Below are 51,275 nucleotides of genomic sequence, written 5' to 3' on the forward strand. Positions count from 1 at the left end.
CCGTAGCTCTTCTTCCACTCCCAGACCTTCTCGACGAAGGCCTCGCGGCCCAGGTCGTGCCGGGACAGCCCGGCCTCGGCGAGCTGCTGCTCGACCTTGTTCTGGGTGGCGATGCCGGCGTGGTCCATGCCGGGCAGCCAGAGCGTCTCGAAGCCCTGCATGCGCTTGCGGCGGGTCAGCGCGTCCATCAGCGTGTGCTGGAACGCGTGGCCCAGGTGCAGGACGCCGGTGACGTTCGGCGGGGGGATCACGATCGTGTAGGCGGGCTTGTCGCTCTTCGCGTCCGCGGTGAAGTAGCCACGCTCTACCCAGCGCTCGTACAGCTCGCCCTCTACGTCCGCGGGGGTGTAGGTCGTCGGGAGGGTTGCCGCATCGTCCCCGGTGGTGCTCACGGGGCGCTGGTTCGTCGTGTCGGTCACGACGCACAGTTTACGTAACCGGGGGCGCTGGTCACGAACCGCTTTCGGTCCGCGGACTCCCCCCGCCCGAACACCGCCGGGACGGGCGCCGTGCGGTAGCGTGCCCGGGCACTCGTCCGGGTGACCGGACGTGTACGGAACCAGCAACCACCAGATCGGCCGCGGGCGCGGCGGGGGAGCACGAGGACTGATGTACGGCCAGGGACAGCAGCAGTATCCGCAGCAGGGACAGCCCTACGGGGGCCAGCCGTACGGCGGTCCGCCGCAGCAGCCGTACGGGCAGCCGCAGCCCCAGTACGGGTACCCGCCGCAGCAGCCGTACGGCCAGCCGCAGCCCCAGTACGGCGTGCCCCCGCAGGGCCCGTACGGCCAGCCGGGCTACCCGGCGCCGCCGCGCAAGGGCAAGGGCGGTGTGGTGATCGGCCTGGTCATCGGCGCCCTGGTGCTCGGCGGCGGCGGTTTCGCCGCGTGGAAGTTCCTCGGCGGCAGCGACTCGGGCGGCACCTACAAGATCTCCACGCCGCAGACCCTCCCGGGCGGTTACACCCAGAAGACGGCCAAGGAGGAGCCGGTCGACACCTCCAAGCCCGAGGCGAAGGACGCCGGCAAGTACGGCAGCAACCTCACCGTCGTGATCGCCACCTACACCAAGGCCGGCGACCTGACGGACGGTCTCTCGGTGGCCGGCTTCTACGGGAACATCAACGACCCCCACCAGATGCTCGAAGACGCCAAGAAGGGCGGGAACGGCCTCACCTGGACCACGCCGCTGACCGACGAGTCCGCCCAGGACAGCCACAGTTCCTCGGGTCTGCTCTCCTGCGGCGTCTACAGCCTGCTCAACAAGAGCCAGTCCGTCTGCATCTGGGCCGACAAGTCGACCTACGCCCGGGTGACGTTCACCAAGGACGCCATCGCCCCGGACCAGGCCGCGGACAAGGCCCGCGCCATCCGCGACGCCATGAAGGTCGCCAAGTAACCCGGGCCCGCACCCGGGGCATGCCGCAGCACCACCACACCGCCGGAGCTTCCGGCGGCATCCACGCGTGACGTCCCAGAAAGGGCCTCGCATGTCCGATCAGAACCCGTACGGGCCCCCGCCGCAGCCCGGCTACCCGGCGACGCCGCCGGCCGCCCCCGGCTACGGCGCCGTCCCGCCGCAGGCCCCGCCGCCCGGCTACCCCGCGCCCGGCGCGCCCGAGGCCGGCGGCTACCCGGGCTACGCGGAGGCGGCGCCCGGGGCCTACCCCGGCTACGGCGGGTACGCGCCGGTGCCGCCGCGCAAGTCCCGCAGGACCCTGTGGATCGTGCTCGGCACCATCGCCGCCGTGCTGGTGATCGTCGGCGGCGCCCTGGGCTACTTCGTCTGGGACACCACCAGCAACGCGGGCACCGAGAAGATCGCCTTCCCGGCGACCTTCAAGGACCTCAAGGCCAACGACGACCCGGCGGTGACCGGGAAAATCCAGGACGAGCTCACCTCGAAGATCGGCCAGGGCGACGGCAACTGGAAGCCCACCGGCGTCGCCGGGGTCTACCAGGACTCCGACTCCAACCCCCAGCTGATCGCGGTGGGCGTCTACGGCAAGGTGCTGCTGCCCAAGCAGGAGCTGGACCAGATGTTCAGCGGCTTCACCGGCGCCGGCGCCACGGTCACCGGCCGCCACTCGGTCGACCCGGGCCCCAAGGGCGGCCAGATGGACTGCGCCACGTCCGAGGACGGCGAGAGCAAGCTCGCCCTCTGCGCCTGGGCCGACAAGAGCAGCGTGGTCATGGTGCTGAAGGGCTCCGACGACGGCACCCAGCCCGACGTGGACAAGCTCGCCGCCGACGCCCGCGACCTGCGCGCGGTGGCCGAGGTGCCGAAGTAGGCAGCCGCCCACGGCGTATGGCAGGGGCCCCGCACCGGATCCGGTGCGGGGCCCCTGCCATACGTCCTGCGGGCGTCAGGCGCTCTTGTCGCGCCGCTCGCGCTTGATCATGTCGCGCGGGACCAGGGTCGGGATCGCGTGCTTGGAGACGACGTCCCCGGTGACCACCACGCGGGCGACGTCCTGGCGCGAGGGGACCTCGTACATCACGGACATCAGCACCTCCTCCATGATGGCCCGCAGACCGCGCGCGCCGGTGCCGCGCAGGATCGCCTGGTCGGCGATCGCCTCCAGCGCGTCCCGGGAGAACTCCAGCTCCACGCCGTCCAGTTCGAAGAGCTTGCGGTACTGCTTGACCAGCGCGTTCTTCGGCTCGGTGAGGATCTGCAGCAGCGCCTCGCGGTCGAGGTTGTGCACGCTGGTGATCACCGGCAGACGGCCGATGAACTCGGGGATCATGCCGAACTTCACCAGGTCCTCGGGCATCACCTGACGGAAGTGGTCGCTGGCGTCCGACTCCCTCTTGGAACGGATGTTGGCGCCGAAGCCGATGCCCTTGGCACCCGCGCGGCCCTCGATGATCCGCTCCAGGCCGGCGAACGCGCCGCCGACGATGAACAGCACGTTGGTGGTGTCGATCTGGATGAACTCCTGGTGCGGGTGCTTGCGCCCGCCCTGCGGCGGCACCGAGGCGGTGGTGCCCTCCAGGATCTTCAGCAGCGCCTGCTGCACGCCCTCGCCGGAGACGTCACGGGTGATCGACGGGTTCTCGCTCTTGCGCGCGACCTTGTCGATCTCGTCGATGTAGATGATCCCGGTCTCGGCCTTCTTGACGTCGTAGTCGGCCGCCTGGATCAGCTTGAGCAGGATGTTCTCGACGTCCTCGCCGACGTAGCCGGCCTCGGTCAGCGCGGTGGCGTCCGCGATCGCGAACGGCACGTTCAGCATCCGGGCCAGGGTCTGCGCCAGCAGCGTCTTGCCGGAGCCGGTGGGGCCCAGCAGCAGGATGTTCGACTTGGCCAGCTCGATGGCGTCCTCGCGGCCGTTGCCGCCGCTGCGCCCCGCCTCGCCCGCCTGGACGCGCTTGTAGTGGTTGTAGACGGCCACCGACAGCGCCTTCTTGGCGAGGTCCTGGCCGACCACGTACTGGTCCAGGAACTCGTAGATCTCACGCGGCTTCGGGAGCTCCTCGAAGCGGACCTCGGAGGTCTCGGCGAGTTCCTCCTCGATGATCTCGTTGCACAGGTCGATGCACTCGTCGCAGATGTACACGCCTGGGCCGGCGATCAGCTTCTTCACCTGCTTCTGCGACTTGCCGCAGAACGAGCACTTGAGCAGGTCGCCACCGTCTCCGATGCGTGCCACGAGGTGCTTCCCCTTCGCCAGGGGCCCCGCGGGGGTTCCGGGGCCTGGTGCTGTGGACCGTCCGCGCCGACGGCGCTCGGTCTCGCTATCCGACGGTACTCTGCCGGGCCCGTGATTCCGTCCTCTTCGCCGGGTCTGCCCTACGCCCTGGGCGAATTGATACCGAACAGATGCCGTGGCAGAACCCGCCGACGGGCCGGGGCGGGGCGCGCAACCGGGTGCGCGCCCCGCCCCGTCGGTGCCGGCCTCAGGAGGTCAGCGAGGTCTTGCGGGTGGAGATGATCTGGTCGACCAGGCCGTACTCGACGGCCTCCTCGGCGGTCAGGATCTTGTCGCGCTCGATGTCGTCGCGCACCTGCTCCACCGACTTGTTGGAGTGCTTGGAGAGCATCTCCTCCAGCTGCTCGCGCATCCGGAAGATCTCCTTGGCCTGGATCTCCAGGTCGGACACCTGGCCGCGGCCGGTCTCGGTGTACGGCTGGTGGATCAGGATGCGGGCGTTCGGCAGCGCCATCCGCTTGCCGGGGGTGCCGGCGGCGAGCAGCACGGCCGCGGCGGAGGCCGCCTGGCCCATGCAGACCGTGGTGATGTCCGGCTTGACGTACTGCATGGTGTCGTAGATGGCCGTCAGGGCCGTGAACGAGCCGCCGGGCGAGTTGATGTACATCTGGATCTCGCGGTCCGGGTCCATCGACTCCAGGCACAGCAGCTGCGCCATGATGTCGTTCGCCGAGACGTCGTCCACCTGCGAGCCGAGGAAGATGATGCGCTCCTCGAACAGCTTGGCGTACGGGTCGTACTCGCGGATGCCCTGCGTGGTGCGCTCGACGAAGCGCGGGACGATGTAGCGGCCCTCGGCGCGCATGTCCTCGACGCGGGCCTTGGCGGCCGACAGGCTGGGGATGTTCATGGGGGTTCTTGTCCTCCGGGGCGTTGTGGCTGTGGTCTCGTGGGCCGGGCCGAGGCTCAGGCGCCCGTGCCGCCGCCGCCGGGGACATCCGCGGCGCTGTGCATGATCGCGTCGATGAGGCCGTACTCCAGGGCCTCCTCCGGGGTGAACCAGCGGTCGCGGTCGGAGTCCCGGGTGATCTGCTCGAAGGACTGGCCGCTGTGGAAGGCGATCAGCTCGGACATCCGCTTCTTGGTGCGGAGCAGCTGCTCGGCCTGGATGCGGATGTCGGTGGCGGAGCCGCCGAGGCCCGCGGAGGGCTGGTGCATGAGGATGTTGGCGTTCGGCAGCGAGAAGCGCTTGCCCTTGGCGCCGGCGGTCAGCAGGAACTGGCCCATCGAGGCGGCCATGCCCATGGCGATGGTGACGACGTCGTTCTTGATGTACTGCATGGTGTCGTAGATCGCCATGCCCGCCGAGATCGAGCCACCCGGGGAGTTGATGTAGAGGAAGATGTCCTTCTCGGGGTCCGCGGCCAGCAGCAGCAGCTGGGCGGTGATCTTGTTGGCGATGTCGTCGTCGACCTGCTGGCCGAGGAAGATGATCCGCTCGTTGAGCAGCCGGTTGTAGACCTGGTCGCCAAGGCCGCCGAGCACGTCACCAGCGGCGGCGTGCGGCGCCATCGGGCCAGGCATCTGCATCTGCGGGAACGTCACTTAGCCACCTGCTCAGTCGATTTGGAGGGCCGCTCCACGGCTCTCACGGTGTCGCACAGCTTCCGGGTATCACGTTGTGATTGTTGCTGTCCAAGGACCCTAACGCGCAGGCCCGGCCGCAGAATCCCTCACGCAGAACTGTTCGCTGTGAGCGCAGGGTCGCGCCGCGCGCGGTGGGACGACGGCGGGCCCGGACACCGTACGGCGTCCGGGCCCGCTGTGTCGCCTCAGGGGGCTACCGGGGGCACTCAGGCCTCGGTGCCCTCCTCGGCCTTCTCCTCGGCCGGGGCGTCGACGGTCTCGGCCGTCTCGTCCTCGTCGTCGTCGAAGTTGATCTCGTTGCCCTCGGTGTCGACGACCTTGGCGGCCTCGACCACGGTGGCCAGCGCCTTGCCGCGGGCGACCTCGCCGACCAGCAGCGGAACCTGGCCGCCCTGGACGACCTGCTGGGCGAACTGGTCCGGGGTGAGGCCGGAGCCGGCGGCGCGGCGGATGAGGTGCTCGGTGAGCTCCTCCTGGTTAACACCCAGCTCCTCGTTGGCGACGATCTGGTCCAGGACGAACTGGGTCTTGATGCCCTTCTTCGCCTGCTCCTCGATCTCCGCGTCCCACTCCTCGCGGGTCTTGCCCTGGGTCTCCAGGTAGGTGTCGAGGTTGAGGCCCATCGGCTCCAGCTGGTGGTGCTCGACGTTGTGCTTGCGGGTCTCGATCTCGTCCTTCAGGAGCTTCTCGGGGTACTCGATCTCAACCAGCGCGAGCAGGGCGTCGAGGACCTTCTCCTGGGCCTGGGTGGCCTGGTCGTACTCCTTCATGCGCTCCAGGCGCTTGCGGGAGTCGGCACGCAGGTCCTCCAGGGTGTCGAACTCGCTGGCCAGCTGGGCGAACTCGTCGTCCAGCTCCGGCAGCTCCTTCTCCTGGACGGCCGTGACGGTGACGGTGACCTCGGAGGTCTTGCCGGCCTGGGTGCCACCCTTGAGCTCGGTCTCGAAGGTCTTCTCCTCGCCGGCGGACAGGCCGGTCACGGCCTCGTCGATGCCGTCGATGAGGCGGCCCGAGCCGATCTCGTAGCTGACGCCGGTGGCGGTGCCGTCCTCCGGCACCTCACCGTCGACCTTGGCGACGAGGTCGACGACCACGATGTCGCCGGCGGCCGCGGCGCGCTCGACGTCCTTGACCGAGGAGAAGCGCTCGCGCAGCTGCTCCAGCGACTTCTCGATGTCCTCGTCGGAGACGGCGATCGGGTCGACCGTCACCTCGATGGAGGAGAACTCCGGCAGGGTGATCTCGGGACGGATGTCCACCTCGGCGGTGAACTTCAGGTCACCGCCGTCGGCGATCTTCTCGACACCCTCGATGTTGGTGATGTCGGGCTGGCCGAGGACCTCGATCTTGCCCTCGTCGACGGCCTGCGTGTAGAAGCGCGGCAGGGCGTCGTTGACGGCCTCCTCCAGCACGGCACCACGGCCGAAGCGCTGGTCGATGACGCGAGCCGGGATCTTGCCCTTGCGGAAGCCCGGAACCGTGACCTGCTGGTTGATCTTCTTGTACGCCGCGTCGAGGCTGGGCTTGAGCTCCTCGAAGGGCACCTCGACGGTGAGTCGAACCCGGGTCGGGTTCAGAGTCTCGACGGCGCTCTTCACGGTTAGGTCTCCTATGGGCTTGCGGTCAGGTTGCCTCCGCCCGTCCCCCGCGTCGGCGGGGCCGGTACGGATGGGTCGGGCGAGACGGGCGATGGGCGGTTGGAGCTGCATCTCCCGTGTGGGTGGACGGTGAGCTTGACTCCTCGCCCTCGTGCGGTTGACCTGGGTGGACGCCACAGGGACTACCGCCAGCGCCCCATCCTACCGGTACCACGAAAGGCGGACGCCAGACGCCACCGTACCGCCCCAACAGAACAGGGCCCCGCCCCGGTGGGCGAGACCCTGCCGCACTGTCGGGGTGACCGGATTCGAACCGACGGCCTTCCGCTCCCAAAGCGGACGCGCTACCAAACTGCGCCACACCCCGTGGTGCCGAGAGGAAGCGTACACGCCGGGCCTGCACGGCTCGCCGACTTATTCGGGGCACGCGGAAGAGGGATCGCGGGGAACGCGGTGTGCACGGGAGCGGCCGGAGCAGGTACGCTGTCTCCCGAACTTCCGGCCGGACACGGCTGGGGGGTTCGCGCGGGCGTAGCTCAATGGTAGAGCCCTAGTCTTCCAAACTAGTCACGCGAGTTCGATTCTCGTCGCCCGCTCCGAACAGGCCGGCCCCGGTGCGCCCAGCGCACCGGGGCCGCCGTCGTTCTCAGAGCCCGAGCCGGGCGGCCCGGGCGGCGGCCCGGTCGAGCAGCTGGTGCACGTCGCCCTCCCGGGTGGTCGGGCGGTCGTTGTACTCGTCCGGGGAGCGCGCCGGGCGGCCGGTGGCGTGCAGCACCTCCATCAGCTGGACCCGCGCGGTGCGCACGGTCGCCGGGGTGCCGTAGCCGTACGCCAGCACGGCCGCCTGGGCGCCGAGCAGGCAGACCCGGCCGGCGCCGTCCCACATCGCGCCCTGCAGCCATCCGTGGGCGCCGATGTAGCGGGAGGCGAGCCGCAGGTGGTCGGCGGCGGTGACCGGGACGGGCCGGGCGGGGCGGCGCAGCGCCCGGTCGAGCAGGGTGGCCCGGGGCGCCGGGTGGCCGGCGTGCCAGGGGCTCGGGGTGCTCCCGTACGGGCAGACGTACGGCCCGGGGGTGCGGGCGGGGGCGGGCAGCGAGGCGAGGTAGGCCTCGATCTCGGCGACCAGGCCGGAGCCGTCCGGGGCGAGCGGGAAGGCGGGAGGGGGTGTCGGGGCGGAACGCAGGATCGGGGTGGGACGCGGGGTCGGGGCGGGACGGGGTGTCGGGGTGGGGCGGGGCATGCGGGCTCTCCAGGCGGACGGCCTTCGGTTTCCGCTCCCCAAAGTGGGGCATTCGGGACATTTCCGCGACCGGAGATTCGGACTGCGCGCGCGGTTTCCCGCACGGCGGTCGGGCCGATAGCCTCGGCGGCGTTCGAGCGCAGTTCGAGCGCGACCTCACGCGCCGCGCTCCCGAGGTGGAGGAGTCCCGGTGCGTCCGCAGGAGCGACTGGCCGTCATACAGCGCTGTGTGGTCCTGGAGATGGCGCGGCTGGGCCAGGTCTTCCGTCGGGACGGCGAGGTGGTGCGCGGACCGGGCACCACGGCGGTCGCCGTGCGCGAGCACCCCGGGGACGACGGCGGCGCCGGGCACGTGGACCTCGGCTTCGTGCTGCAACTGGGCCGGGCGGACGCACCGGTGGTGTGGGACTGCGCGGCCGGCCTCGGCAAGACCGAGGAGGAGAAGCTCGCGAACGCGGTGAAGATGTGGGCCACCACCACCGCCTCGGTGCTGGTCGAGCTGGCGGAGGGGCGCGGGGTGCACGCCGACCGCCCGCACGTGCCCGAACTCCCCGGCTGGCGGGCCGTGCAGGGGCCGGCGGCAGTGTTCGGCTTCGGCAACGAGCACTTGGCGGCCTGGCTCGCCGAACACCGGGTGCTGCCCGCCCTGGCGCCCGCGCTGCGCCGGGAGCTGGCCGGCCCGGGGCCGGTCGGGGTGAAGCTCTTCCTGGGTGGGAAGGCGGGCGACGACGTCGCCGAGGTCCGGGTGGGCGGCGAGGTGTCGGAGGCGGCCTCCGCGGCGCTGCGCGCGCTGGACTGGCCGCGCGGCGAACGGCTGTGCTGGGCGCGGCTGTTCGTGCTGCTGACCAAGGAGCGGGCAGCACCGGTCGCGGGCGCGCCGGCGGGTGCCGCGGCACCCTTGCCGGTACGTGCCCCGGCCCCGGCGGCGGCGCGCCCCCGGGGTCTGTTCGCTCGCTGGCGGAAGGCCAGGCGGGCCGGCCGGTAGCGGCAGTCGCTCACCCGCCCGCCCCAGGTCGAGGGGCGCGCGGGGCCGACCGTCGGCCCGGCCCGGCCCGGTCAGCCTCCGGTGATGCTGGAGATGCTGTGCGCCAGGTTGGCCAGCAGCGAGTTGATCGAGGTCGCCATCGTTGTCTCGTGCAGCATGAAGCCGAACAGGGCGGCGACGATCGCGTGCGGGATCTTCATCTGCTTGTTCCGGATGAAGATGACGCACAGGATCGCGAACAGGACCAGCGCGGAGACGGAGAGTGCCACCCGGACTCACTTCCTCGTTTCATAGCGTGGCGCCGCCGCCCGGCGGCACCTGCGAAGCCGGACCCCGGCCTGTCCGACGGTCCCGAGGCGGAATCGCGGACCGTCCGGCACAGCGCCGGTGAGGGGGCCCGCGTCGGCCAGCCGTGTGGTGTGTCGCACGTGTCGCCCCCCATCCCCCGAATCCTGAACATTCCCGCCCGGACTCAGTGTGGTCGACCGTGCCGATTGCGTAAAGGTCTGACCGTCGCCCAGCGCCGACATCCTGCGGTGCGGGGCGAGTTTCCGCCGACCGGGACGATAGCGGAGCCGCCCTGACGAATCGTCGGCGGGGCGGTGCTGAGCGGCCGGGACGCGCCCGGGAGCGGGGACCGGAAGCCGCTGGTCCGGTCAGCCGACGGGGCGTCCGATATGGCCGAAGATCAGCTGCCTGGCTTGACAGCGGCTGCCCGCGGCATGTGCCGCGGGCGCCGGCACCTCAGTCGCGCCAGAGCAGGAGGACGGCGCGGTCGTCGTTGATGTCCCGGGCCACCGTCTCGATCAGCGCGGCCGCCGCGCCCGCGCCGCTGCCCGGGGCGCCGCCGGGGACCAGCCGGTCAGCCTCCCCCATCAGCCGGTCCATGCCCTCGGCGAGGTCCCGCCCGGGCGCCTCGACCATGCCGTCGGTGCACAGCATCAGCACGTCGCCCCGGTTCAGCCGCCCGCGCACGCCCTCGAACTTGGCGCCGTCGTAGATGCCGAGCAGCGGGCCCTCGGCCTCCTTGACCTCCCAGCGCCCGGCGCCGGCCAGGCGCTGCATGCCCGGCAGGTGCCCGGCCGAGAGCAGTTCGTACTCGCCGGTGTCCAGGTCGAGCACCAGGTGGACGGCGGTGGCGAAGCCCTCCTCCCAGGACTGGCGCAGCAGGTAGCCGTTGGCGGCGGGCAGGAAGTCGTGCGCGGGCAGCGAGCCGACCAGGCCGCCGAAGGCGCCGGACAGCAGCAGCGCCCGCGAGCCCGCGTCCATGCCCTTGCCGGAGACGTCCGCGAGGACCACCTCCAGCAGCCGCTGGCCGGGGCCGGTGCGGGCGGCCACCACGAAGTCGCCGGAGAAGGACTGGCCGCCGGCCGGGCGCAGCGCCATGTCCGCGTGCCAGCCGGCCGGCAGCCGCGGCACCCGGCTCTGCACCCGCAGCCGCTCGCGCAGGTCGAACAGCATGGTGGAGCCGCCCCACCAGGGGACGCCGACCCGGGCCCGGAACTGGGCCAGCAGCAGGCCGCCCACCCCGGCGGCACCGACCACCAGGGCCGCGCCGGGGGTCACGCCGTAGACGTAGGCCTCGGGGTTCTCGCTGGCGACCCGCTGGCCGGTGTGGATCACGGACTCGGCAGACAGCCCGAGGGCGGCCAGCGCGTAGAGCACCACCAGGCTGCCGGGGCGCAGCAGCAGCGCGCCGGCCAGGATCGGCAGGACCAGGGCGGTGGGCGGGGCCCAGTCGGGGATCCAGATGTTGAGCAGGATCATCAGCGGGACGAGCAGGGCCAGCGCGCAGAGCACCGGCCAGTCGGCGGCGCCGCCGCGGAAGTAGTCGACCCCGGCCGTGCGCAGCCTTCGGCGGACCCGGCGGAGCCTCTTGCGCAGCCGGGCCGTCACGGGCTCGGACGCCGCCGGGGCGGGGCCGGGCCTCGTCGCAGTCGTCTGGGGCGGTGCGCCCGGCGGTCTGCCAGCCATGGGGTCCGACCCTATCCACGGGTGCGGCCCGGCGTCGACGGCCCGGGGGCGGGCGGCGGCGCGGGCGCGCGGGCCGCTCGGCGGGTTTCGGCCGATCGGGCCGGTGGCAGGCACGGCGTCAGGAGGCGTGCGGGGGTTGGGGCGTACGGAGCCTGCGGGCGGAGCGTGCGCCCCGCGCGCGCGGATGCGGGTGCGCCGGGGCCTGTGGCCGATCCCACAGGCGGCGCGGGGCCGCGGACGACGGCGGCCGGCCGCACGGAGGTGCGGCCGGCCGTCGGTGGGTGGTGGGTGGCGGGGTCAGCCCTGGGGGTGGTGGGCCGGGATCGGCGGGAGCTCGCCGGTGGTCTCGTACTCGCTCAGCATCTCGATCCGGCGGGTGTGCCGGGCCTCGCCGCTGTAGGGGGTGTTGAGGAAGACCTCGACGAACTTGGTGGCCTCCTCGACCGTGTGCATCCGCCCGCCGATGGAGATCACGTTGGCGTTGTTGTGCTGACGGCCGAGCTCGGCGGTCTGCACGCTCCAGGCCAGCGCCGCACGGACGCCCTTGACCTTGTTGGCGGCGATCGCCTCGCCGTTGCCCGAGCCGCCGATCACGATGCCCAGGGCGTCCTCGTCGGCGGCGGTGCGCTCGGCGGCGCGCAGGCAGAACGGCGGGTAGTCGTCCTCGGCGTCGTAGATGTGCGGCCCGCAGTCGACCGGCTCGTGGCCGGCCCCCTTCAGCCACTCCACCAGGTGGTTCTTCAGTTCGTATCCGGCATGGTCGGAGCCCAGGTACACGCGCATGCCATGAGTGTGGCACGGGGGCGTGCCCGGGCCCGACAACGGGGGCGCCGGTGTCAGCGCCGGCCGAGCAGCTTCCAGGCGAGCGGCAGGGCGCCGGCCGCGAAGGCGGCCTTGAGCGCGTCGCCGACCAGGTACGGGTAGAGGCCCAGCTCGGCGGCGCGGGCCGGCGACACGTGCAGGGTGAGGGCCAGGTACGGGACGCCGACCGCGTAGATGGCCAGGCTGCCGAGGACCATGGTGACGGCGGTGTTCACCGGGGTGCGGTCGGCGCCTCGGCGGGCCAGCGCGCCGGTCAGGGCGGCCGCGAGGACGAAGCCGAGCACGTAGCCGAAGGAGGGCATGGCCCAGCCGGAGGTGCCCTCGGCGAACCAGGGCAGGCCCGCCATGCCGGCCAGCAGGTAGAGCGCCAGCGAGGCGGCGCCGCGGCGGGCGCCGAGCGCGGTGCCGACCAGGAGGGCGGCGAAGGTCTGGCCGGTGACCGGCACCGGCGAGCCGGGGACGTTCACCGACAGCTGGGCGGCCACGCCGGTCAGCGCGGCGCCGCCGACCACCAGGGCCAGGTCGCGGGTCTGGGCTCCGAGGCGGGTGGAGGCGGTGGGCAGCAGGTCGGCGAGGACGGCGCGGCGCGCTATCGGGGTGGTGGCAGTGGCCATCGGGGGCTCCTCGGTAAGGATCCAGGTGAGTGAACACCTGTGAACCTACGTGGTGATCCACTGCGCCGCCGCCACGGTTTCGGACAAAGCCCCGCCCCCGGCCGTTGTCGGAACCGGCGCCGAACGACGCTCCGTCAATCTACCGTCGCGTACCGTCACCGGGCGGTCCGCATGATGGTCGCGAGGCCGTCGTCGTTGGCATGAATGGTGGGGCCCCCGGATATTGGACAACTCATGCCGCATTCCGCACAGTCTGGATCCAGCCCTATGGCCCCCACCCCCGCGCCCCCGGCGCCCGGGACCACCGACAGCACCCCGCAGGCGCCCGGCGGCCAACAGCTCAGCCACGGGCTCAAGCAGCGCCACCTGTCGATGATCGCCCTCGGCGGCGTCATCGGCGCCGGCCTGTTCGTGGGCTCCGGCGCGGGCATCGCCGCCGCCGGCCCGGCGATCATCCTCGCCTTCACCCTCTCCGGCCTCCTGGTCATGCTGATCATGCGGATGCTCGGCGAGATGTCCGCCGCCCGCCCGGCCTCCGGGTCCTTCTCGGTCCACGCCGAGAAGGAGATCGGCCCCTGGGCCGGGATCACGGCGGGCTGGATGTACTGGGTGATGCTCTGCTGCGGCGTCGCCGCGGAGGCCACCGCCGCCGGGAAGATCGTCAACGGCTGGATACCCGGGGTCTCCTCCTGGGTCTGGGTCGGCCTGTTCATGGTCTTCTTCTGCGCGAGCAACCTGACCGCGGTGAAGAACTTCGGCGAGTTCGAGTTCTGGTTCGCCGCCGTGAAGGTCGCCGCGATCGTCACCTTCCTGGTCCTCGGCGGGCTCGGCATCGCCGGCGTGATCGGCCCCGGCGCCCCCGGCGCCACCAACCTCACCGGCCACGGCGGCTTCCTGCCCAACGGCGTCAGCGGACTGATCGTCGGCCTGCTGGCCTCGGTCTTCGCGTACGGCGGCCTGGAGACCGTGACCATCGCCGCGGCCGAGTCCGACGACCCCAAGCGCAACGTCGCCAACGCGGTGCGCACGGCGGTGTGGCGGATCGCGATCTTCTACATCGGCTCGATGGCCCTGGTGGTCACCCTGGTCTCCTGGAAGGACCCGGCGGTCGTCGCCGACGGCCCGTACGTCACGGTGCTGCGCCACCTCGGGGTCCCCGGGGCCGGGACGATCATGGAGGTGGTGGTCCTGGTCGCGCTGCTGTCCGCGATGAACGCCAACATCTACGGCGCCTCCCGGATGGCGTACTCGCTGGTCGGCCGCGGCCAGGGCCCCAAGGCGCTGGCCAAGGTCAGCGGCGGGGTGCCGCGCCGGGCCGTGCTGGTCTCCTGCCTGTTCGGCTTCGGCGCCGTGCTGGCCGCCAAGTTCTGGCCCGCCACCGTGTTCACCTGGCTGATGAACACCACCGGCGTCGCGATCCTGGTGGTCTGGCTGTTCATCTGCATCGTCCAGCTGCGGATGCGCCGCCGGCTGGAGCGCGAGGCGCCCGAGCTGATCACCGTGAAGATGTGGGGCTACCCGTACCTGACCTGGGCCGCCATGGCCGCGGTCGCCGGCATCCTCGCCCTGATGACCACCACCGAGGGCAACCGCCAGCAGCTGTACGCGGCCGGCGTGCTGGTCGCCCTGCTCATCACGGCCGGCCTGTTCAAGCAGCGCCGGGACGCGGCCGCGGGCTGAACCCGGCGGGGAACGCGGAAGGGGCCCGGCACCGAGTGGTGCCGGGCCCCTTCCGCGTCCGTCCGGGCCTGCCCGCGGGCCTACTCGAAGGACGGGCCCGCCGTACGGGTCCGCTTGATCTCGTAGAAGCCCGGGGTGGAGGCCACCAGCAGGGTGCCGTCCCACAGCCGGGCCGCCGCCTCGCCCTTGGGCGCCGGGGTGACCACCGGGCCGAAGAAGGCGACCCGCTCGCCGTCCGCGCCCTCGACCGCGATCACCGGGGTGCCGACGTCCTCGCCGACCAGGGTGATGCCCTCCTTGTGGGAGGCGCGCAGGGCCTCGTCGTACGCGTCGGTGTCCGCCGCGTCCGCCAGCTCGACGGGCAGGCCCGCGGCCGCCAGGGCGGCCTGGACCGTCTCCCGGTTCTGCGGCAGGCCCTGGTTGTGGAAGCGCAGGCCCAGCTCGGTGTACAGGCGGCCCAGCACCTCCTCGCCGTGCTGCTGGGCGGCCGCGATGCACACCCGCACCGCGCCCCAGGCGTTGTCCAGCAGCTCGCGGTAGTTCTGCGGCAGGTCACGGTGCTCGTTGAGCACCGACAGGCTCATCACGTGCCAGTTCACGTCGACCGGGCGCAGCTGCTGGACCTCGATCAGCCAGCGGGACGTCATCCAGGCCCACGGGCAGGCCGGGTCGAACCAGAAGTCGGCGGTCTTGCGCTCAGCGGCAGTCGTCACTGGGTCTCGTCCTTCGTGAGGTGTTCCGAGGCGGCGGGGCACGGCCCCATCCGAACCCCAACACCCGCGCGCCGCCGCTGATTCCGGCCCTGGCGCGGCGGCCTGTGCAATGGTACCGGCCGGGGAGCCCGTGAAAGGATGCCCCTGCGTGCGCGATGCACACCGCGCGCGGACCCGCACCACCCACACGCGCACCACCGTGCGAGCCGGACAAAGGAGTACCGCCGTGCCGGGCAAGAACCTGAGCCGCGAGGAAGCACACCAGCGAGCCGGCGTCCTGGCCGTCGACGGCTACCTGGTCCGGCTGGACGTGACCTCGGCCCCCGACCCGGCCGCCGCCACCTTCCGCTCCACCAGCACGGTCACCTTCCGCTGCTCCCAGCCCGGCACCGGCACCTTCCTCGACCTGCTCGCCCCCGCCGTCCGCTCGGTCACCCTCAACGGCCGTGAACTCGACCCGGCCACCGCCTACGACGGCGCCCGGGTGCACGTCGACGGCCTGGCCGCCGAGAACGTCCTCACCGTCGAGGCCGACTGCGCCTACAGCCGCACCGGCGAGGGCCTGCACCGCTTCGTCGACCCGGCGGACGGCGAGACCTACCTGTACACCCACTACGAGCCGGCCGACGCCCGCCGGGTGTTCGCGAACTTCGAACAGCCCGACCTGAAGGCGCCGTTCACCTTCACGGTGACCGCCCCGGCCGCCTGGGACGTGCGCTCCAACGCCGTGCCCGAGAGCGTCAGCACCGAAGGCGACACCCGCACCTGGGAGTTCGCGCCGACCGCACCGATCTCCACCTACCTCACCGCCGTGGTGGCCGGCCCGTACCACGTCGTGAACGACCACTACAGCCGCGAACTCCCCGGCGGCACCGCCCTGGAGATCCCGCTCGCCGCGCTCTGCCGCAAGTCGCTGGCCCCGCACTTCGACGCGGAGGAGATCCTCGGCGTCACCAAGCTCGGACTCGACTTCTTCCACGAGACCTTCGACTACCCGTACCCCTTCGGGAAGTACGACCAGGTCTTCGTCCCCGAGTACAACATCGGCGCGATGGAGAACCCCGGCTGCGTGACCTTCAAGGAGGAGTTCGTCTTCCGCTCGAAGGTCACCGACGCCGCCTACGAGTCCCGCGCCAACGTCGTGCTGCACGAGATGGCCCACATGTGGTTCGGCGACCTGGTCACCCCGCGCTGGTGGGACGACCTGTGGCTGAAGGAGTCCTTCGCCGACTTCATGGGCTCCTACGCCCAGATCGGCGCCCGCACCCGGTACTCCTCCGCCTGGGTCACCTTCGCCAACCAGCGCAAGGCCTGGGCCTACCGGCAGGACCAGTTCCCCACCACCCACCCGATCACCGCGGACATCCGCGACCTGGAGGACGCCAAGCTCAACTTCGACGGCATCACCTACGCCAAGGGCGCCTCCGTCCTCAAGCAGCTGGTCGCGTACGTCGGCGCGGAGGCCTTCTTCGAGGGCGCCCGCCGCTACTTCAAGCGGCACGCCTTCGGCAACACCGAACTGGGCGACCTGCTGGGCGTGCTGGAGGAGACCAGCGGGCGCGACCTGAAGAGCTGGGCCGCCGCCTGGCTGCAGACCGCCGGCGTCAACGCGCTCACCCCGCAGGTCACCACCGACGCCGAGGGCCGGATCACCGAGCTGGCCGTCCTCCAGGACGGCGATGTGCTGCGCCCGCACCGGATCGCGGTCGGCCTCTACGACCGGGACGCCGACGGCGCCCTGCTGTGCACCGACCGGATCGAGCTGGACGTCACCGGCGCCCGCACCGTCGTCGCCGAGGCCGTCGGCCGCCGACGCCCCGACCTGGTCCTGCTCAACGACGAGGACCTGACCTACTGCAAGATCCGCTTCGACGCCGAATCGCTGGAGACCCTGCGCACCGGCCTCGGCGACATCCGCGACGAGCTGGCCCGGGCGCTCGCCTGGTCCGCCGTCTGGAACCTCACCCGGGACGGTCTGATGCCGGCCCGCGACTACGTCGCCCTGGTGCTGCGCTTCGCCGGCCAGGAGGGCAACATCGGCGTGCTCCAGTCGCTGCACGCCCAGTCCAAGACCGCCGTCGACCTGTACGCCGCCCCCGAGTGGCGCGCCGAGGGCGCCCGGAAGCTCGCCGACGGCGCCCTGCACGAGCTGCGCGCCGCCGTCCCCGGCAGCGACCACCAGCTCGCCTGGGCCCGCTTCCTGGCCCGGACCGCGGGCGGCGCCGAGCACCTCGGCCTGGTCCGCGGCCTGCTGGCCGGCAGCGCCCGGATCGACGGCCTGGAGGTCGACCAGGAGCTGCGCTGGTCGCTGTGGCTGGCGCTGGCCGCCGCCGGGCAGGCCACCGACGAGGAGCTGGCCGGCGAGCTCGCCTCCGACAACACCGCGGGCGGCAAGCGCGAGTACACCCAGTGCCTGGCCGCCCGGCCCACCCCGGAGGCCAAGGCCGCCGCCTGGTCCGCCGTGATCGACTCCGACGAGCTGCCGAGCGCCCTGGTCGAGGCCAACAGCGCGGGCTTCACGATCCCCGCCCAGCGCGACCTGACCGCCCTCTACGCGGCGCCGTACTTCAAGCTGCTGGAGCGGGTCTGGGCCGAGCGGACGATCGAGATCGCGATGCGGATCGTCGGCGGCTTCTTCCCGATCGCCCAGACCGACGAGCAGACCCTGGCCGAGGCGGACGTCTGGCTGGACGGCCACCCGCAGGCCGCGCCGGCGCTGCGCCGGCTGGTGCTGGAGCGCCGGGACGACCTGGCCCGCGCCCTGCGGGCGCAGGCCTGCGACCGGGCCTGACGGGCTGACGACCGGGCCTGACCGGTCTTGATCAGGGGGCCCGCCGACCGCGTGTCGGCGGGCCCCTGCGTCTTCCCGGACCGGGTCGCGGCGCGGCGCCGACGAAGGGGGCGTCGGCATCCGGCGCCGCACGCCGAAGGGGCCGGCCCGCGAAATGCGGTCCGGCCCCTTCGGTGCTGACGCGAGACTCAGCCGATCAGCGAGCGCAGCACGTACTGCAGGATGCCGCCGTTGCGGTAGTAGTCCGCCTCACCGGGGGTGTCGATGCGGACGACCGCGTCGAACTCCTTGTCACCGGCCTTGACCTTGACGGTCTTCGGGGTGCGGCCCTCGTTGAGCTCGGTCACGCCGGTGATGGAGAAGGTCTCCTCGCCGGTCAGGCCGAGGGACTCGGCGTTCTCGCCCTCGGGGAACTGCAGCGGCAGGACGCCCATGCCGATCAGGTTCGAGCGGTGGATGCGCTCGTAGGACTCGGCGATGACGGCCTTGACGCCCAGCAGCGCGGTGCCCTTGGCGGCCCAGTCGCGGGACGAGCCGGAGCCGTACTCCTTGCCCGCCAGGACGACCAGCGGGATGCCGGCGGCCTGGTAGTTCTGCGAGGCGTCGTAGATGAACGACACCGGGGCGTCGGCCTGGGTGAAGTCGCGGGTGTAGCCGCCCTCGGTGCCCGGCGCGATCTGGTTGCGCAGGCGGATGTTGGCGAAGGTGCCGCGGATCATGACCTCGTGGTTGCCACGGCGCGAGCCGTAGGAGTTGAAGTCACGCTTCTCGACGCCGTTGGCGGTCAGGTACTGCGCCGCCGGGGTGCCCGGCTTGATGTTGCCGGCCGGGGAGATGTGGTCGGTGGTGACCGAGTCGCCCAGCTTGGCCAGGACGCGGGCGCCGGCGATGTCGGTCAGCGGGCTCGGGGTCTTGGCCATGCCCTCGAAGTACGGGGGCTTGCGGACGTAGGTGGACTCGGCGTCCCACTCGAAGGTGTTGCCGGTCGGGACCGGGAGCGACTGCCAGCGGTGGTCACCGGCGAAGACGTCCTGGTAGCCCTTGTCGAACATCGCCTCGTCGATGGAGCCGGCGACGGTGTCGGCGACCTCCTGCTCGGACGGCCAGATGTCGGCGAGGAAGACGTCGTTGCCGTCGGCGTCCTGGCCCAGGGCGTCCTTGGTGATGTCGATGTTCATGTTGCCGGCGAGGGCGTAGGCGACCACCAGCGGCGGGGAGGCCAGGTAGTTCATCTTGACGTCCGGGTTGATCCGGCCCTCGAAGTTGCGGTTGCCGGAGAGCACCGAGACGACCGCGAGGTCGGACTCGTTGACGGCGGCCGAGACCTCCTCGGGCAGCGGGCCCGAGTTGCCGATGCAGGTGACGCAGCCGTAGCCGACCAGGTTGAAGCCCAGCTTCTCCATGTACGGGAGCAGGCCGGCCTTCTCGTAGTAGTCCATGACGACCTTGGAGCCGGGCGCCAGGGTGGTCTTGACCCAGGGCTTGACGTGCAGGCCCTTCTCCACGGCCTTCTTCGCCAGCAGGGCGGCGCCCAGCATGACGGAGGGGTTGGAGGTGTTGGTGCAGGAGGTGATCGAGGCGATCACGACCGCGCCGTTGTCGATCTCGTAGGTCGAGCCGTCGGGGGCGGTGACGGTGGTCGGCTTCGAGGCCTCGGCGGAGTAGGCCGGCAGCGCCTCGGCGAACTTGCTCGCGGCCTCGGCCAGGATCACGCGGTCCTGCGGGCGCTTCGGGCCGGAGATCGACGGGACGACGGTGGAGACGTCCAGCTCCAGGTACTCGGAGTAGACCGGCTCGACCGACGGGTCGTGCCAGAGGCCCTGCTCCTTGGCGTACGCCTCGACCAGGGCGAGCTGCTGCTCGTCACGGCCGGTCAGGCGCAGGTAGTTGATGGTCTCGGCGTCGATCGGGAAGATCGCGCAGGTCGAGCCGAACTCCGGCGACATGTTGCCGATGGTGGCGCGGTTGGCCAGCGGGATGGCGCCGATGCCGTCGCCGTAGAACTCGACGAACTTGCCGACCACACCGTGCTTGCGCAGCATCTCGGTGATGGTGAGCACCAGGTCGGTGGCGGTGGTGCCGGCCGGCAGCTCGCCGGTCAGCTTGAAGCCGACGACGCGCGGGATCAGCATGGAGACCGGCTGGCCGAGCATGGCGGCCTCGGCCTCGATGCCGCCGACGCCCCAGCCCAGCACGCCCAGGCCGTTGACCATGGTGGTGTGCGAGTCGGTGCCGACGCAGGTGTCGGGGTACGCCTGGCCGCCGCGGACCATGACGGTGCGGGCCAGGTGCTCGATGTTCACCTGGTGGACGATGCCGGTGCCCGGCGGGACGACCTTGAACTCGTCGAAGGCGGTCTGGCCCCAGCGCAGGAACTGGTAGCGCTCCTTGTTGCGGCCGTACTCGATCTCGACGTTCTGGGTGAAGGCGTCCTTGGTGCCGAACTTGTCGGCGATGACGGAGTGGTCGATGACCAGCTCGGCCGGGGCCAGCGGGTTGATCTTGGCCGGGTCGCCGCCCAGCTCCTTGACGGCCTCGCGCATGGTGGCGAGGTCGACCACGCAGGGCACGCCGGTGAAGTCCTGCATGATCACGCGGGCGGGCGTGAACTGGATCTCCTGGCTCGGCTGGGCGTTCTCGTCCCAGTTGCCGAGGGCGCGGATGTGGTCGGCGGTGATGTTCGCGCCGTCCTCCGTGCGGAGCAGGTTCTCCAGCAGCACCTTGAGGCTGTAGGGCAGCCGCTCGGAACCCTCGACGGCGGAGAGCTTGAAGATCTCGTACGACTCGTCGCCCACCTGCAGCGAGCTGCGGGCGTCGAAGCTGTTCGCGGACACGACTGACTCCTTCTGGGTGCTTCGTGCGGTATCCGGCCGCCACGCGGTGGTAAGGTCAGCCTTACTTAGGCTTGCCTTGTCCGCATCGCCGGTGAGCGCCTCTCGGCAGGTATCTTGATGTCGAGATATATCGTAAGGGGCAGTTATCTCGATGTCGAGATAAACCATAGTGCATGCCGCCACCATCACCACCGTAGGCATACCCCGGTGCGTTTCGACGCAGGTCACCGGGGCGGTTGAGGCCGCCCGGGCGCGGACCCCCGGCCCGCTCCCGATACGGTGGCCGCTGTGCCGACCGGCGGAGGGGGCCGAGGATGATCGTGGTGGACGCGTCCGCGCTGGTGCTGGCGCTCGCCGACCGGGGCCCGCGCGGGGACCGCGCCCGGGCCGAACTGGCCGCCGACGGCGAGTGGTTGGCGCCCGAGCACATCCTCGTCGAGGTGATGCAGTCGCTGCGCGGGCTCTACCTCGCCAAGGAGCTGACCTCCGAGCGGGTCGCCGAACTCACCGGCGAACTGGCCGCGGTGGCCGTCCGCAAGATCGAGGTGGCGCCGCTGCTCGGCCGGATCTGGGAGCTCAAGGACAACCTCACCCCGGACGACGCCGCGTACGTCGCGGTCGCCGAGCGGTACGGCGCACCGCTGGTCACCGCCGACCTGCGGCTGATGCGGGCCAGCGGACCGCGCTGCGAGATCCGGGGCATCGTGCGCGAGGTGAGCTGAGAGTGTCCCCGGCGGCCCGGCGCCGTTAGCAGGGTGACCGTCGCCCCGCCCGTGGAAGGCCCGACCCGATGCCCGCTCCGCTCGCCGCCGCCCTGCTGCCGCTGGCCCTGCTCGCCCCCGCCGCCTCGCCGGTCTCCGTGACGGACACGGCCTTCGACCCGGCGACCGCCTTCGTCCGGCCGACCGCGATCAGCTACGCCGAGGACCTGGTGCCGTACGGCTCGCACGCCCGGATCGTCACCGACCGCTCGGTGCCCGGGCGGACGGCGCTCACCCTGACGGTCGCCGGGCTCGCCCCCCACCACGAGTTCCCGGTGCACCTGCACACCCGCGACTGCGGGGCCGACCCCGCCTCCTCCGGACCGCACTACCAGGACGTCGTCGACCCGGTGCAGCCGTCCACCGACCCGGCCTACGCGAACGACCGCAACGAACTGCGACTGGTGCTGCGCACCGACGGGCGGGGCGCGGGCACCGCGCGGGCGGCGGTGGACTGGCAGCCGCGGCCCGGCGAGGCGCGCTCGCTGGTGCTGCACGCGGGCACCCCGGCCGGGCCGCACGCGGCGGGCGACCGGGTGGCCTGCGTCAGGCTGGCGCGCTGACCCGCCCGAACGGGCTCCCTCAGGAGCCCAGGGTGGCGACCAGGACCGCCTTGATGGTGTGCAGGCGGTTCTCGGCCTGGTCGAAGACGATGGAGTGCGCCGACTCGAACAGCTCGTCGGTGCACTCCAGCTCGGTCATGCCGGTCTCCTCGTACATCTGCCGCCCGACCACGGTGCCGAGGTCGTGGAAGGCGGGCAGGCAGTGCAGGAACTTCACGTTCGGGTTGCCGGTGGCCCGGACGGTGTCCATGGACACCTGGTACGGCTTGAGCAGCTCGATCCGCTCGGCCCAGACCTCCTTGGGCTCGCCCATCGAGACCCAGACGTCGGTGTAGAGGAAGTCCGCGCCGGCCACGCCCTCGGCCACGTCCTCGGTCAGGGTGATCATCGCGCCGGTCTGCTCGGCCAGCGCCTGCGCCGACTTCCGCACCTCCTCGGCCGGCCACAGGGCCCGCGGGGCGACGATCCGGACGTCCATGCCGAGCAGGGCGCCGGTGACCAGCAGCGAGTTGCCCATGTTGTAGCGGGCGTCGCCGAGGTAGGCGAGGGTGACCTCGGCGAGCGGCTTGGTGGTGTGCTCGGTGACGGTGAGCACGTCGGCCAGCATCTGGGTGGGGTGCCACTCGTCGGTCAGGCCGTTCCAGACCGGGACTCCGGCGTGCCGGGCCAGCTCCTCGACGATCTCCTGGCCGTGGCCGCGGTACTCGATGCCGTCGAACATCCGGCCGAGCACCCGGGCGGTGTCCTTGACCGACTCCTTGTGGCCGATCTGCGAGCTGGCCGGGTCCAGGTAGGTGGTGGTGGCGCCCTGGTCGTGCGCGGCGACCTCGAAGGCGCAGCGGGTGCGGGTGGAGGTCTTCTCGAAGATCAGCGCGATGTTCTTCCCGCGCAGCCGGGGCTGCTCGGTGCCCGCATACTTGGCCGCCTTGAGCCCGGCGGCGAGGTCCACCAGGAAGCGGAACTCCTGGGGCGTGAAATCGAGCTCCTTGAGGAAGTGCCTGTTCCGGAGGTTGAAGGCCATGCCGGGCTCCTGGGGTGACGGGACTACGGGAAGACAGCAAGTGTATACGACTATTGGAATTTCTATACAGAAAGGGGGTGAAGCAGGGGAGTCCCGGGCGGAACTCCCCTGCTTCCACCGCGCTCGGCGGCCGGCCTCCGGCCCGGTCAGAGGCGCGGATCCACCGGCTCGGACTCCAGCGCGAGCACCGCGAACACCGGCTCGTGCACCCGCCACAGCGGCTCCCCGGCCGCCAGCCGGTCCAGCGCCTCCAGGCCCAGCGCGTACTCGCGCAGCGCCAGCGAGCGCTTGTGGCCCAGCGAGCGCATCCGCAGCCGGTCCAGGTGCTCGGTGTAGTCCGGGCCGTAGATGATCCGCAGGTACTCCCGGCCGCGCACCTTCACCCCCGGCTGCACCAGACCGCCCGGGCGGCCCTCGCCCCGCGCCGTCCGCACCACCGAGGCCAGCGGCTTGACCACCATGCCCTCGCCGCCCGCCGCCGTCAGCTCCTCCCACCAGGCGGTGGCGGCGGCCACCGAGGCCTCGTCGGCGGTGTCCACCAGCACCCGGCCGGTGCGGTGCAGCACGGGCTCCGCCGCGTCACCGCCCTCCGCCGCGGCCGCCTCGTCGGCGTCCACCAGGCGGTCGATCCGGGCCAGGTGCTCGTCGTGCGGCCGCGCCGCCAGGTTCACCCCCTCGGCGGCCAGCAGCTGGAACGGCGCGAGCCGGATGCCCGACAGGCCCTCGGTCGGCCAGCAGTAGCGCCGGTACGCCTCGGTGAAGGCCCGGGCGTCGGCGGCACGGCGGCGCTGGCGGGAGGTCAGCTCCCCCAGCTCCAGTCCGCGCGCCGCCGCCCGCTCCAGGGCCGACAGCACCTCGGGCAGCGCGGCGCCGGCCGCCGCGCCGACCGCGGCGTACTGGCGGCGCAGCAGCTCCACCGCCTTCAGCGACCAGGGCATCAGCTCGGCGTCCAGCAGCAGCCAGTCGCTGCCCAACTCCTCGAACAGCCCGGCGCGTTCGGCGGCCGACCGGACCCGTCCCAGCACGGCGGCGGTCAGCTCCCCGTCGTCGAGGAAGGCCCGGCCGGTCCGGGTCCAGATCGCGCCCGGCCCGGCCACCCCGAAGCGCCGCTCCAGCGCGGCGCCGTCCCGGGCGACCAGCAGCACCGCGCGCGAGCCCATGTGCTTCTCCTCGCAGACCAGCTGCCGGACACCGTCCTCGCGGTAGGCGGAGAAGGCCTCCTCCGGGTGCTCCAGGTAGCCCTCCCGGCGGGAGGTCGGGCTCGGCGCCATGGTCGGCGGCAGGTAGGCGAGCAGCCGCGGGTCCAGCGCGAAGCGGCTCATCACCTCCAGCGCGGCCGCCGCGTTCTCCTCCCGGACGGCCACCCGTCCGTGCAGGCCGGTCTCCACGGTCCGGCGCCCGGCCACGTCGGCGAGGTCCAGCGGACGGCCCTCGCGGGCGCCCGGCGCGTCGGTGAGCAGCGGGCGCACCGGGGCGTACCACTCCCGCTCGGCCTCGACGGCCACCAGCTCGCGCTCCGGGTAGCGCAGCGCGGTCAGGCTGCCGCCGAAGACGCAGCCGGTGTCCAGGCAGATGGTGTTGTTGAGGAAGCTCGCGCTCGGCACCGGGGTGTGGCCGTAGACCACCAGCGCCCGGCCCCGGTACTCCTCCGCCCACGGGTAGCGCACCGGCAGGCCGTACTCGTCGGTCTCGCCGGTGGTCTCCCCGTACAGGGCGTGCGAGCGCACCCGGCCGGAGGCCCGGCCGTGGTACTTCTCCGGCAGACCGGCGTGGCAGACCACCAGGGCGCCGCCGTCCAGCAGGTAGTGGCTCACCAGGCCGCGCATGAAGGCGCGCACCTCGGCCCTGAACTCCTCGGACTCCCCGGCCAGTTGGTCCAGCGACTCCTGCAGGCCGTACGCGACGGTGACCTTCTTGCCGTCCATCGCGCGGCCCAGCTTGTTCTCGTGGTTGCCGGGCACGCAGAGCGCGTGGCCGGCCGCCACCATGCCCATCACCAGGCGCAGCACGCCCGGGGTGTCCGGGCCTCGGTCGACCAGGTCGCCGACGAACACGGCGGTACGGCCCGCCGGGTGGGCGGCGTCCACCGGGCGGCCCTCGGCGTCCCGGGTGAGGGTGTAGCCCAGGCGGACCAGCAGGGTCTCCAGCTCCGACCGGCAGCCGTGGACGTCGCCGATGACGTCGAACGGGCCGGTGAGGTGGCGCAGGTCGTTGTAGCGCCTCTCCAGCTCGATCCCGGCGGCCGCGACCTCGGCCTCGCCGCGCAGGACGTGCACCTTGCGGAAGCCCTCGCGCTCCAGGCCCCTGAGCGACCTGCGCAGCTCGCGGTGCTGGCGCGGGACCACATGGGCGGGCAGCTGGCGGTCCGGGCGGGAACGGTTGCGCTCGGCGCACACGCCGGGCGGGACGTCCAGCACGATCGCGATCGGCAGCACGTCGTGCTCGCGGGCGAGCTCCACCAGCCGGCGGCGGGCCTCGGGCTGGACGTTGGTGGCGTCCACGACGGTCAGGCGGCCGGCGGCGAGGCGCTTTCCGACGATGTAGTGCAGGACGTCGAAGGCCTCGGCGGAGGCGGACTGGTCGTTCTCGTCGTCGGCGACCAGGCCGCGGCAGAAGTCGGAGGAGACCACCTGGGTGGGGAGGAAGTGGCGGCGGGCGAAGGTGGACTTGCCCGCGCCGCTGGTGCCGATCAGGACGACGAGGGAGACGTCGGTGACGGGGAGGCGGCGAGGGGCGGCGGGGGTCCCGGGTGTCCGGTCGTCGGTTGCGGTGCGGTCGGTTGCGGTGCGGTCGGTTGCGGTGGGGTCGGTTGCGGTGGGGTCGGTTGCGGTGGGGTCGGTTGCGGTGGGGTCGTCGTCGGTCGCGTCGGGCTCGGTCGCATCGGGCTCGGTCGCGGTGTGGTCGTTCTCGGTCGCGTCGTCGGTCATCGGGTCTCGCCTCCCTCGGGCATCGTGGTGGTACCGGTTCCCGGCGTGGCGGTGCCGGTGCGGAACAGGGCCAGCTGGGTCGGCGGGCCGACCTCCGGGTCCTCCGGGCCGACCGGGCGCAGCTCCACCGTGTACCCGTACGCCGCCGCGACCTTCCCGGCCCAAGCCTCGAACTCGGCGCGGGACCACTCGAAGCGGTGGTCGGCGTGCCGGGCGCGGCCCGCCGGGAGGCTCTCCCAACGGATGTTGTACTCGACGTTGGGCGTGGTGACGACGACGGCCCTCGGACGGGCCGCGCCGAACACCGCGTACTCCAGGGCCGGCAGCCGCGGCAGGTCCAGGTGCTCGATCACCTCGCACAGCACCGCCGCGTCGTAGCCCTTCAGCCGGGCGTCGGTGTACGTCAGCGCACCCTGCGCCAGCGTGACCCGCGCGGCCTGCCGCTCGGGCAGACGTGCCAGGCGCAGCTTGCGGTTCGCCGCCTGCAGCGCCCGTGCGGACACGTCCACGCCGAGGATCTCGGTGAAGCGGGCGTCCTTCATCAGCTCGCCGATCAGCTCGCCCTGGCCGCAGCCGAGGTCGGCGACCCGGGCCGCGCCGCTGTCGTGCAGGGCGGCGAGGATCGCGGTGCGGCGCTGCTCGGCGAGGGACGGCGGCCGGGGCGAGGGGGCGTCGGCGGTCCCGGTGGTCGTGGTGATCGTCGTGGTCGTCGTGCTGTCGGTGGTCCCGGTGTCCTCGTCCTCCGGCCGGTCGTCGACCGCGTTGTCGATCTCCTCGACCTCGCGGTCGTCCGCCTCGGCCAGTCGGGCCAGCTCCAGGCGCTCCATCGCGGCCCGGGTCAGCGACCAGCGCCGGGACAGGTAGCGCCGGGCGATCAGGGCGCGCTCGGGGTGGGCGGCCAGCCAGCCCTCACCGGCGGCGAGCAGCTTGTCCACCTCGTCCGGGGCGACCCAGTAGTGCTTGGCGCCGTCCAGCACCGGCAGCAGTACGTACAGCTGCTGGAGCGCGTCGGCGAGCCGGACCGCGTCCGAGACCAGCGCGACCCGCACGTAGCGGGACTCGCCCCACTCCGGGAAGTCCTCGTCCAGCGGGATCGCCGACGCCTCGACCCGCCAGCCGAGCGGCTCGAACAGCCGGGTCACCATCGCCGGGCCGCCGCCCTCGCCCGCACCGTTCGCGGGCACCGCGGGCAGCTCGATCCGCAGCGGGCGGACCTGCCCCGGCAGTTCGGGCCGCAGCGCGCAGTCGCCCTTCATCGCGGAGCGGAACACCGTCCGCAGCGCCACCGCGAGCAGCGAGGACGCGGCGTAGGGGCGGTCGTTGACGTACTGGGAGAGGGCGAAGTCGGGCGAGCCGCCGCGGCCCTTGCCGTTGCCCCGGCCCTTGCGGACCAGGGCGATCGGGTCGACGTCCAGCAGCAGCGCCACCGTGCAGACCTCGTCCCCCGCCACGGGGTAGAAGACGTGGGCCTCGCCGTGCGACGTCGTGAAACGCTGGACCTTGCCGGGGTGCTTGTGCAGCAGGAACCCGAGATCCGTCGCCGGGCTCTCGGCGCTGCCGGTGGTGGAGATCGACATGAACACCCGGCCGAGTATTGCCCAGCGGACAACCGCCGAGCACCGGGTTTTCCGGCCCGGCACGCCGCTGGCCTGCGGGTCCGACCGACGTGTCCGGACGCTGGGCGTGTTCGGCAGCGGGGCCCCGCATTGGCTAACGTGCACGGTGTGACTGCTGAATCCACCCCGCTCGAATCCACCTCCCCGACGACCGGCGCCGTGGCCACCGGTCTGGCCACCATCGCCGCCGACGGCACCGTCCTCGACACCTGGTACCCCGCCCCCGCGCTGGCCGCCGAGCCCGGCCCGGCCGGCACCGTGCGCCTGACCCCCGAGCAGGCCGAGGCCGAGCTCGGCGCCGGCGCCGCCGACGCCCTGCGCGCCGACGCCCGCCGCGGCGTCGAGGTGGTCGCGGTGCGCACCACCATCGCCTCGCTGGACGAGAAGCCGCTGGACACCCACGACGTGTACCTGCGCCTGCACCTGCTCAGCCACCGCCTGGTCCAGCCGCACGGCCAGAACCTGGACGGCATCTTCGGCCTGCTCGCCAACGTCGCGTGGACCAGCATCGGCCCCGTCCCGGTGGACAAGGTCGAGCAGGCCCGCCTCGCCGTCCGCGCCCAGGGCGGCCAGCTGGCCGTGTACGGGATCGACAAGTTCCCGCGGATGACCGACTACGTCGCCCCGAGCGGCGTGCGCATCGCCCACGCCGACCGCGTCCGGCTCGGCGCCCACCTGGCGGCCGGCACCACCGTGATGCACGAGGGCTTCGTCAACTTCAACGCCGGCACCCTCGGCACCTCGATGGTCGAGGGCCGGATCAGCGCGGGCGTCGTGGTCGGCGACCACAGCGACATCGGCGGCGGCGCCTCGATCATGGGCACCCTGTCCGGCGGCGGCAAGCAGGTCGTCTCGGTCGGCGAGCGCTGCCTGCTCGGCGCCAACGCGGGCATCGGCATCTCGCTGGGCAGCGACTGCGTGGTCGAGGCCGGCCTGTACGTCACCGCGGGCACCCGGGTCACCACCCCGGACGGCACGGTCGCCAAGGCCGTCGAGCTGTCCGGCCAGGACAACCTGCTGTTCCGCCGCAACTCGCAGACCGGCGCGGTCGAGGTCATCGCCCGCTCCGGCTCCTGGGGCGGGCTGAACGCGGACCTGCACGCCCACAACTGACCCCTGTGGTCGGGTAGTCGGCGGCTCTTCAGGATCTGAAGGCCTTCGGGGGTCCGGCGCCGGGCGCGCCGGACCCCCTCGGCTTGCCGGGGGCTTCGTGTCGGCTTGCCGGGAGCATCGCGTCGGCGTGTCGGGAGGAGCATCGCGCCGGCGTGTGTGTCGGGGGCTCCGTGTCGGCGTGTCGGGGGCTCCGTGTCGGCGTGTCGGGGGCTCCGTGTCGGCGTGTCGGGGGCTTCGTGTCGGCGCGGAAGGGCGCGCTCTACGGGCGGCGGTGGCGCCCCGGGGCCTTCCGGTGGCGCGGCACCCCGTGGAGCGGCCGCCGTACGCCGTCCCCCTCGATCCCGTGCAGGATCCGTTGGGCGGCGGCGTAGTTCTCGGCCACCGTCTCCGGCAGCCACTGGTAGCCGTCCCAGCGCACGATCAGCCGCGGTTCGTCGGGCGCCACATGGGCGCCGCGCTGCCGGCCGACCGCGAGCCGTACCGCCCTCAACTGACCGACCGGCCGCAGCCGTTGCTCCCGCCGCTCGGCCCACGACGCCAGCGGTTCGTCCTCGTCCATCGGGCCAGTCTGGACTGCCGACGGCCGCGACCGACAGCCCCGTCACCCGACCGGGGGACACCGGCCGGACCGTGGCGACCGCGGCGTCCGCGGCGCCATGCGGCCGGCCTTCAGGAGGTCCGCAGGACGACGAGCTCCCGGGTCGCCCTGGTCATCGCGACATAACGGTCGACCGCCCCCTCGACGCCCCGGCCGAACGCCTCCGGGTCGACCAGGACCACCAGGTCGAACTCCAGCCCCTTGGCCAGCTCCGGGGTGAGCGAGCGGACCCGCGCGCGCTCCTCGAAGCCCTGTGCGCCGATGACGCAGGCGACGCCCTCGTCGTGCTCGGCGAGCCAGGAGTCCAGGACCTCCGCCAGCTCCGCCACCGACCCGTGCCGGACCGGAATGCCGCTGCTGCGCACCGAGGTCGGCACGTTGGCGTCCGGCAGCGCCGCCCGGATCTCCGGCTCGGCCTGCGCCATCACCTCTTCCGGTGTGCGGTAGTTGATGCTCAGCGAGGCCATGGTGGTGCGGTCGAGCCCGACCCGTTCGAGGCGCTCCTGCCACGACTCGGTGAAGCCGTGCCGGGCCTGGGCGCGGTCCCCGACGATGGCGAAGCTCCGGGACGGGCAGCGCAGCAGCAGCATCTGCCACTGCGCGTCGGTCAGCTCCTGGGCCTCGTCGACCACGATGTGGGCGAAGGGGCCGGCCAGCGGGTCCCCGTCGGCGCCGGACAGCGCGTCCTCGTCGATCAGGGTGTCCTGGAGGTCCTTGCCGCGCAGCATCGTCACCGCGCCCTCGCCGTCGTCGTCGGCCTGGAGCAGGTCACCGATCACGTCCGCCATCCGCTCGCGCTCGGCGGCCACCGAGGCCCGGTGGCGGTTGCGGCGCAGCGTGGCCTCGCGGTCGCCGAGCCGCTGGCGGGCCGCGTCCAGCAGCGGCAGGTCGGAGACCGTCCACGCCTGCGGGGCGTGCTTGCGCTGGAGCGCGCGGACCTCCTCGGGGGCCAGGTGGGGAGCGCACATCCGCAGGTAGGCGGGCACCGACCACAGGTCGCCGACCAGGTCGGCCGCTTCGAGCAGCGGCCAGGCGCGGTTGAGCGTCTCCACCAGTTCCCGGTCCTGTCGCAGCGAGCGCTGGAACAGCTCGGGCGTGACCTCCTCCTCGTCCTGCTCCAGCTTGTCCAGCAGGATCGCGGCCAGCTCGTCCCAGATCTGCTCGCGCGCCTCGTTGTGCGGGGTGCCCGGGCCCGGGGCGTCGAAGGCCTCGGACCAGTCCTCGGCGCTCAGCCAGAGGTCCGCCCAGTGGGTGGAGACCACCATGCCCTCGGTGGGCGGCTCCTCGTAGAACCGGATGGCCTTCTCGATCGCCCGCACCAGCTCGGCCGAGGACTTCAGCCGTGCGACCTCCGGGTCGGCCTCCTCCGCCGCGTCCGCGCCCTCGGGCAGCAAGTCCCGCAGGGTGCAGGTGCGCACGCCCTCCTCGCCGAGGCTGGGCAGGACGTCGGCGACGTAGTTCAGGTACGGCTGGTGCGGGCCGACGAACAGCACGCCGCCGCGCCGGTGGCCGAGGCGGGGGTCGGAGTACAGCAGGTAGGCGGAGCGGTGCAGGGCGACCACGGTCTTGCCGGTGCCGGGGCCGCCGTCGACCACCAGGGCGCCGCGCGAGCCGGCCCGGATGATCGCGTCCTGGTCGGCCTGGATGGTGGCGAGCACGTCCCGCATCCGGGCCGACCGGCTGCCGCCCAGGCCGGCGATGAAGGCGGACTGGTCGTCCAGCGCGGCGTGGCCCTCCAGGCCCTCGGCGGTGAACACCTCGTCCCAGTAGTCGGCGATCCGGCCGAGGGTCCAGCGGTACCGGCGGCGGCTGAGCAGGCCCATCGGGTCGCCGTGGGTCGCGGCGAAGAACGGCTCGGCCGCGGGCGAGCGCCAGTCGACCAGCAGGCGACGGCCCTCGCTGTCGGTCAGCCCCAGTCGGCCGACGTACAGGGGCTCGGCGTCCTCCGCGGTCACGATGCGCCCGAGGCACAGGTCCAGGCCGAAACGGCGCAGGGCGCGCAGCCGGGCGCTCAACCGGTGGACCTGGATGTCCCGGTCCATCGCCGCCTGCCCGGCGCCGCCCGGAGCCCGGCGCACCGCGTCGAGTTGCTCGGAGAGTTCGGCGATCGCCTGGTCCAGGCTCTCCGCGATGGCCGCGAAGTGCCGCTCGTCGGCCGCGATGAGCGCGGGGTCGGCCTTGGCGGACAGGCGCTCGGGGAGGTCGAAGGCACTGGTGGTCAGGTGGTTCATGGCATCAGCTCCGATCTGAGGCCTGTGATTGTGAGCCACCACGGGGGCCTTGCCGCAAGGCCCCCCATGCGCTATACGTTGAGAGTGGCAAGGGGTGGGTTTTCCCCCTTCCTGTTCCCTCGGGCCCGGGCCCGGACCTCCGCATCGGGCCTTCGGCCCTTTGGCGGGCCTCGCACGTTGGGCGCACCGGATGCGGGCAATTTCCGTATGCAGCAATCCCGTTGCTCTCTCGGCACGCCGAGACGGCAACGGGAAGCACTTCATGCGACCGGCCAGGGAGAACGCTGGGCGCCCTTACTGGAATGGCTCAGCAAGGGCGCCTCAGAGAAAGACCACCAGTCGCCCGCTGTCCGGCGACGCCTCAGCAACGTTGGCGCTGAGGGACGTTGGGAATGTGCGCTGGGAGATTCGTTGAACTCCTCCGAGCCGGCGGCGATGTGCGTCTTGGGCCCCGGCGCCGCGCCCACGCGGCGCCGGGCCCGCTACCCCTTGACCTCAACGGCGTGCACGGAGCAGGAAGTCGGCCGGGCCGACTTCCTGCTCCGGAACGGAGGCCTGTCAGGCGTGATGGTCGAACTCACCGGCCTTGATGCCGCGGAGGTGAGCGAAGAAGGCCTCGGGAGCGGTGCGAATGGTGTTTTTCCCGGGCCCCGGCGCCGCGAAGCGCGGCGCCGGGGCCCACATCTGGCTCTTTCCGCTTTCTCTGGGGCCCGCCCCCTCCCCCCTCCCCCTCCCCTCCCTCCTCCTCCCGCTCCTCCACCCACCTCCTCCGCCCTTGTAGCGTGGACCCCTAGCCCAGGCCGTGTTGCAGTGGCAACCCCGGCTCACCCGAGAGGCTTACGGCGCAACGGGGTTGGACCGCATCGGGTGGTGCGCGGTGACCGCTCGCCGGAACGACTCGTTGGTCGGTGCGGCACACCGCACCACCGATCCGAAGAGGTCCCCGTCATGTCCGAACCCTCTGCCACGCCGCACTCCCCGAGCCGCCCGGCAGGCTCGGCCGCCGGCGACTCGGCCTGGCCCGCGACCCCCAAGACCCTGCTTGAGCAGATGCAGGAACTGCTCGCCTCGGTGACCGCGGACCTCGCCGCGCTTCAGTCCGGCACCCGGACCACCCCGGCCGCCACCTACCCGGCCGACATCGACACCTCCGACGCCCCAGCCGCTCCGGGCACCCGGTAGTCCGGCGCCCGCTCCTCCTCCGTCGCCCCGCCCTCACCCGGCGGCCCGAGCCGGACCACGAGTAACGGCGAACCCCCGCCGGCCCGTTCCGGTTCCGCACCACCGAGCGCCGTCCGCACCACCCCTCCGCCCCGGTCGGCCGCCTCCCGCAACCGCGCGGTCACGTCCGTGCACTCCGACATCGCGTCGACGCCGTCGATGCACGTCCAGTACAGACTCTCGGTGTCGGCCCCGCAGGCCAGCACGACCAGCGTCTCCCCGACCTCCTGCAGCAGTTCGTCCAGCGCCCCCAACGTCGGCTCCAGTTCGCCGAGTTCGGTGAGCCGTCCGGCACACCCGCCGCTCACCGGCGTACCGCCGGCAGCGGACCTGTCCAGGCAGGCCGCCGCGTGCGCCCCCGCCTCGGACAGCTGCTGGCCGAGCCCCGTCAGCTCCTCGTCCTCGGACTCCGCCAGCCGGGCGCCCACCGCCTCAGTGAGCAGCGCGGCCTGCCGCGCCTCGCCCAGCACGTCCGGCACCTGCCTGGCCTCCGCCAGGGCGTGCCGGGCCGTCTTGATCAGTCGCAGCGCCTCCATGGCCCCCGCTCCTTCCGCTCGTCGTCGCCGTCGACCAGCACCGCCGCCGGGGCGGAGGGTGGTCACGGGGAGAGCGTGCAGAACGGGCGGGGCGGGCCGCATCCGGCTTGTCGGAAGCTGTGGAAAAACCGGGGGCTGTGGATAACTTCCGTCCCTCACAAGGCTGGTCAGCCCACGCCCGGGTTGACGTCGCTCGCTTCGTCCGGCGCCGGGAAACGGTGTTCGTTGCGGTCGATCTTGGCGGCGAGCGCCTCCAGCGGGTCCACCCCGACCACCGTGCAGAACTGCACCAGGTACGCCAGCACGTCCGCGACCTCGTCGCGCACCCGGTGGGCCCGCTCCGGATCGGACATCACCGCGGCCGCCTGCTCGGGCGTGAGCCACTGGAAGATCTCCAGCAGCTCGCCCGCCTCCACGCTCAGCGCCGCCGCCAGGTTCTTCGGCGTGTGGTACGGCTCCCACCGCCGGGCCGCCGCGAACTCCACCAGCCGCTGCCGCAGCCCTTCCAGGGTCAGCTCCCCGGCCTCCGCCGCGTCCCCGGGCACCCCGTCCACCGCAGGCTCCCCCGACCTCGTCGCTCGTTCGTTCACGCCCCCAGGTCTACCGCATCCCCGTCCCCGGCCCCAGCGGGGGCACCCTCACCCCGGGCCCCCGCCGAGCCCCCGGCAGCCGACGGACCACCCGCAGTCGACGGACCAGCGACGGCAGCCGAGCCCGCACCCCCCGCCGAGCCCTCCTCCCCGCGCCCGCACTGGACCGGCACCCGGGCCGTCTCCGGCCGCAGCACCGTCAGCCCCGTCGCCGGATCCCGTCGGCACTCCACCAGCGCCACCTCCCCCGTCGACTCCCCAGCCGCACCGAACGCCTCCCGCGCCGCCGCCGGCTCCTGCAGCGCGGCCACCACCCGCAGCTGATTGCGCCCCGCCATGTCCCGCGCCAGCCGCAGCAGCGAGGCGGCCTGTTCGGTGGCGAGCCCGGCCCCCAGGTCCTCGGCGAGCACCGTGAGCTGCCGGTGCGCCCACGGCACCTCGGCCGCCACGTCCAGGTCGAGCACCCCGGCCCCGGTCAGCAGCACCGCCGCGAAGGCGAGGTGGCGCAGCATGCCGTCGGAGGCCTGGTCGGCCCCGGTGCGCCCGAGCACCCCCTCGTCGAAGACGGCCAGCACCCGCCGTCCGCCCTCGCGCTCGGCGAGGGTGAGTCCGAGCAGCGGGTGCGGCGCGGCGGCCTGGACGGCCCGCAGCAGTTGCCCGTAGCGGCGCGGGCACTCGTGGGCGAGCCGGTTGATCACGGCCGAGATGTTGGCGGCGTTGCTGCGCAGCCTGGCCTGCGGGTCTGCCTTCGCCCAGCCGCGCATCAGCGCGGGGACGGGGTGCAGCGGGAAGACCTCGCGCAGCGCGGTGAGCAGGTCCTCGACCGCGGCCAGCACCAGCCGCTCGCCGGTGGACGAGCCGGCCACCCGCAGCGGCAGCTGCGCGGTGATCATGGTGCCGCTGGGGAGCGGCGCCCGGATGTCCCCCTGCCGGGTGTCGTTGTGCCAGCACACGTTGACGCGCCCGTGCCGGACGTCCTGCTCGCCGGTGTCGACCAGGATCCGGCCGTCGAGGCTGAGCGACTCCCGGGCGATCCGGACCGTCCCGTCGGTGCGGATCACCAGGTCGAGCCGGATCCGGCCGCGCGGTGAGCGGACGGTGCAGCCCAGGATGACGGCGTCCCGCCCGTGCGGCACGCACCCGTCCAGGCCGCCGCGCACGGGCGTGGCGAGCGGGCCGGTGCGGCCTGGCAGTCCGTTGAGGGAGCCGGTGATCTCCTCGCCGAGGGCGAGCCGGGACAGGACGGCCAGGGCATCGAGCGCGTTGGACTTGCCCACGCCGGCCGGTCCGTGGAGCACGGTGAGCGGCGCGAGGGGCAGGACGGCCCGCCGGTAGGACTTGAAGGCGGTGAGCCGCAGCTCCTCGACAGTGGGGCGGGGCACGGGTGGCCGGTCGGCCCCCGGAGCGCCGGCCGGGCGCAGTGGGGCCGGCCCGGCGGGCGCGGCGGCGTCGCGGTTCACCCGTCGGACGTTAGCCGCAGGCCGAGCGGGCGAAACGTCCCTGCTCGGCAGATTCATCCCAACGTGGAGGACCTGCCGCACACCGCTGACTACAGCGGACGCCGGTAGGCGGCCACCGTCACCGAGGCGGTCACCTCGACCGGTTCCGGCAGGGCCGCGAGGGCGGCCTCCAGCCGGTCGGCGTCGGTGTGCCAGGCGCTCGGGCCCATGCCGACGACGGTCCGGACGTCCTGGGCGCCGAGCCGCAGGGTGAACTCGACCGGCCGCTGGTCGACCGGCGTCAGGTACGGGCCGAGCTTCTCGTCGATCCGGCGCTGCTTGTCCTCGTCCACCGACAACAGGCCGAGGGCGTCCACGAGTTGGCGCAGGTGGCCGGCGGTGGGCGAGACCAGCAGCAGGGTGCCGCCGGGGCGCAGCACGCGGCGGATCTCGGGGCCGTTGCGCGGGGCGAAGACGTTGAGCATCAGCTCGGCGGAGCCGTCGCGCAGCGGCAGCGGGCGCCAGGCGTCGCAGACCACGGCGCCGATCCGGGGGTGGGCCCTGGCGGCGCGGCGCAGGGCGAACTTGGAGATGTCGAGGGCGGCGCCGACCCGGTCGGGCAGGGCGTCCAGGACGTGCGCCAGGTAGTGGCCGGTACCGGCGCCGAGGTCGGCGACCAGGCCGTGCGGGCCGTCCAGGCCGTGCGGGGCATCCATGCCGCCCAGCCCGTCCGTGCCGTCCGATCCGGCACCGCCCGCCGACGGCGCGGCGCCGACCAGGGCCGTGGCGGCGTCGGCGAGGGCGTCGGCGATCGGCCGGTAGTGCCCGGCGGCGAGGAAGTCGGCGCGGGCGGCGACCATATCGGCGGTGTCCCCGGTGCCGGTGTGGGCGTCACCGGCGAGGAGGCTGACGTAGCCCTGCTTGGCGAGGTCGAAGCTGTGCCCGGCGGGGCAGCGCAGGCTGCGCTCGTGCCGGGTGAGGGCCTGCGCGCAGTGGGGGCAGGCCAGGTAGGGCTCGATGTCCTGCAGCAACGTTCCGTCTTCTCTCGCCGTTCGGCCCCGGCCGGTCAGGGGGCGCCAGCCAGCCTAACCACCCCCGGCCTCCGGCGGCCGCCTCGGCTCCCGGGCCCACCCCGCCGACACCGGCGATCAGCCCGGCCGCCTCCGCTCCCGCGCCCACCTCGCCGACACCGGCGATCAGCCCGGACGCGTCGGCGACCGGCCGCCGCCGGTACCCGGAGCTCACCCCAGGGACAGCCCGACCCGACCCCGCTCCGCCGCGACCCGCAGCACGAGCCCGGCGAGCGCCTCGGGCGCGCCGGGCCGCCCGCGCACCCCCGGGAAGGCGTTGACGTCCACGATCACCGGCTCGGCGGCCCCGTCCAGCAGGTCGACCCCGTACACCTGCAGTCCGAACACCTCCCCCACCCGCAGCGCGAGCGCGGCCAGGCCCGCGGGCGGCTCCCACTCCCCCGCGTCCGCCAACCCGCCGCCCGCGGAGGAGAGTTCGGAGCGGCGCCGGGCCGCGAACAGCTGCCCGTCGACCACCCACAGTTTCTGGTCCCAGCCGCTGCCCGGCACGTACGGCTGGGTGACGACCTCCTCCTCCGGCCGGCGCTCGACGAGTTCGCGCAGCCGGGCCGGGCCGTCGACCAGGGCGACCAGGTCGTGGCGCCGGCTGTGCCGGCTCTTCACCACGAAGGGGCGACCCGGGTAGGTGAGTTCGGCCAGCCGGCCGGCCGTGACGGTGTTCGCGAACGGCAGCCCGGCGCTGAGGGCGAGCTCCGCCATCCGCACCCGGTCCTGGCAGAGTTCCGTGGCCGCCGCCGAGTTGACGACGACCGCGCCCCGCTGCTCCAACTCCCTCGCCAGCGAGAGCGCTTGCGGCGTGCGCGCCTTGAGCAGGTAGACGTCGGCCGACGAGTCCCCGCAACCGCCCGGCTCGACGACCTCGACCCGGCATCCCCGCCGCACCAGCAGTTCGGCGGCGGCGGCGAGCACCGGATGCCCCGGGTCGCGCGCGATCAGCCCGACCTTCACCGCAACTCACCGTCCACCAGGCCGAGTCGGCCGTAGTCCTCGCCGCCCGCCGGTACCAGTGAGGGCACCGACACCGCCGTGCCGCTGCGCGCGAGGCGCAGCACCGCCCGGGCGACCCGCGCCACCGCGTCCGGCACCTGCCGGAAGCTCGGGAAGTCGTTGATGTCCACCACCACCGGCCCGTCCGGCCCGAGCAGCACGTCGACCCCGTACAGGTCGAGCCCGAAGACCTCGCCCACCTGCGCGGCGATCCGCGCGACGCTCGCCGGAAGCGGCACCTGCCGCTCGCGCACGCCCTCCCCGGGGTGCAGCGGGGAGGAACGTTCCGTTGCGAAGAGTTCGCCGTCGACGCAGTACACCTTGAGGTCCGTGCCGCTGTTGGGCACGTACGGCTGCGCGATCAGCAGCCCCTCCCCGGCGAGTTCGGTCCCGAGGCCGATCAGGTCGTCGGGCCCGGCCACCAGTCGTACGCCGCGCCCGGAGCTGCCGTCCGCCGGCTTGACCACCAGCGGGTACTCGGCGGCCGGGATCTCGGCGAGCCGTTCCCAGCGGGCGGCGGCGTAGGTGACCGGGACGGGCAGGCCGCGGGTGCGGGCGATCACCGAGGCGAGCGCCTTGTCCCGGACGCCGCGGATCGAGCGGACGTCGTTGACCGTGGTGAGGCCCACTGCGGCGGCCGCCTCCAGCAGGGTGAGCCCGGGGCCGCCGGAGACCGTCTTGAGCACCCAGGCGTCGTGGCTGCCGGCCCGGACCGCCTCGGAGATCGCCATCAGCGAGTCCCCGGGGCGCACCACGTCCACCCGGTGCCCCCACGTGGTGAGTTGGCGTGCCACGTCCAGTGGCATGCCGTCCCGCCGGTAGTGCTCCTCCACCAGAAAGCAGAGCCTCATGGGCCTGACTTCCCCCTTGCCTCGCTGAGTCCGGACGTCCGCCGTCCCCCTCGGCAGAGCTGTGAAGGCCTCAGCATGCCCGGCGTACACGCACAAGATCACCGCGAGCTGGTAAGCGTTCGGCAACAATCGAACCCCCGAAGGCCTCACACCCGTACGGCCGCCGCACGAAACGCGCGCCCGCCACCCGAAACAGCGGCGCCGCACAAAACGGTGGCGCCCCACCGGTGGCCCTGCTTGGATGCACGCCGTGACTTCAGCTGATCATCTTTCCGACCCCGTCCTCCTCGACGGCATCGAGCGCTACTACGACGCCGTGCCCCGCAGCGCCGCCATCGCCGAGGACTTCGGCCCGCTGACCCTGTTCGTCCGCAGGGGCAGCACCGGCTGGCACTACTACGCCCGCCCGACGCCCGGCCACGACGGCCCGGCCGCCACCGCCGAGGACGTCCGCCGGGTGCTGGAGCGGCAGCGGGAGCTGGGCCTGCCGGAGGCCTTCGAGTGGGTCGCCGAGCGGAACCCCGAGCTGCGCGCGGCGGTGGAGGCGGCCGGGCTGACGGTGCACGAGCACCCGCTGCTGGTGCTCGGCCCGCAGGACGAGGCGGCCCCGGCCCCGGCTCTCCCGGAGCGGACCGAGGTGCGGGTGCTGGCCGCGGACGCCCCCGAGCTGGCCCACGCGGTCGCCGTCCCGCACGTGGCCTTCAGCAACCCGGGCACCGCCACCGGCGACGCCGGGGCGGCCGAGCTGGCCGCGAGCGCGGCGACGCTGTCGGCCGACGGCGGCGTGGCGCGGATCGCGCAGCGGATCACCGACGGAGTCACCGTGCTGGCCGCCGCGCTGGAGGGCCCCGACGTGCTGTGCGCGGGCCAGCACAACCCGGTGGGCCAGGTCACCGAAGTGGTCGGGGTCGGCACGCTCCCCTCCGCCCGGCGGCGCGGGCTGGGCCTGGCGGTCACCGCGGCCCTGGTGGCGCACGCCCGCGCCCACGGCGTGCGGACGCTGTTCCTCTCCGCCTCGGACGAGGACGTCGCCCGGATCTACCGCCGGGCCGGCTTCCGCCCGTTCGCGACCGCCCTCATCGCGGAGCCGGCCGCCCCGGAGGCCGGGCAGGACGCCCGGCAGGGCTCCGAGGCGTAGGGGCCGACGGCCGACGGGAACGGGGTCGGCACTCAGTCGTCGTCCTCGTCCTCGTCCTCCGCCCCGGTGACGCCCTCCCCCTCCGCCTCGTCGACCACCCAGGCCGCCAGCCGCTCGGCGACCCCGGACACCCCCAGCCGCCCTTCCCGGATGGCCCGGGAGAGGCTGCGCACCTCGCGCGCGGTGGTGGCGACGGTGCAGCCGCTGGCGACGAGGTAGGCGTAGGCGACGGCGGTCGCGAAGAGCTCGTTGGTCTTCTCCAGGGCCGGCACCCGGATCAGCTGGTGCATCAGCGCGGCCGCGCGATCCTGCGGTTCGGGGTAGACGGAGATGTCGAAGATCTCGGCCTGGTGCCGGGTGACGGCCGCGAGCAGCGAGCCGTAGTCGGTGACCTGCGGGTCACCGGGCGTGTACTGCTCGGCGGTCATGAGCAGCCACGAGAGGTCGACCTCCAGCTTCAACGGCGCACGTCCTGGAGCTCGCCCGAGTCCCCGAACTCGGCGAGGAAGGCCGTCTCGTACTCCTTCATGAACTGCGCGGCGGCGTCGATGAAGGCCCGTCCCGACTCACCCATGTCCTGCTGGACGAGGCGCTCGATGTACTGGTTCATGCTGATCCCCTGCTGCTCCGCCCGTTCCCGGGCCATCTCCGCGGTCGTGGCGTCCACTCGGACGTTCAGCTGCTTCTTACCCATGCCGTTCAAGCTAGCGCTGAAGTGCTAGCACAACAAGGGCGCGCGCACCCCGGCCGTACACCTCCCGCACGCCCCCGCGCCACCTTGAGGCCGCGGACCGGTCAGATCCCTGCCCCCGGCGCCGGCCGGCGCATCTCCGGGTGTGACCGGACCTACCCTGAACCTGACCGGATCTGACTTGAAGAGTCCTTCCCCATCCGGGACTCTGAACTCCCCCGAGCGTTCCCCGAGCGGCACCGACCGGTTTTTCTGGAGGCCGGCAATGACAGCCATGTTCGACCAGGAGCTGCGCGAGCAGCTCGCCCAGGCCCGGCGGGACCTCGCAGCGGCCCGGACCGAAGGGGACGCCGACGGCGTCCAGGCGTACGAGGGCCGGATCGCCTCGCTCCTCAGGCTCGCCGCCCAGCACGGCATCGACCTTCCGCACAGCGCCGACGAAGAGGAACGCAACGACTGACCGCGCCCGCGGAGCACACCGCGCGCACCCCTGCAAACGCCATGCGACACCCGCCACGCCACACCCGGCACACACGCGCAGCACGCCCGCAACGCCAGGAGGCGGCCCCCGTACGCCACGGGGTGCCGCCTCCTCGCTGTCCTGTCCTGTCCGGGCCGTCCGGCGCCGGACGCGGGGATCACTCCCCGACGGGCTCCAGGATCGCCACGCACTCGAAGTGGTGCGTCATCGGGAACAGGTCGAAGGCCCGCAGCGAGACCGGCCGGTAGCCGCCCTCGCGGAAGAACTTCAGGTCCCGGGCGAGCGCCGCCGGGTCGCAGGCCACGTACGCGATCCGGCGCGCCTCCAGGCCGACCAGGTGCGCGACGGTCTCCCGGCCGGCGCCCGAGCGCGGCGGGTCCAGCACGATCAGGTCGGTGGCGGTGATGCCGGTGCGCGGCAGCAGCGTCTCGACCCGGTCGCACTCGATCCGCACGTTGTCCAGCGCGGCCAGGTTGTGCCGGGCGTCGACCACGGCCTGCTTGGCGGACTCGATGCCGAGCACCGCGCCGTCCTCGCCGACCCGGTCCGCCAGCGCGCCCGCGAACAGACCGACCCCGCAGTACAGGTCGAGGGCGTTCTCGCCCCACTGCGGGTCCAGGCCGTCCAGCACCGCGTCGACCAGGGTGTCCGGCGCCTCCGGGTGGATCTGCCAGAAGCCGCCGTTGCTGACCCGCCAGGTCCGCCCGGCCGCACGCTCGCGCACGAAGCTGCGCCCGTGCACCTTGTGCACGTCGCCCTGGTCGTCGATCCGGGCGATCGACACCGGCTTGTCCAGCTCGACCAGCGGCAGCTGGGCGCCGTCGCGCGGGGTCAGCACCACCTGGCGGTCCGAGGAGCCGCTCGCGGCGATCGCCTCGACGCTCGCCACGCCCGGCCAGTCCCGGGACTCGATGCCCAGCTCGCTGACACCCTCGGCGGCGATCAGGCAGCGGTCGATCGGCTGCACCTCGTGCGAGCGGTGCTTGCGCAGCCCGACCTTGCCGCTCCGCGCGTCCACCGCGTACTGCACCCGGGTGCGCCAGGCCGGCACCTGCCCGGCCGGCAGCTTGCCGCCGACCGGCTCGACGCTGCCGTCCCAGCCCGCCTCGGCCGGGGTCAGCCCGGCCAGCTTCGCGAGCTGCTCGGTCAGCACCGCCGCCTTGAGCTTGCGCTGCCCGCCCGGGGTCACGTGCTGCCAGTCGCAGCCGCCGCACTTGCCGGGCCCGGCGAACGGGCACGGCGCCTCGATCCGGTCCTTGGCGGGCTCCAGCACCTCCACCGCGTCCGCGCGCAGGAACCGCGAGGTCGTGGTGCCGTCGGTCACCAGCGCGACCACCCTCTCGCCGGGCAGCGCGTGCCGGACGAACAGCACCCGCCCCTCGTGCCGGGCCACGCAGTGCCCGCCGCCGTGCGCGACCGGACCGACCTCGACCTCGTAGCGCTGACCGGCCAGCGGCTCCCCGGAGGGCGCCTCCGGCCGGGACGTCCGCGCCGCCGCAGCGCGCAGCGCCTTCGGGGGCCGCACCGCCTGCTTGCGCGGCGCCTTCCGCGCGGCACCGGCACCGGCAGCGCCCGCAGCGCCCTTGCCGTCCCGCGAGTCCCGGGCCTGCTTCTCGCTCCGCGCCGGCTTCTCGCCCCGCACGGGCTTCTCGCCCCGCGCCGGCTTGTCGCCCCGCAGCGGCTTCTCCGCCGGAGCCTCCCCCGGCACGACCGGCGCCGTGCGCGCCGTCAGCCCCTCACGGTCGGTGGCCTCCGGCCGGTTCGGCCGGCCCCAGCGCGGCCGGGCCACCTGCCCGGGCTGGGAGCCGCCCCGACGGGCGCCCTTGCCCTTGCCGGAGGCGCCGGAGGAGCCCGAGGAGCGGGGCGGAGTGTTGCGCGTCACTGGGAGGAATCCTTGCTGCGGTCGGTGGCACCGGCGACGGTCGCACCGGTACGGACGGAATCCTTCGACTTTACGGCCTTCGGAGCCCGAGGCTCGCCACGGCGGACGGACCCGGGCGGCGACCAGGCCTTCTGCGGCCTGCGCCGCTCCGAGGACTCCAGCTGCCAGGGCACCGAGGTCACCATCACCCCGGGCTTGAACAGCAGCCGCCCCTTGAGCCGCAACGCGCTCTGGTTGTGCAGCAGGTGCTCGTACCAGTGGCCCACCACGTACTCGGGGATGTACACCGAGACCACGTCCCGCGGGCTGCTGCCCCGCAGGTTCTTCACGTAGTCGAGCACCGGCCCGGTGATCTCCCGGTACGGCGAGTCCAGCACCTTGAGCGGCACCTCGATGCCGCGCTCGTCCCACTCCCGCCGCAGCGCCGCCGTGTCGTCCGGGTCGACGTTGACGGTGACCGCCTCCAGGGTGTGGGCCCGGGCCAGCCTGGCGTACGCGAGGGCGCGCAGCGCCGGCTTGTGCAGCTTGGAGACCAGCACGATGGCGTGCACCCGGGTCGGCAGCGCCACGTCGTCCGGCTCCTCGGCGGCGGTGAGCTCGTCGGAGATCCGGTCGTAGTGGCGGCGGATGCCCTTCATCATCACGAACAGCACGACCATCGCGGCGATCGCGATCCAGGCGTGGCCGATCTTGGTGACCAGGACGACGATCAGCACCGCCATGGTCATCACCAGGCCGAAGCCGTTGATCGCCCGGCTGCGCTGCATGTGGCGCCGCTTGGCCGGGTCGGTCTCGGTGCGCAGCAGCCTGGTCCAGTGCCGGATCATGCCGGACTGGCTCATGTTGAAGGAGACGAAGACGCCGACGATGTAGAGCTGGATCAGCCGGTTCGGGTCCGCGTTGAAGGAGATGATCAGCAGGATCGCGGCGATCGCCAGCAGGATGATGCCGTTGGAGAAGGCCAGCCGGTCGCCGCGGGTGTGCAACTGGCGCGGCAGGTAGCGGTCCTGGGCGAGGATCGAGCCGAGCACCGGGAAGCCGTTGAAGGCGGTGTTGGCGGCCAGCACCAGGATCAGGCCGGTGACGGCGGCGACGAAGTAGAAGCCGGGCGTGAAGTTGCTGAAGACGGCCTCGCTGATCTGCGCCAGCGCGGTCTTCTGGTGGTAGTCGGAGCCCGCGCCGACGAGCTGCTCGGCCGGGTTCTCGGCCATCTGCACGCCGGTCAGCCGGGCCAGCCAGATGATGCCCATGAACATCACCACGGCGACGGTCGCCATCATCAGCAGGGTGGTGGCCGCGTTCTTGCTCTTGGGCTTGCGGAAGGCGGGCACGCCGTTGGAGATCGCCTCGACACCGGTGAGCGCGGCGCAGCCGGAGGAGAAGGACTTCAGCAGCAGGAACACCATCGCGAACCCGGCCAGCGATCCGTTGCCCGGGGTGGCCTCCAGGTGGAAGCCGGAGCTCTCGGCGGGCATGTCCTGGCCGAGCACGAAGTGCCGCAGGAAGCCGTAGCCGACCATCCCGATCACGCCGATCATGAAGGCGTAGGTGGGCACCGCGAAGGCGCTGCCGGATTCGCGCACGCCGCGCAGGTTCATGCCCATCAGCAGCACGACCACGACGACCGACACGATCGTCTCGTGTCCGCGCAACGCGGGGACGGCGGAGACCACGTTGGCGACGCCCGAGGTGGTGGACACGGCGACGGTCAGCACGTAGTCGACCATCAGGGCCGCGGCGACCACCAGGCCGGCGGCCGGACCGTGGTTGACGGTCGCCACCTCGTAGTCGCCGCCCCCGCTGGGGTAGGCGTGCACGTTCTGGCGGTAGGAGGCGACGACGGCGAGCATCACGATCGCCACCACGACGCCGATCTGCCAGGAGAAGTGGATCGCCGAGGCCCCCGCGACGGAGAGCGTGAGCAGGATCTCCTCGGGGGCGTACGCGACCGAGGAGAGCGCGTCCGAGGCGAAGACGGGCAGCGCGATCCGCTTGGGGAGCAGGGTCTCCCCGAGCTTGTCGCTGCGAAGGGCGCGCCCGATCAGGATGCGTTTCGGAAGGTCAGTCGGCATAGGCACGTTAAGGAATCGTAGGCGCTCGCCGGGCAATGCTCCGCCGTTTGTCCCCCCCTTCGTCGCGACTGCGTTCGGTGGACCGGCTAGCGTGTCGGATACGAGTCGGCGGGCAACACTGTGGTTGTCGAGCGGTGGCCAGCCGGCACCCCCACGAGGACCCTCGTCCCGGAAAGCCGGGCGGGAAAGGGAGATGAACGGTGTTTGCGCAGGTCAATAGCCCTACGGGACGGGTGAGGTAGCGCCGGTGCACATCGTCATCATGGGCTGCGGCCGCGTGGGCTCGGCCCTCGCGAGAGCGCTGGAGAAACAGGGCCACTCGGTCGCCGTGGTCGACCAGGACCCGACCGCGTTCCGTCGGTTGGGTGCGGGGTTCAACGGGCGCCGGGTGACCGGCGTCGGTTTCGACCAGGACACCCTGCGCGAGGCGGGCATCGAGGAGGCCGGCGCCTTCGCCGCCGTCTCCAGCGGTGACAACTCCAACATCATCGCCGCCCGGGTCGCCCGGGAGACCTTCGGTGTGGAGAACGTCGCGGCCCGCATCTACGACCCGCGCCGCGCCGAGGTGTACCAGCGTCTGGGCATCCCGACCGTGGCGACGGTCCGCTGGACGGCCGACCAGATGCTGCGCCGGCTGCTGCCGAGCGGTGCCGAGCCGCTGTGGCAGGACCCGAGCGGCAGCGTGCAGCTGGCCGAGGTCGCGTACCACCCGGACTGGGTGGGCCAGCGGATCAGCCGCCTGGAGGAGGCCTCCGGCGCCCGGGTGTCGTTCGTCACCCGGCTCGGTGAGGGCGTGCTGCCCTCGCCGCAGATGGTGGTGCAGGAAGGCGACCTGGTGCACGTCATGCTGCGCCGGGCCGACCTGACGGCGGTGGAGGCCGCGTTCGCGCAGGGGCCGAAGGAGGAGGGTCACTGATGCGGGTCGCCATTGCCGGGGCCGGTGCCGTGGGCCGCTCGATCGCGGGCGAGCTGCTGGAGAACGGTCACGAGGTCCTGCTGATCGACAAGAACCCGAACGCCATCTCGGTGGAGCGGGTGCCCATGGCGGAGTGGCTGCTGGCCGACGCCTGTGAGATCACCTCGCTGGACGAGGCGGCGCTGCAGCGCTGCCACGTGGTGATCGCCGCGACCGGTGACGACAAGGTCAACCTGGTCGTGTCGCTGCTCGCCAAGACCGAGTACGCGGTGCCGCGGGTGGTCGCCCGGGTGAACAACCCGAAGAACGAGTGGCTCTTCAACGAGTCCTGGGGCGTGGACGTGGCCGTGTCCACCCCGCGCCTGATGTCCGCGCTGGTCGAGGAGGCGGTCAGCGTCGGCGACCTGGTCCGCCTGATGCGCTTCAGCCAGGGCAACGCCAACCTGGTCGAGCTGACCCTGGCCGCCGAGGCCGAGCTGGTCGGCACCCGGGTCGGCGGGGTCGCCTGGCCGCAGGACACCGCGCTGGTGAGCATCATCCGCGAGGGCCGGGTGCTGGTGCCGGGCAAGGACGACACCCTGGAGGGCGGCGACGAGCTGCTCTTCGTCGCCGCGCAGGAGCGCGAGGAGGAGCTGGAGCAGCTGCTGTCGGCGACCTCCGGCGCCCAGTAGGACCTGCCGCCGAACGGCAGACGGCCGAGGGCCCGCATCCCCGTCGCGGGGTGCGGGCCCTCGGCCGTGCTGCCGGGCTGCGGTGCTGATGGACTGCCGGGCTGCCGGGCTGATGCGCTGATGGGCTGATGGGCTGATGGACTGCCGGACCTGCCGTAGCGGCTACTTGGCCGGCTCCTCCTCGTCCTCGTCCACCGGCGCCTTGATCGGCGGCGGCGCCTTCAGCAGGATCTGCCAGGTGACGTACATCGCCAGCAGCAGCGGCGGGATGCCGAGGGCGACCTTCAGCCAGCCGAGCAGGTTGACGTTGTGGGTGAAGTACAGCGGGAAGAGGATCACCGGCTTGAGGCCCATGATCACCACCCAGGCCCAGGTCGCCTTGGTGTACGCGGCGAGGCGGCCGGGGTTCTCCTTGCGCCAGGTGAACATCTCGCCGGTGATCGGGCCGAGCATCACCCCGATCATCGGCCAGCGCGCCAGGGCGGAGACCGCCAGGGCGATGCAGTAGCCGACGTTCCAGAGCAGGCCGGGCAGGTAGAAGTCCTCGGCCTTGCCGCTCTTCATCGCGATCCAGGCGCCGAGGGCGACGCCGAACACGCCGCTGAAGGCGTGCTGGATGGTCTCCCGCCGGGCCAGCCGGGCCACCACGAACAGCGCGCTCAGGCCGAGCGCGGCCCAGGCGGCGGCGCTGACCTGGTGGGTGACGTTGTAGGTGACGATGAAGACCAGGCCGGGCAGCGTCATGTCGATCATGCCGCGCACGCCGCCGAAGGCCTGCAGGACGGTGTCGGCGGCCTCCTTGGAGGCGGCCTTGCGGGCGGCCTCGGCGGCCGCCGGGTCCAGGGGCCGGTCGTCGGCGGCGTCCAGGTCGATCCGGGCGGCGGCGTCGCCGCCGGGGTGGTTGCTCACGCTCACTCGCTCCCGTGTCCGACCGGACGCAGCTCATAGCGGGGGTTGAAGAGCACGCGGCGCCCGCGTGCGTGGCTGATCCGGCCGCTGGCGACCAGCCGGCGGCCCGGCTCTATGCCGGCGATCGAGCGGCGGCCCAGCCAGACGACCTCCAGCGCCTCGGTGCCGTCGAAGAGCTCGGCCTCCAGGGCCGGCACCCCGGCCCGCGGGCGGAGCGTCACCGTGCGCAGCGTGCCCGCGACGGTGACCAGCTGACGGTCGGAGCAGCCGGCGATCGGCGTGCAGCCCGACTCGGCGGCGCTCTCCTGGCGCAGGTCCTCGGCGTCCAGTTCCTCCGCCGAGGAGGTCAGCCGGCTGAGCATGCGGCGGAACCGCCCCTGCGGCTGGCCGCTGCTGTTGTCACCACTCATGTCGGCAGGGTACCGGTTTCCGGGCCCCCGGCGGCAGGAGCCGCAGCCGCCAGGGGCCGCCCCGGTCAGCTCTCGAAGCGGTAGCCCATGCCCGGTTCGGTGATGAAATGGCGCGGGTGCGAGGGGTCGCGCTCCAGCTTGCGGCGCAGCTGGGCGAGGTAGACCCGCAGGTAGTTGGTCTCGGTGCGGTACGCCGGGCCCCACACCTCCTGGAGCAGCTGGGTCTGGCTGACCAGCCGTCCGGCGTTGCGGACCAGCACCTCCAGCAGGTGCCATTCGGTGGGCGTGAGGCGTACGTCGGTACCGTCCCGGTTGACCTTCTTGGCGGCGAGGTCGACGGTGAAGCTCTCCGTGACGACCAGCGAGTCGTCCTCCCCGGCCACCGGCTCGGCCCGGCGCACGGCGGCCCGCATCCGGGCGAGCAGCTCGTCCATCCCGAAGGGCTTGGTGACGTAGTCGTCGGCGCCGGCGTCCAGGGCCTCGACCTTCTCGTCGGAGGCGTGCCGGGCGGACAGCACGATGATCGGCACCCGGGTCCAGCCGCGCAGACCGCGGATCACCTCGACGCCGTCCATGTCGGGCAGGCCCAGGTCGAGCACGACGACGTCCGGATGGCGGGCGGCGGCGAGTTCCAGGGCGCTCGCGCCGTCGTGGGCCGCGTCGACCTCGTACTTGCGGGCCTTCAGGTTGATCACCAGTGCGCGGACGATCTGCGGTTCGTCGTCCACCACGAGGACCCGGGTCATTTACGGGCTCCGCCTTTCGGGCTGTCGGTTCTTACGGACTGTGTGTCGGCTCTTACCACGACGTGCGCCGTCGCCGGTTCCCACGGGACCGGCCGGGGCCGAGGGAGCGGCCGGTCTCATGGGATCAGCTGCGGGAGCGGATCGTGGCCGTCGCCGCTCGGCTCGGGCGGTTCGTCCGGCTCGGGCGGCCGCTCGACCGCGGGCAGGCTGACGACCATGGTGAGGCCGCCGCCCGGCGTGTCCTCAGCGGTGACGGTGCCGTCCATCGCCTCGACGAACCCGCGCGCCACCGCGAGCCCGAGGCCCACCCCGGCGCCGCGCGGAGCGTCCCCGTAGCGCTGGAACGGCGCGAAGATCCGCTCCTTGGCTTCCTCCGGGACACCCGGCCCGCGGTCCACGATCCGCAGCTCGACCCGGCCGGGCCGCCCGGGCTGCTCCAGGGCGTCGGCCTTGACCAGGACCCTGACGCCGTCCGGGCTGTACTTGACGGCGTTCTCGACCAGGTTGGCCAGCGAGCGCTCCAGCAGCCCGCCGTCGGCCCGGATCATCGGCAGCGTCTCCGGGACCTCCAGCCGGACGGACTCCGGCGGCACGCCGCCGAGCGCGTACGGCACCACCTCGTCCAGGTCGGTCTCCTGGATCAGCGGGGTGACGGTGCCGGTCTGCAGCCGGCTCATGTCGAGCAGGTTGTTGATCAGGTGGTCGAGCCGGTCGGCCCCGGCCTCGATCCCGGCCAGCAGCTCGGCCTCGTCCTCCGGGTCCCACTCGACGTCGTCCGAGCGCAGCGAGCTCACCGAGGCCTTGATCCCCGCCAGCGGAGTGCGCAGGTCGTGCGAGACCGCGGCCAGCAGGGCGGTCCGGATCCGGTTGCCCTCGGCCTCCCGGCGGGCCACCACGGCCTCCCGGGCGAGGCGGCGGCGTTCCAGCACCACGGCGGCCTGGGCCGCGAAAGCCCCCAGCAGCCGCCGGTCCGCGCCGGGCAGCACCCGGCCGCGCAGCACCAGGGCCAGGCTCTCGCCGACCGGCACGTCCACGTCGGCTTCCTCGGGGCGTTCCGGCGGGCGCGGCCCGGCGGTGGCGACCGGCAGCCAGCCGCCGGTCGGCTCGGGACGCTCCAGCAGGGCCGCGCTCTCCTGCCCGAAGGTCTCCCGGACCTGCTCCATCAGCGCGGTCAGCACCCCGTCTCCGTTCGGCGCGCCGCGCAGCACCGTGCCGGCCAGCGCGCTGAGCGTCTGCGCCTCGGTCTGGGCCCGGGCCGCCTGGTGGGTGCGCCGGGCCGCCAGGTCCACCACGGAGGCGACCGAGCAGCCGACGACGGTGAATATCGCCACCGCCATGATGTTCTCCGGCTCGTTGATGGAGAACGTGTGCAGCGGCGGCGTGAAGTAGAAGTTCAGCACCGAGGAGCCGACCAGCGCCGAGCCGATCGACGGCAGCAGCCCGCCGACCAGCGCCGCGAGCACCGTCAGCGACAGGAACAGCAGCATGTCGGTGGACAGGCCCAGCCCGCCGATCGTGGTCAGCACGAGCGCCAGCAGCGGCGGACCGGCCAGCCCGATCAGCCAGCCCGCGACGGTCCGGGTCCGGCCCAGGTCGGTGATCCGGCGCACGGGTATCTTGCCGCGGCGCCCGTGCCCGGCGTGCTCGTGGGTGACCATGTGGACGTCGATGTCCCCGGCCTTCTGGGTGACGAGGGTGCCCACGCCCGGCCCGTACAGGTACTGCCAGCGGGGCCGGCGGCTGGTGCCCAGCACGATCTGGGTGGCGTTCACCCCGCGGGCGAAGTCCAGCAGGCCACCGGCCGGGTCGTCGCCCAGGACGTTGTGGAAGGACCCGCCGAGGCTCTCCACCAGCACGCGCTGCTCCAGCAGAGTCTGCGGCGAACCGGAGCCCGCGAGGCCGTCCGAGCGGGAGATGTGCACGGCCAGCAGCTCGCCGCCGGAGACCCGGGCCGCGATGCGGGCCGCCCGGCGGATCAGCGTCGCCCCCTCCGGGCCGCCGGTCAACCCGACCACGATCCGCTCCCGGGCCTGCCAGATGCCCTCGATGCCCTGCTCGGCACGGTACTTCTGCAGGTACTCGTCCACCCGGTCCGCGGTCCACAGCAGCGCCAGTTCGCGCAGCGCGGTCAGGTTCCCCGGGCGGAAGTAGTTGGCGAGCGCGGCGTCGATCTTCTCCGGGGTGTACACGTTGCCGTGCGCCAGCCGCCGCCGCAGCGCCTGCGGGGACATGTCCACCAGCTCGATCTGGTCCGCCCGGCGGACCACCTCGTCGGGGACGGTCTCCCGCTGGCGCACCCCGGTGATGCCCTCGACCGCGTCGCCGAGCGACTCCAGGTGCTGGACGTTCACCGTGGAGATCACGTCGATCCCGGCCGCGAGCAGCTCCTCGACGTCCTGCCAGCGCTTCTCGTTGCGGCAGCCGGGCACATTGGTGTGGGCCAGCTCGTCCACCAGCGCCACCTCGGGACGGCGGGCCAGGACGGCGTCCAGGTCCATCTCCGAGAACCTCGCGCCCCGGTGCACCACCTGCTGCCGCAGCACGACCTCCAGCCCGGCGACCAGGTCCGCGGTCCGGCGCCGGCCGTGGTCCTCCACGAACGCCACCACGACGTCCGTGCCACGCTCCTGCCGCCGGTGCGCCTCGGCGAGCATGGCGTACGTCTTGCCGACCCCGGGGGCCGCCCCGAGGTAGATGCGCAGCCTGCCTCGTCCCATGAGCACCATTCTTGATCCGGCCCTGCCCGAGAGCCACCCCCGGACACCTGTTCCCCCGCCTTCGAGACTACGGCGTGACCAGCGATATTCCGCTGATCAGAGCGGTGATCATGCGGTTTTAGCGGCATATTGACGGAGGACCAGCCACTCGGCGGGGGTGACTGGGAGCGACCGGCCGGCCGCGGTCCGAAGTGGCGGCGCAATAGGAGGGAAACGCGAAGAACCCCCATCCGGAATCCGGATGGGGGTTCTTCTGAATGATTGTTCGGCGGCGTCCTACTCTCCCACAGGGTCCCCCCTGCAGTACCATCGGCGCTGTGAGGCTTAGCTTCCGGGTTCGGAATGTAACCGGGCGTTTCCCTCACGCTATGACCACCGAAACACTATGAAACTGTCGACCCGCCGACAAGGCGGTCGTTGTTTCAGAACAACACAGTGGACGCGAGCAACTGAGGACAAGCCCTCGGCCTATTAGTACCGGTCAACTCCACCCCTCACAGGGCTTCCATATCCGGCCTATCAACCCAGTCGTCTACTGGGAGCC

Annotated in this window: 44 protein-coding genes, 2 tRNA genes and 2 rRNA genes (1 of these 48 running past the window's edge); 14 read left to right on the forward strand and 34 right to left on the reverse strand. The window is 72.7% G+C overall.

What is annotated here, in order from left to right; all coding sequences use genetic code 11:
• Positions 1-419, reverse strand: partial view of a valine--tRNA ligase gene (locus ACZ6Z8_RS08125; protein ID WP_465607405.1) — the start only. The gene continues 2,218 nt to the left of window position 1, outside the view; only the first 419 of its 2,637 coding nucleotides appear in the window; the start codon lies at positions 417-419; its stop codon lies off the left edge, out of view.
• Between the two features lie 130 nt (positions 420-549).
• Between ACZ6Z8_RS08125 and ACZ6Z8_RS08130 the strand changes: the two genes are divergently transcribed.
• Together ACZ6Z8_RS08130 and ACZ6Z8_RS08135 are read left to right on the forward strand one after the other, a co-directional pair.
• On the forward strand, positions 550-1,398 hold the full coding sequence (locus tag ACZ6Z8_RS08130; RefSeq protein ID WP_465607407.1) for a hypothetical protein: 849 nt from the start codon (positions 550-552) through the stop codon (positions 1,396-1,398).
• A gap of 91 nt (positions 1,399-1,489) precedes the next feature.
• Positions 1,490-2,290: a hypothetical protein gene (locus ACZ6Z8_RS08135; protein ID WP_465607409.1), complete on the forward strand. Its 801-nt coding sequence runs from the start codon at positions 1,490-1,492 to the stop codon at positions 2,288-2,290.
• A gap of 75 nt (positions 2,291-2,365) precedes the next feature.
• Here the strand turns inward: ACZ6Z8_RS08135 and clpX are convergent, their stop codons facing one another.
• From clpX to ACZ6Z8_RS08160, 5 genes are all read right to left on the reverse strand, one after another.
• Positions 2,366-3,655 carry an ATP-dependent Clp protease ATP-binding subunit ClpX gene (gene clpX / locus ACZ6Z8_RS08140; protein ID WP_030283761.1) on the reverse strand — a complete coding sequence of 430 codons (1,290 nt, stop codon included), beginning with the start codon at positions 3,653-3,655 and terminating at the stop codon, positions 2,366-2,368.
• A gap of 247 nt (positions 3,656-3,902) precedes the next feature.
• Positions 3,903-4,565, reverse strand: coding sequence for an ATP-dependent Clp protease proteolytic subunit (locus ACZ6Z8_RS08145; protein WP_030283759.1), 663 nt, complete (start codon positions 4,563-4,565; stop codon positions 3,903-3,905).
• Positions 4,566-4,621: 56 nt separating this feature from the next.
• The gene (locus ACZ6Z8_RS08150) at positions 4,622-5,239 is read right to left on the reverse strand and encodes an ATP-dependent Clp protease proteolytic subunit (protein WP_046386806.1); all 618 of its coding nucleotides are present in this window, start codon (positions 5,237-5,239) and stop codon (positions 4,622-4,624) included.
• Positions 5,240-5,508: 269 nt separating this feature from the next.
• On the reverse strand, positions 5,509-6,900 hold the full coding sequence (tig, locus tag ACZ6Z8_RS08155) for a trigger factor (protein WP_465607411.1): 1,392 nt from the start codon (positions 6,898-6,900) through the stop codon (positions 5,509-5,511).
• A 293-nt stretch (positions 6,901-7,193) separates the two neighbouring features.
• Positions 7,194-7,267 (reverse strand) — tRNA-Pro (locus ACZ6Z8_RS08160).
• A gap of 158 nt (positions 7,268-7,425) precedes the next feature.
• Here ACZ6Z8_RS08160 and ACZ6Z8_RS08165 point away from each other — a divergent pair.
• Positions 7,426-7,496 (forward strand) — tRNA-Gly (locus ACZ6Z8_RS08165).
• Positions 7,497-7,546: 50 nt separating this feature from the next.
• On the opposite strand, the gene ACZ6Z8_RS08170 is transcribed toward ACZ6Z8_RS08165, so the two are convergent.
• Positions 7,547-8,140 carry a DUF6197 family protein gene (locus tag ACZ6Z8_RS08170; protein ID WP_465607413.1) on the reverse strand — a complete coding sequence of 198 codons (594 nt, stop codon included), beginning with the start codon at positions 8,138-8,140 and terminating at the stop codon, positions 7,547-7,549.
• A gap of 190 nt (positions 8,141-8,330) precedes the next feature.
• Between ACZ6Z8_RS08170 and ACZ6Z8_RS08175 the strand changes: the two genes are divergently transcribed.
• Positions 8,331-9,125, forward strand: a complete 795-nt coding sequence (locus ACZ6Z8_RS08175; protein WP_465607415.1) for a DUF6348 family protein — start codon at positions 8,331-8,333, stop codon at positions 9,123-9,125.
• A 71-nt stretch (positions 9,126-9,196) separates the two neighbouring features.
• On the opposite strand, the gene ACZ6Z8_RS08180 is transcribed toward ACZ6Z8_RS08175, so the two are convergent.
• From ACZ6Z8_RS08180 to ACZ6Z8_RS08195, 4 genes are all read right to left on the reverse strand, one after another.
• Positions 9,197-9,394 carry a hypothetical protein gene (locus ACZ6Z8_RS08180; RefSeq protein ID WP_391489868.1) on the reverse strand — a complete coding sequence of 66 codons (198 nt, stop codon included), beginning with the start codon at positions 9,392-9,394 and terminating at the stop codon, positions 9,197-9,199.
• A 475-nt stretch (positions 9,395-9,869) separates the two neighbouring features.
• Positions 9,870-11,099 carry a PP2C family protein-serine/threonine phosphatase gene (locus ACZ6Z8_RS08185; RefSeq protein WP_465607417.1) on the reverse strand — a complete coding sequence of 410 codons (1,230 nt, stop codon included), beginning with the start codon at positions 11,097-11,099 and terminating at the stop codon, positions 9,870-9,872.
• Positions 11,100-11,396: 297 nt separating this feature from the next.
• Complete coding sequence (locus ACZ6Z8_RS08190) at positions 11,397-11,882, reverse strand: ribose-5-phosphate isomerase (protein ID WP_030283744.1); 486 nt, start codon at positions 11,880-11,882, stop codon at positions 11,397-11,399.
• 53 nt (positions 11,883-11,935) lie between these two features.
• On the reverse strand, positions 11,936-12,535 hold the full coding sequence (locus tag ACZ6Z8_RS08195; protein ID WP_465607419.1) for a biotin transporter BioY: 600 nt from the start codon (positions 12,533-12,535) through the stop codon (positions 11,936-11,938).
• Between the two features lie 267 nt (positions 12,536-12,802).
• Between ACZ6Z8_RS08195 and ACZ6Z8_RS08200 the strand changes: the two genes are divergently transcribed.
• A complete protein-coding gene (locus tag ACZ6Z8_RS08200) occupies positions 12,803-14,215 on the forward strand; it encodes an amino acid permease (protein ID WP_465607421.1) in 1,413 nt (470 codons plus the stop codon).
• An 80-nt stretch (positions 14,216-14,295) separates the two neighbouring features.
• On the opposite strand, the gene ACZ6Z8_RS08205 is transcribed toward ACZ6Z8_RS08200, so the two are convergent.
• Positions 14,296-14,928 (reverse strand): mycothiol-dependent nitroreductase Rv2466c family protein, encoded by a 633-nt coding sequence (locus ACZ6Z8_RS08205; protein WP_465607422.1) that lies wholly within the window; start codon positions 14,926-14,928, stop codon positions 14,296-14,298.
• A gap of 226 nt (positions 14,929-15,154) precedes the next feature.
• On the opposite strand from ACZ6Z8_RS08205, the gene pepN reads away from it, so the two are divergent.
• A complete protein-coding gene (gene pepN, locus ACZ6Z8_RS08210) occupies positions 15,155-17,719 on the forward strand; it encodes an aminopeptidase N (protein WP_465607424.1) in 2,565 nt (854 codons plus the stop codon).
• A 188-nt stretch (positions 17,720-17,907) separates the two neighbouring features.
• Here pepN and acnA read toward each other — a convergent pair whose 3' ends face one another.
• On the reverse strand, positions 17,908-20,553 hold the full coding sequence (gene acnA, locus ACZ6Z8_RS08215; RefSeq protein WP_465607425.1) for an aconitate hydratase AcnA: 2,646 nt from the start codon (positions 20,551-20,553) through the stop codon (positions 17,908-17,910).
• Between the two features lie 314 nt (positions 20,554-20,867).
• Between acnA and ACZ6Z8_RS08220 the strand changes: the two genes are divergently transcribed.
• Together ACZ6Z8_RS08220 and ACZ6Z8_RS08225 are read left to right on the forward strand one after the other, a co-directional pair.
• Positions 20,868-21,275, forward strand: coding sequence for a type II toxin-antitoxin system VapC family toxin (locus tag ACZ6Z8_RS08220; RefSeq protein ID WP_465607427.1), 408 nt, complete (start codon positions 20,868-20,870; stop codon positions 21,273-21,275).
• 68 nt (positions 21,276-21,343) lie between these two features.
• On the forward strand, positions 21,344-21,877 hold the full coding sequence (locus tag ACZ6Z8_RS08225) for a superoxide dismutase family protein (protein WP_465607429.1): 534 nt from the start codon (positions 21,344-21,346) through the stop codon (positions 21,875-21,877).
• A gap of 19 nt (positions 21,878-21,896) precedes the next feature.
• Here the strand turns inward: ACZ6Z8_RS08225 and argF are convergent, their stop codons facing one another.
• The 3 genes from argF to ACZ6Z8_RS08240 all read right to left on the reverse strand — a co-directional run bounded on the left by argF (position 21,897) and on the right by ACZ6Z8_RS08240 (position 27,408).
• Complete coding sequence (argF, locus tag ACZ6Z8_RS08230) at positions 21,897-22,898, reverse strand: ornithine carbamoyltransferase (protein WP_465607431.1); 1,002 nt, start codon at positions 22,896-22,898, stop codon at positions 21,897-21,899.
• Between the two features lie 146 nt (positions 22,899-23,044).
• Positions 23,045-25,825 (reverse strand): polynucleotide kinase-phosphatase, encoded by a 2,781-nt coding sequence (locus tag ACZ6Z8_RS08235; protein WP_465607433.1) that lies wholly within the window; start codon positions 25,823-25,825, stop codon positions 23,045-23,047.
• Positions 25,822-27,408 (reverse strand): 3' terminal RNA ribose 2'-O-methyltransferase Hen1, encoded by a 1,587-nt coding sequence (locus ACZ6Z8_RS08240; protein ID WP_465607435.1) that lies wholly within the window; start codon positions 27,406-27,408, stop codon positions 25,822-25,824. Before ACZ6Z8_RS08240 ends, ACZ6Z8_RS08235 begins: the two co-directional genes overlap by 4 nt.
• A 141-nt stretch (positions 27,409-27,549) precedes the next feature.
• Between ACZ6Z8_RS08240 and dapD the strand changes: the two genes are divergently transcribed.
• Entirely contained in the window at positions 27,550-28,554 is a 1,005-nt protein-coding gene (gene dapD / locus ACZ6Z8_RS08245; RefSeq protein ID WP_465607437.1) for a 2,3,4,5-tetrahydropyridine-2,6-dicarboxylate N-succinyltransferase, read from the forward strand.
• Positions 28,555-28,813: 259 nt separating this feature from the next.
• Here the strand turns inward: dapD and ACZ6Z8_RS08250 are convergent, their stop codons facing one another.
• Together ACZ6Z8_RS08250 and helR are read right to left on the reverse strand one after the other, a co-directional pair.
• On the reverse strand, positions 28,814-29,113 hold the full coding sequence (locus tag ACZ6Z8_RS08250) for a DUF6087 family protein (RefSeq protein ID WP_465607438.1): 300 nt from the start codon (positions 29,111-29,113) through the stop codon (positions 28,814-28,816).
• Positions 29,114-29,223: 110 nt separating this feature from the next.
• Positions 29,224-31,383, reverse strand: coding sequence for an RNA polymerase recycling motor ATPase HelR (gene helR, locus ACZ6Z8_RS08255; protein ID WP_465607439.1), 2,160 nt, complete (start codon positions 31,381-31,383; stop codon positions 29,224-29,226).
• Positions 31,384-32,331: 948 nt separating this feature from the next.
• On the opposite strand from helR, the gene ACZ6Z8_RS08260 reads away from it, so the two are divergent.
• Positions 32,332-32,565, forward strand: coding sequence for a hypothetical protein (locus ACZ6Z8_RS08260; RefSeq protein WP_465607440.1), 234 nt, complete (start codon positions 32,332-32,334; stop codon positions 32,563-32,565).
• Here the strand turns inward: ACZ6Z8_RS08260 and ACZ6Z8_RS08265 are convergent.
• The 6 genes from ACZ6Z8_RS08265 to ACZ6Z8_RS08290 form a co-directional block, all read right to left on the reverse strand.
• Positions 32,511-33,140, reverse strand: coding sequence for a DUF6099 family protein (locus tag ACZ6Z8_RS08265; RefSeq protein ID WP_465607442.1), 630 nt, complete (start codon positions 33,138-33,140; stop codon positions 32,511-32,513). The two genes, ACZ6Z8_RS08260 and ACZ6Z8_RS08265, sit on opposite strands and share 55 nt — an antisense overlap.
• Positions 33,141-33,307: 167 nt before the next feature.
• Positions 33,308-33,694 carry a nucleotide pyrophosphohydrolase gene (locus tag ACZ6Z8_RS08270; protein WP_465607444.1) on the reverse strand — a complete coding sequence of 129 codons (387 nt, stop codon included), beginning with the start codon at positions 33,692-33,694 and terminating at the stop codon, positions 33,308-33,310.
• A gap of 32 nt (positions 33,695-33,726) precedes the next feature.
• Positions 33,727-35,190 (reverse strand): AAA family ATPase, encoded by a 1,464-nt coding sequence (locus ACZ6Z8_RS08275; RefSeq protein ID WP_465607446.1) that lies wholly within the window; start codon positions 35,188-35,190, stop codon positions 33,727-33,729.
• Between the two features lie 89 nt (positions 35,191-35,279).
• Positions 35,280-36,200 carry a putative RNA methyltransferase gene (locus tag ACZ6Z8_RS08280; protein ID WP_465607448.1) on the reverse strand — a complete coding sequence of 307 codons (921 nt, stop codon included), beginning with the start codon at positions 36,198-36,200 and terminating at the stop codon, positions 35,280-35,282.
• Positions 36,201-36,410: 210 nt separating this feature from the next.
• Positions 36,411-37,208: an ATP-grasp domain-containing protein gene (locus ACZ6Z8_RS08285; RefSeq protein WP_465607450.1), complete on the reverse strand. Its 798-nt coding sequence runs from the start codon at positions 37,206-37,208 to the stop codon at positions 36,411-36,413.
• Positions 37,205-38,098 (reverse strand): ATP-grasp domain-containing protein, encoded by an 894-nt coding sequence (locus ACZ6Z8_RS08290; protein ID WP_465607452.1) that lies wholly within the window; start codon positions 38,096-38,098, stop codon positions 37,205-37,207. Before ACZ6Z8_RS08290 ends, ACZ6Z8_RS08285 begins: the two co-directional genes overlap by 4 nt.
• A 250-nt stretch (positions 38,099-38,348) precedes the next feature.
• On the opposite strand from ACZ6Z8_RS08290, the gene ACZ6Z8_RS08295 reads away from it, so the two are divergent.
• Positions 38,349-39,236, forward strand: a complete 888-nt coding sequence (locus ACZ6Z8_RS08295; RefSeq protein ID WP_465607454.1) for a GNAT family N-acetyltransferase — start codon at positions 38,349-38,351, stop codon at positions 39,234-39,236.
• A 32-nt stretch (positions 39,237-39,268) separates the two neighbouring features.
• Here ACZ6Z8_RS08295 and ACZ6Z8_RS08300 read toward each other — a convergent pair whose 3' ends face one another.
• Positions 39,269-39,697, reverse strand: coding sequence for a fic family toxin-antitoxin system, toxin component (locus ACZ6Z8_RS08300; RefSeq protein ID WP_188305350.1), 429 nt, complete (start codon positions 39,695-39,697; stop codon positions 39,269-39,271).
• The gene (locus tag ACZ6Z8_RS08305; protein WP_030291064.1) at positions 39,694-39,930 is read right to left on the reverse strand and encodes a toxin-antitoxin system HicB family antitoxin; all 237 of its coding nucleotides are present in this window, start codon (positions 39,928-39,930) and stop codon (positions 39,694-39,696) included. Before ACZ6Z8_RS08305 ends, ACZ6Z8_RS08300 begins: the two co-directional genes overlap by 4 nt.
• Before the next feature lie 262 nt (positions 39,931-40,192).
• Here ACZ6Z8_RS08305 and ACZ6Z8_RS08310 point away from each other — a divergent pair, with 262 nt between their 5' ends.
• Positions 40,193-40,387: a hypothetical protein gene (locus ACZ6Z8_RS08310; RefSeq protein ID WP_465607455.1), complete on the forward strand. Its 195-nt coding sequence runs from the start codon at positions 40,193-40,195 to the stop codon at positions 40,385-40,387.
• 178 nt (positions 40,388-40,565) lie between these two features.
• Here ACZ6Z8_RS08310 and ACZ6Z8_RS08315 read toward each other — a convergent pair whose 3' ends face one another.
• Entirely contained in the window at positions 40,566-41,861 is a 1,296-nt protein-coding gene (locus tag ACZ6Z8_RS08315) for a class I SAM-dependent RNA methyltransferase (protein WP_465607516.1), read from the reverse strand.
• A 425-nt stretch (positions 41,862-42,286) separates the two neighbouring features.
• Positions 42,287-44,362, reverse strand: a complete 2,076-nt coding sequence (locus ACZ6Z8_RS08320) for an APC family permease (RefSeq protein ID WP_465607517.1) — start codon at positions 44,360-44,362, stop codon at positions 42,287-42,289.
• A 247-nt stretch (positions 44,363-44,609) separates the two neighbouring features.
• On the opposite strand from ACZ6Z8_RS08320, the gene ACZ6Z8_RS08325 reads away from it, so the two are divergent.
• Positions 44,610-45,278: a potassium channel family protein gene (locus tag ACZ6Z8_RS08325; RefSeq protein ID WP_465607457.1), complete on the forward strand. Its 669-nt coding sequence runs from the start codon at positions 44,610-44,612 to the stop codon at positions 45,276-45,278.
• On the forward strand, positions 45,278-45,949 hold the full coding sequence (locus ACZ6Z8_RS08330; RefSeq protein ID WP_402830387.1) for a potassium channel family protein: 672 nt from the start codon (positions 45,278-45,280) through the stop codon (positions 45,947-45,949). Before ACZ6Z8_RS08325 ends, ACZ6Z8_RS08330 begins: the two co-directional genes overlap by 1 nt.
• Before the next feature lie 162 nt (positions 45,950-46,111).
• Here ACZ6Z8_RS08330 and ACZ6Z8_RS08335 read toward each other — a convergent pair whose 3' ends face one another.
• The 6 genes from ACZ6Z8_RS08335 to ACZ6Z8_RS08360 form a co-directional block, all read right to left on the reverse strand.
• A complete protein-coding gene (locus tag ACZ6Z8_RS08335; protein WP_465607459.1) occupies positions 46,112-46,858 on the reverse strand; it encodes a DUF3159 domain-containing protein in 747 nt (248 codons plus the stop codon).
• A gap of 2 nt (positions 46,859-46,860) precedes the next feature.
• Complete coding sequence (locus ACZ6Z8_RS08340) at positions 46,861-47,268, reverse strand: OB-fold nucleic acid binding domain-containing protein (protein WP_030291048.1); 408 nt, start codon at positions 47,266-47,268, stop codon at positions 46,861-46,863.
• 65 nt (positions 47,269-47,333) lie between these two features.
• Positions 47,334-48,014 (reverse strand): response regulator, encoded by a 681-nt coding sequence (locus ACZ6Z8_RS08345; RefSeq protein WP_033351413.1) that lies wholly within the window; start codon positions 48,012-48,014, stop codon positions 47,334-47,336.
• A 116-nt stretch (positions 48,015-48,130) separates the two neighbouring features.
• Positions 48,131-50,731, reverse strand: a complete 2,601-nt coding sequence (locus tag ACZ6Z8_RS08350) for an ATP-binding protein (protein ID WP_465607461.1) — start codon at positions 50,729-50,731, stop codon at positions 48,131-48,133.
• Positions 50,732-50,994: 263 nt separating this feature from the next.
• Positions 50,995-51,111: ribosomal RNA gene (gene rrf / locus ACZ6Z8_RS08355) — 5S ribosomal RNA — on the reverse strand.
• Between the two features lie 71 nt (positions 51,112-51,182).
• Positions 51,183-51,275, reverse strand: a 23S ribosomal RNA gene (locus ACZ6Z8_RS08360); the annotation flags it as partial.

It is taken from the genome of Kitasatospora sp. NPDC101108 (genome assembly GCF_055584725.1).

Bases quoted from the DNA above. Each gene is read 5' to 3' on its own strand.
- ACZ6Z8_RS08145 (WP_030283759.1), bottom strand. From the start codon at position 4,565: ATGAACATCCCCAGCCTGTCGGCCGCCAAGGCCCGCGTCGAGGACATG.
- ACZ6Z8_RS08305 (WP_030291064.1), bottom strand. From the start codon at position 39,930: ATGGGTAAGAAGCAGCTGAACGTCCGAGTGGACGCCACGACCGCGGAG.
- helR (WP_465607439.1), bottom strand. From the start codon at position 31,383: ATGAACCACCTGACCACCAGTGCCTTCGACCTCCCCGAGCGCCTGTCC.
- ACZ6Z8_RS08330 (WP_402830387.1), top strand. From the start codon at position 45,278: ATGCGGGTCGCCATTGCCGGGGCCGGTGCCGTGGGCCGCTCGATCGCG.
- ACZ6Z8_RS08135 (WP_465607409.1), top strand. From the start codon at position 1,490: ATGTCCGATCAGAACCCGTACGGGCCCCCGCCGCAGCCCGGCTACCCG.
- ACZ6Z8_RS08260 (WP_465607440.1), top strand. From the start codon at position 32,332: ATGTCCGAACCCTCTGCCACGCCGCACTCCCCGAGCCGCCCGGCAGGC.
- ACZ6Z8_RS08170 (WP_465607413.1), bottom strand. From the start codon at position 8,140: ATGCCCCGCCCCACCCCGACACCCCGTCCCGCCCCGACCCCGCGTCCC.
- ACZ6Z8_RS08195 (WP_465607419.1), bottom strand. From the start codon at position 12,535: ATGGCCACTGCCACCACCCCGATAGCGCGCCGCGCCGTCCTCGCCGAC.
- ACZ6Z8_RS08185 (WP_465607417.1), bottom strand. From the start codon at position 11,099: ATGGCTGGCAGACCGCCGGGCGCACCGCCCCAGACGACTGCGACGAGG.
- ACZ6Z8_RS08320 (WP_465607517.1), bottom strand. From the start codon at position 44,362: ATGCCGACTGACCTTCCGAAACGCATCCTGATCGGGCGCGCCCTTCGC.
- ACZ6Z8_RS08250 (WP_465607438.1), bottom strand. From the start codon at position 29,113: ATGGACGAGGACGAACCGCTGGCGTCGTGGGCCGAGCGGCGGGAGCAA.
- ACZ6Z8_RS08200 (WP_465607421.1), top strand. From the start codon at position 12,803: ATGGCCCCCACCCCCGCGCCCCCGGCGCCCGGGACCACCGACAGCACC.
- argF (WP_465607431.1), bottom strand. From the start codon at position 22,898: ATGGCCTTCAACCTCCGGAACAGGCACTTCCTCAAGGAGCTCGATTTC.
- ACZ6Z8_RS08310 (WP_465607455.1), top strand. From the start codon at position 40,193: ATGACAGCCATGTTCGACCAGGAGCTGCGCGAGCAGCTCGCCCAGGCC.
- ACZ6Z8_RS08150 (WP_046386806.1), bottom strand. From the start codon at position 5,239: ATGCCTGGCCCGATGGCGCCGCACGCCGCCGCTGGTGACGTGCTCGGC.
- ACZ6Z8_RS08345 (WP_033351413.1), bottom strand. From the start codon at position 48,014: ATGACCCGGGTCCTCGTGGTGGACGACGAACCGCAGATCGTCCGCGCA.
- ACZ6Z8_RS08290 (WP_465607452.1), bottom strand. From the start codon at position 38,098: ATGAGGCTCTGCTTTCTGGTGGAGGAGCACTACCGGCGGGACGGCATG.
- ACZ6Z8_RS08190 (WP_030283744.1), bottom strand. From the start codon at position 11,882: ATGCGCGTGTACCTGGGCTCCGACCATGCCGGATACGAACTGAAGAAC.
- ACZ6Z8_RS08220 (WP_465607427.1), top strand. From the start codon at position 20,868: ATGATCGTGGTGGACGCGTCCGCGCTGGTGCTGGCGCTCGCCGACCGG.
- ACZ6Z8_RS08340 (WP_030291048.1), bottom strand. From the start codon at position 47,268: ATGAGTGGTGACAACAGCAGCGGCCAGCCGCAGGGGCGGTTCCGCCGC.
- ACZ6Z8_RS08225 (WP_465607429.1), top strand. From the start codon at position 21,344: ATGCCCGCTCCGCTCGCCGCCGCCCTGCTGCCGCTGGCCCTGCTCGCC.
- ACZ6Z8_RS08235 (WP_465607433.1), bottom strand. From the start codon at position 25,825: ATGACCGACGACGCGACCGAGAACGACCACACCGCGACCGAGCCCGAT.
- ACZ6Z8_RS08265 (WP_465607442.1), bottom strand. From the start codon at position 33,140: ATGGAGGCGCTGCGACTGATCAAGACGGCCCGGCACGCCCTGGCGGAG.
- ACZ6Z8_RS08350 (WP_465607461.1), bottom strand. From the start codon at position 50,731: ATGGGACGAGGCAGGCTGCGCATCTACCTCGGGGCGGCCCCCGGGGTC.